The organism is Pseudomonas cavernicola, from assembly GCF_003596405.1.
Taxonomy (GTDB): domain Bacteria; phylum Pseudomonadota; class Gammaproteobacteria; order Pseudomonadales; family Pseudomonadaceae; genus Aquipseudomonas; species Aquipseudomonas cavernicola.
Map to the genome: position 1 here is coordinate 1 of NZ_QYUR01000003.1, position 57671 is coordinate 57671.

Annotated in this window: 48 protein-coding genes and 7 pseudogenes; 17 read left to right on the forward strand and 38 right to left on the reverse strand. The window is 62.6% G+C overall.

The features are described 5' to 3' along the window. The 6 genes and pseudogenes from D3879_RS14195 to D3879_RS14220 form a co-directional block, all read left to right on the forward strand. Positions 1-318, forward strand: a pseudogene (locus tag D3879_RS14195) (acyl-CoA dehydrogenase family protein); the annotation flags it as partial. 22 nt (positions 319-340) lie between these two features. Next, positions 341-1123: an SDR family oxidoreductase gene (locus tag D3879_RS14200; RefSeq protein WP_119954982.1), complete on the forward strand. Its 783-nt coding sequence runs from the start codon at positions 341-343 to the stop codon at positions 1121-1123. Positions 1124-1125: 2 nt separating this feature from the next. Next, complete coding sequence (locus tag D3879_RS14205; RefSeq protein ID WP_119954983.1) at positions 1126-1584, forward strand: MaoC family dehydratase; 459 nt, start codon at positions 1126-1128, stop codon at positions 1582-1584. 103 nt (positions 1585-1687) lie between these two features. Then, positions 1688-2890 carry an acetyl-CoA C-acyltransferase gene (locus D3879_RS14210; RefSeq protein ID WP_119954984.1) on the forward strand — a complete coding sequence of 401 codons (1203 nt, stop codon included), beginning with the start codon at positions 1688-1690 and terminating at the stop codon, positions 2888-2890. Between the two features lie 138 nt (positions 2891-3028). After that, positions 3029-3418, forward strand: a complete 390-nt coding sequence (locus D3879_RS14215) for a steroid Delta-isomerase (RefSeq protein WP_119954985.1) — start codon at positions 3029-3031, stop codon at positions 3416-3418. Further along, on the forward strand, positions 3415-3855 hold the full coding sequence (locus D3879_RS14220; protein ID WP_119954986.1) for a nuclear transport factor 2 family protein: 441 nt from the start codon (positions 3415-3417) through the stop codon (positions 3853-3855). Before D3879_RS14215 ends, D3879_RS14220 begins: the two co-directional genes overlap by 4 nt. Here the strand turns inward: D3879_RS14220 and D3879_RS14225 are convergent. From D3879_RS14225 to D3879_RS14255, 7 genes are all read right to left on the reverse strand, one after another. Continuing rightward, entirely contained in the window at positions 3818-4366 is a 549-nt protein-coding gene (locus tag D3879_RS14225) for a nuclear transport factor 2 family protein (RefSeq protein WP_119954987.1), read from the reverse strand. The genes D3879_RS14220 and D3879_RS14225 overlap by 38 nt on opposite strands. Further along, positions 4363-4752 carry a steroid Delta-isomerase gene (locus D3879_RS14230; RefSeq protein WP_119954985.1) on the reverse strand — a complete coding sequence of 130 codons (390 nt, stop codon included), beginning with the start codon at positions 4750-4752 and terminating at the stop codon, positions 4363-4365. Before D3879_RS14230 ends, D3879_RS14225 begins: the two co-directional genes overlap by 4 nt. Positions 4753-4890: 138 nt before the next feature. Beyond that, positions 4891-6093, reverse strand: coding sequence for an acetyl-CoA C-acyltransferase (locus tag D3879_RS14235; RefSeq protein ID WP_119954984.1), 1203 nt, complete (start codon positions 6091-6093; stop codon positions 4891-4893). A gap of 103 nt (positions 6094-6196) precedes the next feature. Beyond that, positions 6197-6655 (reverse strand): MaoC family dehydratase, encoded by a 459-nt coding sequence (locus D3879_RS14240; RefSeq protein ID WP_119954983.1) that lies wholly within the window; start codon positions 6653-6655, stop codon positions 6197-6199. 2 nt (positions 6656-6657) lie between these two features. Further along, on the reverse strand, positions 6658-7440 hold the full coding sequence (locus D3879_RS14245) for an SDR family oxidoreductase (RefSeq protein WP_119954982.1): 783 nt from the start codon (positions 7438-7440) through the stop codon (positions 6658-6660). 22 nt (positions 7441-7462) lie between these two features. Then, a complete protein-coding gene (locus D3879_RS14250; RefSeq protein WP_119954988.1) occupies positions 7463-8656 on the reverse strand; it encodes an acyl-CoA dehydrogenase family protein in 1194 nt (397 codons plus the stop codon). Continuing rightward, complete coding sequence (locus tag D3879_RS14255; RefSeq protein WP_119954989.1) at positions 8653-9840, reverse strand: acyl-CoA dehydrogenase family protein; 1188 nt, start codon at positions 9838-9840, stop codon at positions 8653-8655. The genes D3879_RS14250 and D3879_RS14255 overlap by 4 nt, the downstream gene beginning before the upstream one ends. Before the next feature lie 593 nt (positions 9841-10433). Here D3879_RS14255 and D3879_RS14260 point away from each other — a divergent pair. Then, positions 10434-12107: a hypothetical protein gene (locus tag D3879_RS14260; protein ID WP_119954990.1), complete on the forward strand. Its 1674-nt coding sequence runs from the start codon at positions 10434-10436 to the stop codon at positions 12105-12107. Positions 12108-12440: 333 nt separating this feature from the next. On the opposite strand, the gene D3879_RS14265 is transcribed toward D3879_RS14260, so the two are convergent. The 14 genes and pseudogenes from D3879_RS14265 to D3879_RS14335 form a co-directional block, all read right to left on the reverse strand. Next, positions 12441-13316, reverse strand: coding sequence for an SDR family oxidoreductase (locus D3879_RS14265; RefSeq protein ID WP_119954991.1), 876 nt, complete (start codon positions 13314-13316; stop codon positions 12441-12443). A 250-nt stretch (positions 13317-13566) separates the two neighbouring features. Further along, a complete protein-coding gene (locus D3879_RS14270; protein ID WP_119954992.1) occupies positions 13567-14715 on the reverse strand; it encodes an acetyl-CoA C-acetyltransferase in 1149 nt (382 codons plus the stop codon). 155 nt (positions 14716-14870) lie between these two features. Further along, positions 14871-15926 carry an acyl-CoA dehydrogenase family protein gene (locus D3879_RS14275; protein ID WP_119954993.1) on the reverse strand — a complete coding sequence of 352 codons (1056 nt, stop codon included), beginning with the start codon at positions 15924-15926 and terminating at the stop codon, positions 14871-14873. Between the two features lie 10 nt (positions 15927-15936). Beyond that, entirely contained in the window at positions 15937-17103 is a 1167-nt protein-coding gene (locus D3879_RS14280) for an acyl-CoA dehydrogenase (RefSeq protein ID WP_119954994.1), read from the reverse strand. A 12-nt stretch (positions 17104-17115) separates the two neighbouring features. Continuing rightward, positions 17116-17874, reverse strand: a complete 759-nt coding sequence (locus D3879_RS14285) for an enoyl-CoA hydratase family protein (protein ID WP_119954995.1) — start codon at positions 17872-17874, stop codon at positions 17116-17118. Positions 17875-17886: 12 nt separating this feature from the next. Then, the gene (locus D3879_RS14290) at positions 17887-18954 is read right to left on the reverse strand and encodes an NAD(P)H-dependent flavin oxidoreductase (RefSeq protein WP_119954996.1); all 1068 of its coding nucleotides are present in this window, start codon (positions 18952-18954) and stop codon (positions 17887-17889) included. Further along, positions 18954-19823 carry an enoyl-CoA hydratase gene (locus D3879_RS14295; RefSeq protein ID WP_119954997.1) on the reverse strand — a complete coding sequence of 290 codons (870 nt, stop codon included), beginning with the start codon at positions 19821-19823 and terminating at the stop codon, positions 18954-18956. The genes D3879_RS14290 and D3879_RS14295 overlap by 1 nt, the downstream gene beginning before the upstream one ends. A gap of 38 nt (positions 19824-19861) precedes the next feature. Continuing rightward, positions 19862-20665, reverse strand: coding sequence for a CoA-transferase subunit beta (locus tag D3879_RS14300; protein WP_119954998.1), 804 nt, complete (start codon positions 20663-20665; stop codon positions 19862-19864). A gap of 12 nt (positions 20666-20677) precedes the next feature. Next, complete coding sequence (locus tag D3879_RS14305) at positions 20678-21559, reverse strand: CoA transferase subunit A (protein ID WP_119954999.1); 882 nt, start codon at positions 21557-21559, stop codon at positions 20678-20680. An 11-nt stretch (positions 21560-21570) separates the two neighbouring features. Next, a complete protein-coding gene (locus tag D3879_RS14310; RefSeq protein ID WP_119955000.1) occupies positions 21571-22470 on the reverse strand; it encodes a VOC family protein in 900 nt (299 codons plus the stop codon). A gap of 1362 nt (positions 22471-23832) precedes the next feature. Next, a pseudogene (locus D3879_RS27065) lies at positions 23833-23977 on the reverse strand (OprD family outer membrane porin); the annotation flags it as partial. Between the two features lie 445 nt (positions 23978-24422). Continuing rightward, a pseudogene (locus D3879_RS14325) lies at positions 24423-25205 on the reverse strand (IS3 family transposase); the annotation flags it as partial. A gap of 78 nt (positions 25206-25283) precedes the next feature. Next, positions 25284-26181 (reverse strand): annotated as a pseudogene (locus D3879_RS14330) (DUF2950 domain-containing protein). Positions 26182-26194: 13 nt separating this feature from the next. Further along, entirely contained in the window at positions 26195-27097 is a 903-nt protein-coding gene (locus tag D3879_RS14335) for a DUF3300 domain-containing protein (protein ID WP_238474252.1), read from the reverse strand. Here D3879_RS14335 and D3879_RS14340 point away from each other — a divergent pair. Then, complete coding sequence (locus tag D3879_RS14340; protein WP_119955002.1) at positions 27096-27554, forward strand: potassium channel family protein; 459 nt, start codon at positions 27096-27098, stop codon at positions 27552-27554. The genes D3879_RS14335 and D3879_RS14340 overlap by 2 nt on opposite strands. A 61-nt stretch (positions 27555-27615) precedes the next feature. Here D3879_RS14340 and D3879_RS14345 read toward each other — a convergent pair whose 3' ends face one another. Continuing rightward, positions 27616-28389, reverse strand: coding sequence for a CHAD domain-containing protein (locus tag D3879_RS14345; protein ID WP_119955003.1), 774 nt, complete (start codon positions 28387-28389; stop codon positions 27616-27618). Between the two features lie 282 nt (positions 28390-28671). Here D3879_RS14345 and speF point away from each other — a divergent pair, with 282 nt between their 5' ends. The 4 genes from speF to D3879_RS14365 all read left to right on the forward strand — a co-directional run bounded on the left by speF (position 28672) and on the right by D3879_RS14365 (position 35682). Then, positions 28672-30852 (forward strand): ornithine decarboxylase SpeF, encoded by a 2181-nt coding sequence (gene speF, locus D3879_RS14350; RefSeq protein WP_119955265.1) that lies wholly within the window; start codon positions 28672-28674, stop codon positions 30850-30852. 160 nt (positions 30853-31012) lie between these two features. Then, positions 31013-33313: an Orn/Lys/Arg family decarboxylase gene (locus D3879_RS14355; protein WP_119955004.1), complete on the forward strand. Its 2301-nt coding sequence runs from the start codon at positions 31013-31015 to the stop codon at positions 33311-33313. A gap of 81 nt (positions 33314-33394) precedes the next feature. Next, positions 33395-34729: a putrescine-ornithine antiporter gene (gene potE / locus D3879_RS14360; RefSeq protein ID WP_119955005.1), complete on the forward strand. Its 1335-nt coding sequence runs from the start codon at positions 33395-33397 to the stop codon at positions 34727-34729. A 47-nt stretch (positions 34730-34776) separates the two neighbouring features. Continuing rightward, positions 34777-35682 (forward strand): amino acid ABC transporter substrate-binding protein, encoded by a 906-nt coding sequence (locus tag D3879_RS14365; protein ID WP_119955006.1) that lies wholly within the window; start codon positions 34777-34779, stop codon positions 35680-35682. Positions 35683-35792: 110 nt separating this feature from the next. On the opposite strand, the pseudogene D3879_RS27850 reads toward D3879_RS14365, so the two are convergent. The 7 genes and pseudogenes from D3879_RS27850 to ppk2 all read right to left on the reverse strand — a co-directional run. Next, positions 35793-35981: pseudogene (locus D3879_RS27850) on the reverse strand (response regulator transcription factor); the annotation flags it as partial. A 108-nt stretch (positions 35982-36089) separates the two neighbouring features. Next, positions 36090-38324 (reverse strand): annotated as a pseudogene (locus D3879_RS14370) (winged helix-turn-helix domain-containing protein); the annotation flags it as partial. Positions 38325-38454: 130 nt separating this feature from the next. Then, a complete protein-coding gene (locus D3879_RS14375) occupies positions 38455-39828 on the reverse strand; it encodes a DUF1329 domain-containing protein (RefSeq protein WP_119955008.1) in 1374 nt (457 codons plus the stop codon). Positions 39829-39859: 31 nt separating this feature from the next. Next, a complete protein-coding gene (locus tag D3879_RS14380; RefSeq protein ID WP_119955009.1) occupies positions 39860-41740 on the reverse strand; it encodes a DUF1302 domain-containing protein in 1881 nt (626 codons plus the stop codon). Positions 41741-42223: 483 nt separating this feature from the next. Then, positions 42224-42886, reverse strand: a complete 663-nt coding sequence (locus D3879_RS14385; RefSeq protein WP_119955010.1) for a VIT1/CCC1 transporter family protein — start codon at positions 42884-42886, stop codon at positions 42224-42226. Between the two features lie 54 nt (positions 42887-42940). Next, positions 42941-44683: a SulP family inorganic anion transporter gene (locus D3879_RS14390; RefSeq protein ID WP_119955011.1), complete on the reverse strand. Its 1743-nt coding sequence runs from the start codon at positions 44681-44683 to the stop codon at positions 42941-42943. Positions 44684-44742: 59 nt separating this feature from the next. Beyond that, positions 44743-45564 carry a polyphosphate kinase 2 gene (gene ppk2, locus D3879_RS14395; protein WP_119955012.1) on the reverse strand — a complete coding sequence of 274 codons (822 nt, stop codon included), beginning with the start codon at positions 45562-45564 and terminating at the stop codon, positions 44743-44745. Between the two features lie 482 nt (positions 45565-46046). Between ppk2 and D3879_RS14400 the strand changes: the two genes are divergently transcribed. The 3 genes and pseudogenes from D3879_RS14400 to D3879_RS14410 form a co-directional block, all read left to right on the forward strand. Further along, the gene (locus D3879_RS14400) at positions 46047-46430 is read left to right on the forward strand and encodes a DUF3302 domain-containing protein (protein ID WP_119955013.1); all 384 of its coding nucleotides are present in this window, start codon (positions 46047-46049) and stop codon (positions 46428-46430) included. A 3-nt stretch (positions 46431-46433) separates the two neighbouring features. Then, complete coding sequence (locus tag D3879_RS14405) at positions 46434-47393, forward strand: HlyD family secretion protein (RefSeq protein WP_119955014.1); 960 nt, start codon at positions 46434-46436, stop codon at positions 47391-47393. A 52-nt stretch (positions 47394-47445) separates the two neighbouring features. Beyond that, positions 47446-48111, forward strand: a pseudogene (locus D3879_RS14410) (substrate-binding domain-containing protein); the annotation flags it as partial. Here the strand turns inward: D3879_RS14410 and D3879_RS27495 are convergent. The 6 genes from D3879_RS27495 to D3879_RS14440 all read right to left on the reverse strand — a co-directional run bounded on the left by D3879_RS27495 (position 48054) and on the right by D3879_RS14440 (position 53608). Next, complete coding sequence (locus D3879_RS27495; protein ID WP_119955015.1) at positions 48054-48434, reverse strand: MBL fold metallo-hydrolase; 381 nt, start codon at positions 48432-48434, stop codon at positions 48054-48056. The pseudogene D3879_RS14410 and the gene D3879_RS27495 sit on opposite strands and share 58 nt — an antisense overlap. Before the next feature lie 46 nt (positions 48435-48480). Next, entirely contained in the window at positions 48481-49587 is a 1107-nt protein-coding gene (locus tag D3879_RS14420) for a YeiH family protein (RefSeq protein WP_338014884.1), read from the reverse strand. Further along, positions 49584-49997, reverse strand: coding sequence for a GFA family protein (locus D3879_RS14425; RefSeq protein ID WP_119955016.1), 414 nt, complete (start codon positions 49995-49997; stop codon positions 49584-49586). The genes D3879_RS14420 and D3879_RS14425 overlap by 4 nt, the downstream gene beginning before the upstream one ends. Positions 49998-50021: 24 nt before the next feature. Continuing rightward, the gene (locus D3879_RS14430; RefSeq protein WP_119955017.1) at positions 50022-51410 is read right to left on the reverse strand and encodes an MFS transporter; all 1389 of its coding nucleotides are present in this window, start codon (positions 51408-51410) and stop codon (positions 50022-50024) included. Between the two features lie 73 nt (positions 51411-51483). Further along, positions 51484-52482: a flavin reductase family protein gene (locus tag D3879_RS27075; RefSeq protein WP_238474253.1), complete on the reverse strand. Its 999-nt coding sequence runs from the start codon at positions 52480-52482 to the stop codon at positions 51484-51486. 64 nt (positions 52483-52546) lie between these two features. After that, positions 52547-53608, reverse strand: coding sequence for an LLM class flavin-dependent oxidoreductase (locus D3879_RS14440; protein ID WP_119955018.1), 1062 nt, complete (start codon positions 53606-53608; stop codon positions 52547-52549). 84 nt (positions 53609-53692) lie between these two features. Between D3879_RS14440 and D3879_RS14445 the strand changes: the two genes are divergently transcribed. After that, positions 53693-54613: a LysR family transcriptional regulator gene (locus D3879_RS14445; RefSeq protein ID WP_119955019.1), complete on the forward strand. Its 921-nt coding sequence runs from the start codon at positions 53693-53695 to the stop codon at positions 54611-54613. A gap of 10 nt (positions 54614-54623) precedes the next feature. Here the strand turns inward: D3879_RS14445 and D3879_RS26315 are convergent, their stop codons facing one another. Continuing rightward, positions 54624-54833, reverse strand: coding sequence for a hypothetical protein (locus tag D3879_RS26315; RefSeq protein WP_147411155.1), 210 nt, complete (start codon positions 54831-54833; stop codon positions 54624-54626). An 87-nt stretch (positions 54834-54920) separates the two neighbouring features. Here D3879_RS26315 and D3879_RS14450 point away from each other — a divergent pair, with 87 nt between their 5' ends. Continuing rightward, the gene (locus D3879_RS14450; RefSeq protein WP_119955020.1) at positions 54921-56324 is read left to right on the forward strand and encodes an MATE family efflux transporter; all 1404 of its coding nucleotides are present in this window, start codon (positions 54921-54923) and stop codon (positions 56322-56324) included. 43 nt (positions 56325-56367) lie between these two features. Here D3879_RS14450 and D3879_RS14455 read toward each other — a convergent pair whose 3' ends face one another. After that, a complete protein-coding gene (locus D3879_RS14455; protein WP_119955021.1) occupies positions 56368-57171 on the reverse strand; it encodes a sulfite exporter TauE/SafE family protein in 804 nt (267 codons plus the stop codon). A gap of 21 nt (positions 57172-57192) precedes the next feature. Further along, positions 57193-57414, reverse strand: coding sequence for a DUF6691 family protein (locus tag D3879_RS14460; protein WP_119955022.1), 222 nt, complete (start codon positions 57412-57414; stop codon positions 57193-57195). Positions 57415-57671: the final 257 nt, after the last annotated feature.

Sequence of the window (57671 nt, forward strand, 5' to 3'; positions counted from 1 at the left end):
TGGGGCGGGCTGCGGATCATGCGCTACAACTCGCTGCGCATGCTCTCCGGCGCCCAGGATGGGCGCTGCGCAAGGACGCGATGATCTACAAAGCTGTTCTGGTCCAGCTGGCACGCCAACCTCGGCAAGCTGGCGATGGACGTGCTCGGCGCCGAGGCCGAGCTGATCGAGGCGGCGCCTTACCAGCTCAACCGCCTGCAGTCGCTGTACCTGTTCACTCGCTCCGACACGATCTACGGCGGCAGCAACGAAATCCAACGCAACATCATTGCCGAACGCGCCCTGGGGATGCCGAAAGAGCCCCGCGTTCGCGCCTGAATCTGGCCTGAGGAATCTGAAAATGCTCAATCCGACCTACGTGCCCGGGCACCAGTTGCTGCACGGCAAGTCCGTTCTGATCACCGCCGCCGCTGGCGTCGGCATCGGTTTTTCCGCCGCGCTGCGGGCCGCCGAGGAAGGCTGCCGGGCGCTGATGATCAGCGATATCCATGAAGGCCGGCTGCAGGAGGCCGCGTTGAAGATCCGCGAGAAAACCGGGCTCGACCAGGTTTTCACCCAGGTCTGCAACGTCACCGATGAACAGCAGGTGCAGGCGCTGGTCGCCGCCGCCGAACGCGACCTGGGTGGGGTCGATGTGCTGATCAACAACGCCGGCCTCGGTGGCTCGCGGCTGCTGGTGGAGATGCCGGACGAGGAGTGGCAGCGCGTGCTGGACGTGACCCTCACCGGCACCATGCGCATGACCCGCGCCATGCTGCCAAAGATGATCGAGCGCCAGGCCGGGGCCATCGTCAACAACGCCTCGGTGCTCGGCTGGCGCGCGCAGAAAGAGCAATCGCACTACGCCGCGGCCAAGGCCGGGGTGATGGCGCTGACCCGTTGCGCCGCAGTCGAGGCCGCCGAGCATGGCATCCGCATCAACGCGGTGAGCCCGAGCATTGCCCTGCATGACTTCCTGCGCAAGTCCGCACCGCAAGCCGTATTGGAAAAGCTCGCCGCGAACGAGGCCTTTGGCCGCGCCGCAGAAGTCTGGGAAGTGGCCAACGTGATGATGTTCCTGGCCAGTGATTACAGCTCCTACATGACCGGTGAAGTCTTGTCGGTCTCTAGCCAGAGGGCCTGAGCATGTGCCGAGTATTCGAAACGCCGTTCGCCCTGCACGAGGCGGTTGGCCAGACGCTGGGTGTCAGCGACTGGCTGCAGGTGGAACAGGAGCGCATCGACCTGTTCGCCGAGGCGACAGGTGATCACCAGTGGATTCACGTCGATCCCGAGAAAGCCGCCCAGGGCCCGTTTGGCACCTGCATCGCCCACGGCTACCTGAGCCTGTCGCTGGTCAACCTGTTCCTGCCGCAGATCGTCGAGGTTCGCGGGATTTCCATGGGGGTGAACTACGGCTGCGACCGCCTGCGCTTCCCCAATGTGCTCAAGGTCGGCGCCCGCGTGCGCGGCAGCGCCGAGCTGGTGGGGGTCGAGGAGATCAAGGGCGGCGTGCAGGCTTGCATTCGCGTCAGCGTCGAGATCGAGGGCGAATCGCGCCCGGCCTGTGTGGTGGACACCATCAGCCGCTATTACCCCGAGTAGGGAATACCGAACCCGTAGGGTGGGCTTTAGCCCACCAGGGGCATTGTTCGGTGGGCTGAAGCCCACCCTACGAATACGCCCTGCCTAATCCGAGGAAAAAGACATGAAAGAAGCCGTAATCGTCTCCACCGCCCGCACGCCGATTGGCAAGGCCTTTCGTGGCGCCTTCAACGACACCGAGGCGCCCGTGCTGGGCGGCCATGTGGTGCGTGAGGCCGTACGCCGCGCCGGTATCGAGCCGGGCGAAGTGGACGACGTGCTGATCGGCGCCGCAGCGCAGCAAGGTACCCAGTCCTATAACCTCGGCCGGCTCTGTGCGATTGCCGGCGGTTTGCCCTCGACGGTGGCCGGCATGGCCTTGGAGCGTCAGTGCGCTTCCGGCCTGATGAGCATCGCCACCGCGGCCAAGGGCATCATTTGCGACGAAATCGACATCGCCGTGGCGGGCGGGCTGGAGTCCATCTCCCTGGTGCAGAACAAGCACAAGAACCTCTACCGCAACCAGTCCAATGCGGTGCTTGAACTCGATCCGACGGCCTATATCCCGATGATCGAGACCGCCGAGATAGTCGCCGCGCGCTATGGCATTTCGCGCGAGGAACAAGACGAGTACAGCTACCACAGCCAGATGCGCACTGCCCTGGCGCAAAGCGCTGGGTTGTTCGATCTCGAACTGGCACCGCTGACCAGCCGGCAGGCGCTTTTCGACAAGGCCAGCGGCGAGACCCGTTACGAGGCTGTGACCTTGCAGCGCGACGAGTGCAACCGCGCGAGCACCACCCGCGAGAGCCTGGCGGCGCTGGAACCTGTGTGGCAGGGCGGGCAGTGGACGCAGGCGGGCCGCTTCATCACCGCCGGCAACGCCTCGCAGTTGTCCGACGGCGCCTCGGCCTCGGTGCTGATGAGCGCCAAGCTGGCCGAGCAGAAGGGCCTGGAGCCGCTGGGTATCTATCGCGGCCTGGCCGTGGCCGGCTGCAACGCCGACGAGATGGGCATAGGCCCGGTTTATGCGATCCCCAAACTGCTCAAGCGCCATGGCCTGAAGATGGATCATATCGGCCTCTGGGAACTCAACGAAGCCTTTGCCTGCCAGGTGCTCTATTGCCGCGACACCTTGGGCATCCCCGATGAACGACTGAACGTCAACGGCGGCGCCATTTCCATCGGCCACCCGTTCGGCATGTCCGGCGCACGCATGGTTGGCCATGCCCTGATCGAGGGTAAACGCCGCGGCCTGCGCTATGTGGTGGTGAGCATGTGCATCGGTGGCGGCATGGGCGCCGCGGCCTTGTTCGAGGTGGCGTAGAGCGGACATGGCGGAGCCTTGTCCGCAGGGGCGAGGCTGCGCTGACTAGTCGCACGTCGGGTTAATTCGTTGTCACAGTTGCCACGCTGGGTTTCGCCAAAAACGGCTCTACCCAGCCTACGCCCTGAAGGAGGATTCATGATCACGCCTGAACAAGTGCAGCAATGCATGGCGCGCTATGTCGAACTGGTGGATGCCGGTGATATCGATGGCATAGTCGCGCTCTACGCGGCGGATGCGGTGGTGGAAGACCCGGTCGGCAAGGCGCCGATCAGCGGCATAGCCGCGATCGCGACCTTTTACCGTGAGGGCCTCGGCAAGACCAAAGCCTCCGCCAGCCTGACCGGCCCGGTGCGGGCCACGGTGAATGGCTGCGGCGCCATGCCGTTTCGCGTCGATCTGAACTGGGGCGGACAGCTGTGCTCGATCCAGGTGATCGACGTGATGGAGTTCAACGCCGACGGCAAGATCCGTTCGATGAAAGCCTACTGGAGCGATGCCAACCTGGAACTGCGAGGTGAGGCATGAGCCTGGAGCAGCGCATCGTCCGGCTGGAGGCGCTGGAGGCGATCCGCCAACTGAAGCACCGCTACCTGAATGCCTGCGACCTGAAGCAGGTAGACAGCATCCGCGACTGCTTCGCCGAAGGCGAGGTGCTAATCGACTATGGCCCGCTGGGGACCTTTCGCGAGCGCGAGAGCTTCGTCGCGCTGTACCGGGAACTGGCCTGCCATGACTCGGTGATCGACCTGCATCACGGCGCCAATCCGGAGATCGAGCTGCTGTCGGCGACCGAGGCGTCGGCGCGGTGGGCGCTTTGGTATTTCAATATCGACGCCAACAGCGGCGCCACCCGCCAGCTCGGTGGTTTTTACCAGGATCGCTATCGGCTGACAGGGAGCGGCTGGAAGATAGTCGAGACGCGCTTTAGCGCCCATTCACAGACCAGCGGCAGTGCTGGCTAAAGGGTTCTGGCTTTTGTAGGAGCGAGCTCTGCTCGCGATCCGGGTAACGGCTGATTCGCGAGCCCAGAAGCTGCCAGCACTGGCCGCTGGTCTGTGAATGGGCGCTAAAGCGCGTCTCGACTATCTTCCAGCCGCTCCCTGTCAGCCGATAGCGATCCTGGTAAAAACCACCGAGCTGGCGGGTGGCGCCGCTGTTGGCGTCGATATTGAAATACCAAAGCGCCCACCGCGCCGACGCCTCGGTCGCCGACAGCAGCTCGATCTCCGGATTGGCGCCGTGATGCAGGTCGATCACCGAGTCATGGCAGGCCAGTTCCCGGTACAGCGCGACGAAGCTCTCGCGCTCGCGAAAGGTCCCCAGCGGGCCATAGTCGATTAGCACCTCGCCTTCGGCGAAGCAGTCGCGGATGCTGTCTACCTGCTTCAGGTCGCAGGCATTCAGGTAGCGGTGCTTCAGTTGGCGGATCGCCTCCAGCGCCTCCAGCCGGACGATGCGCTGCTCCAGGCTCATGCCTCACCTCGCAGTTCCAGGTTGGCATCGCTCCAGTAGGCTTTCATCGAACGGATCTTGCCGTCGGCGTTGAACTCCATCACGTCGATCACCTGGATCGAGCACAGCTGTCCGCCCCAGTTCAGATCGACGCGAAACGGCATGGCGCCGCAGCCATTCACCGTGGCCCGCACCGGGCCGGTCAGGCTGGCGGAGGCTTTGGTCTTGCCGAGGCCCTCACGGTAAAAGGTCGCGATCGCGGCTATGCCGCTGATCGGCGCCTTGCCGACCGGGTCTTCCACCACCGCATCCGCCGCGTAGAGCGCGACTATGCCATCGATATCACCGGCATCCACCAGTTCGACATAGCGCGCCATGCATTGCTGCACTTGTTCAGGCGTGATCATGAATCCTCCTTCAGGGCGTAGGCTGGGTAGAGCCGTTTTTGGCGAAACCCAGCGTGGCAACTGTGACAACGAATTAACCCGACGTGCGACTAGTCAGCGCAGCCTCGCCCCTGCGGACAAGGCTCCGCCATGTCCGCTCTACGCCACCTCGAACAAGGCCGCGGCGCCCATGCCGCCACCGATGCACATGCTCACCACCACATAGCGCAGGCCGCGGCGTTTACCCTCGATCAGGGCATGGCCAACCATGCGTGCGCCGGACATGCCGAACGGGTGGCCGATGGAAATGGCGCCGCCGTTGACGTTCAGTCGTTCATCGGGGATGCCCAAGGTGTCGCGGCAATAGAGCACCTGGCAGGCAAAGGCTTCGTTGAGTTCCCAGAGGCCGATATGATCCATCTTCAGGCCATGGCGCTTGAGCAGTTTGGGGATCGCATAAACCGGGCCTATGCCCATCTCGTCGGCGTTGCAGCCGGCCACGGCCAGGCCGCGATAGATACCCAGCGGCTCCAGGCCCTTCTGCTCGGCCAGCTTGGCGCTCATCAGCACCGAGGCCGAGGCGCCGTCGGACAACTGCGAGGCGTTGCCGGCGGTGATGAAGCGGCCCGCCTGCGTCCACTGCCCGCCCTGCCACACAGGTTCCAGCGCCGCCAGGCTCTCGCGGGTGGTGCTCGCGCGGTTGCACTCGTCGCGCTGCAAGGTCACAGCCTCGTAACGGGTCTCGCCGCTGGCCTTGTCGAAAAGCGCCTGCCGGCTGGTCAGCGGTGCCAGTTCGAGATCGAACAACCCAGCGCTTTGCGCCAGGGCAGTGCGCATCTGGCTGTGGTAGCTGTACTCGTCTTGTTCCTCGCGCGAAATGCCATAGCGCGCGGCGACTATCTCGGCGGTCTCGATCATCGGGATATAGGCCGTCGGATCGAGTTCAAGCACCGCATTGGACTGGTTGCGGTAGAGGTTCTTGTGCTTGTTCTGCACCAGGGAGATGGACTCCAGCCCGCCCGCCACGGCGATGTCGATTTCGTCGCAAATGATGCCCTTGGCCGCGGTGGCGATGCTCATCAGGCCGGAAGCGCACTGACGCTCCAAGGCCATGCCGGCCACCGTCGAGGGCAAACCGCCGGCAATCGCACAGAGCCGGCCGAGGTTATAGGACTGGGTACCTTGCTGCGCTGCGGCGCCGATCAGCACGTCGTCCACTTCGCCCGGCTCGATACCGGCGCGGCGTACGGCCTCACGCACCACATGGCCGCCCAGCACGGGCGCCTCGGTGTCGTTGAAGGCGCCACGAAAGGCCTTGCCAATCGGCGTGCGGGCGGTGGAGACGATTACGGCTTCTTTCATGTCTTTTTCCTCGGATTAGGCAGGGCGTATTCGTAGGGTGGGCTTCAGCCCACCGAACAATGCCCCTGGTGGGCTAAAGCCCACCCTACGGGTTCGGTATTCCCTACTCGGGGTAATAGCGGCTGATGGTGTCCACCACACAGGCCGGGCGCGATTCGCCCTCGATCTCGACGCTGACGCGAATGCAAGCCTGCACGCCGCCCTTGATCTCCTCGACCCCCACCAGCTCGGCGCTGCCGCGCACGCGGGCGCCGACCTTGAGCACATTGGGGAAGCGCAGGCGGTCGCAGCCGTAGTTCACCCCCATGGAAATCCCGCGAACCTCGACGATCTGCGGCAGGAACAGGTTGACCAGCGACAGGCTCAGGTAGCCGTGGGCGATGCAGGTGCCAAACGGGCCCTGGGCGGCTTTCTCGGGATCGACGTGAATCCACTGGTGATCACCTGTCGCCTCGGCGAACAGGTCGATGCGCTCCTGTTCCACCTGCAGCCAGTCGCTGACACCCAGCGTCTGGCCAACCGCCTCGTGCAGGGCGAACGGCGTTTCGAATACTCGGCACATGCTCAGGCCCTCTGGCTAGAGACCGACAAGACTTCACCGGTCATGTAGGAGCTGTAATCACTGGCCAGGAACATCATCACGTTGGCCACTTCCCAGACTTCTGCGGCGCGGCCAAAGGCCTCGTTCGCGGCGAGCTTTTCCAATACGGCTTGCGGTGCGGACTTGCGCAGGAAGTCATGCAGGGCAATGCTCGGGCTCACCGCGTTGATGCGGATGCCATGCTCGGCGGCCTCGACTGCGGCGCAACGGGTCAGCGCCATCACCCCGGCCTTGGCCGCGGCGTAGTGCGATTGCTCTTTCTGCGCGCGCCAGCCGAGCACCGAGGCGTTGTTGACGATGGCCCCGGCCTGGCGCTCGATCATCTTTGGCAGCATGGCGCGGGTCATGCGCATGGTGCCGGTGAGGGTCACGTCCAGCACGCGCTGCCACTCCTCGTCCGGCATCTCCACCAGCAGCCGCGAGCCACCGAGGCCGGCGTTGTTGATCAGCACATCGACCCCACCCAGGTCGCGTTCGGCGGCGGCGACCAGCGCCTGCACCTGCTGTTCATCGGTGACGTTGCAGACCTGGGTGAAAACCTGGTCGAGCCCGGTTTTCTCGCGGATCTTCAACGCGGCCTCCTGCAGCCGGCCTTCATGGATATCGCTGATCATCAGCGCCCGGCAGCCTTCCTCGGCGGCCCGCAGCGCGGCGGAAAAACCGATGCCGACGCCAGCGGCGGCGGTGATCAGAACGGACTTGCCGTGCAGCAACTGGTGCCCGGGCACGTAGGTCGGATTGAGCATTTTCAGATTCCTCAGGCCAGATTCAGGCGCGAACGCGGGGCTCTTTCGGCATCCCCAGGGCGCGTTCGGCAATGATGTTGCGTTGGATTTCGTTGCTGCCGCCGTAGATCGTGTCGGAGCGAGTGAACAGGTACAGCGACTGCAGGCGGTTGAGCTGGTAAGGCGCCGCCTCGATCAGCTCGGCCTCGGCGCCGAGCACGTCCATCGCCAGCTTGCCGAGGTTGGCGTGCCAGCTGGACCAGAACAGCTTGTAGATCATCGCGTCCTTGCGCAGCGCCCCATCCTGGGCGCCGGAGAGCATGCGCAGCGAGTTGTAGCGCATGATCCGCAGCCCGCCCCAGGCGTCGGCCAAACGCTGACGCAAGATTGGATCACGAGCAGCGCCATTGGCCTTGGCGATGGCGATGATCTCGTTCAGCTCATTCTGGAACTGCATCTGCTGGCCGAGGGTCGACACGCCACGCTCGAAGCCGAGCAACGCCATGGCGATCTTCCAACCCTCGCCGGGCAAACCGACGATGTTGCTCGCGTCGGTTTCGGCATCATCGAAGAACACCTCGTTGAATTCCGAAGTACCAGTGAGCTGCTCGATCGGTCGTACCGTGATATTCGTCTGCGCCATCGGAACCAGGAGGAACGACAGGCCGTGATGACCGACGCTGCCCGGCTCGGTGCGGGCGATCACGAAGCACCAGTCGGACTCGTGGGCCAGCGAGGTCCAGACCTTCTGCCCATTGATCCGCCATGTGCCGCTAGCCTGATCCAGCACCGCGCGGGTCTTGACGTTGGCCAGGTCGGAACCGGCGCCCGGCTCGGAATAACCCTGGCACCAGAACTCGCTGCCGTTGACGATGCCCGGTAGAAATTTGCGCTGTTGCTCCGCGTTGCCGAAGGCGGCGATGGTCGGTCCGGCCAGGCCCTCACCGATATGCCCCATGCGCCCCGGCCCACCGGCGCGGGCGTATTCCTCGTGAAAGATCACCTGCTGGCTGATCGACAGGCCGCGCCCGCCGTGCTCCGGCGCCCAGCCCACGCAGGTCCAGCCGCCCGCGGCGAGCGTGCGCTCCCAGGCTTTGCGCTCTTCAGGGAACATGTGTTCGTCGCCCGGCCCGCCGCGAAAGCGCAGCGGCTCGAATTCCCCACAGAGGTGGTCCGCCAGCCAGCCGGCGACTTCCTGGCGGAAGCACTCGTCTTCCGTGCTGAAACTGATCTTCATGGCTGCTCCCCCAGTGGCTGTTCATCCAGCAGCGCGACGGCGATCCGCTCGCGGTGCAACGCTGGCGCGCCGAGAAAGCTTTCAGTGGCGCGAGCGCGTTTGAAGTAGAGGTGCGGGTCGTATTCCCAGGTGAAACCGACGCCGCCGTGCAGCTGGATCGACTCCGCCGCGCAGTGGAAGAACGCCTCGGAGCACTGCGCCTTGGCCAACGCCGCCGCCAGCGGCAGTTCGGTCGTGACCTGCGCGTCGCCCGCCGGATCGAGCAGCTCCTGCGCCACGCAGGCGGCGTAATAAGCCGCCGAACGCGCGCACTCGACTTGCAGCATCATGTCTGCCGCGCGGTGCTTGAGTGCCTGGAAGCTGGCGATGGGACGGCCGAACTGCTGGCGTTCCTGCATGTAGGCGACGCTCAGGTCGAGAACCTGTTGAGCGCCACCGGTCTGCTCGGCGGCCAGGCCGATGCAAGCCAGTTGAAGGATGCGTTCGAGTTGCGGCCAGGCCGTACCAAGCTCGCCCATCAGGCAATCGGCACCGAGATACACATTGTTCAGTTGCAACCGCGCCTGTCGACGGGTCTGGTCCATGGTCGGCAGCGCGTGGCGCTCGATGCCAACACTGTCGGCCGCCAGGGCGAACAAACTGACTCCCGCCTCGCCCGTCGAGCCAGGGGTTCTGGCGGCGACGATCAGCAGGTCGGCGCTGTGTCCATCGAGCACGTAATTAAGGGTGCCATTGAGCACGAAGCCCTCGCCTTCCGCGAGTGCAGTGGCCTGCACCGTCTCGGCATCCCAACGGTTGGCGCTGGTGAAAGCCAAGGTGCCGGTGATGCTGCCCTCGGCGATGCGTGGCAGCCAGTCGGCTTTCTGCCGCTCGCTGCCGGCCAGCAGCAGCGCCGGGGTGGCCAGGCAGGCGGTGGCAAAGAACGGCGAACAAAGCAGGCGTCGGCCCATCTGTTCCAGGAGTATTGCCAGCTCGACATAGCCCAGGCCCAGGCCGCCGTACTCCTCGGGGATATGGATCGCCGGCCAGTACATCTCGCCACATAGGCGCTGCCAGAGTTCGCGGTTATAGCCATGCTCACTGGCCATCGCCGCCCGCACCGCTGCGGAATCAGACACATCCGCGAGAAAGCTCTCGGCGGACGCGCGAATCATTTCCTGCTCGTCGCTGAACGCAAATTCCATAGGTGCGCCTTCTGCTCGTCTGGCGGGGCGAATACGGCTACGCCCCCATCGCGAGAGAGTCTGGAGGCTCAGGGTAATTGCGGAATCGTTACCGCTGCCTAGTCCGAATGGCCGATGCCGGAGCGTCCTGCCCCTGGTCGGCCAAGTACTCACCGAGTCCCCTTCCCAACCCGCACGGCGCCACCATCCACACCGCCCTCCGCGACCTCACCCAAGGCGACCACTCCATCGCCGTCGATAAGCGCGGCTTGGCGTGACGGCTGGGGGGAGTTTGCGGTTGACGGCTAAGCGTCACTGAGATCGGGCCCGAAACGCAGGGCGTACTCGCCCGTTAGGGCAATGTGCCGGGTGGACTGCGCAATGAGATAGGCCTGCCTATGTGGCAGGCAGAAATCGGCCAGGAGCAGAAAGTCAGTAGTGTCTGCGAAACACAGGGCGATTCATTTATGGCTCCCAAGAAACTCCTCAATGGGTGGGTTTTCCACCTATCGAGGTGTCCGGGAAATTAGACCGCTACACTCCAGGCCATGGAGCCCTGCCGCACCTACGAGGCGTCTTTCCAAGTTCTATTCTCTTGGAGGGAGGAGAAATCGATGCGTGACTATTACGATTTGGGTACATACAGCCGGCCGGTGACGACGAACTCGTCGGAGGCTCAGGTCTGGTTCGATCGTGGTTTGCTATGGTGCTACGGCTACAACCACGAAGAGTCCATACATTGTTTCCGCAAGGCAGCCGAACACGATAAAGGTTGCGCGATGGCCTATTGGGGCATCGCGTATGCCTCCGGTTCGAACTACAACAAGAAGTGGGAGGCATTTGCAGAGGAGGAATTGAAGGAGGCCGTGGCCGATGCGCGCCGGGCGACGGAAGCTGCGCTGGCGCGTATGGACGGTGCAACGCCAGTGGAGCAGGCGCTAATCCGGGCACTGGAGCAACGCTACCAGTCGGATCAGGTGGTGAGCCATGCCGAGCTCTGCACCTGGAACGATGCCTACTCGGCGTCAATGCGGGGTGTCTACGCCGCCTTTCCCGACGATCTTGATGTCAGCGCGCTGTTTGCCGAGGCGATGATCAACCGCACGCCCTGGCAGTTATGGGACCTCAACAGCGGCGCACCGGCGCAGGGCGCGGATACGCTTGAGGCGGTGGCCGTGCTGGAACAGACGCTGCGGCTGATGGACGAACGCGGGGATGCGCCGCACCCGGGCGTGCTGCACATGTATGTTCATACCATGGAGATGTCGCCCCACCCGGAACGGGCGTTGCGGGCCTGCGATGCCCTGCGCGATCTGGTGCCGGATGCGGGACATTTGCGCCACATGCCGTCGCATATTGACGTGCTCTGCGGCCATTACTATGCGGGGATGGTTACCAATAGCAAGGCGATCCTGGCCGACCGAAAATATCTAGAACGGGAAGGGCCACTCAACTTCTACACCCTCTACAGAAGTCACAATTATCACTTCAAGCTCTATTCGGCGATGTTTCTCGGTCAGTACCGCCCGGCCCTGGAAGCAGCCAATGAACTGATCGCGACCATTCCGGAAGAACTGCTGCGCGTGACGCAGCCGCCTATGGCCGACTGGGTGGAAGGCTTTGTAGCGATGAAGGTGCACGTGCAGGTACGGTTTGGCAGGTGGCAGGAGATTCTTGCCGAACCCCTGCCCGACGACCCGGAGCTGTACAGTGTGACGACGGCGATGCTCCATTACGCCAAAGGGGTGGCGCACGCGGCTGGGGCGCAGATAGCAGCCGCAGAAGCAGAGCAACAACGCTTCCTTGACGCGTTCGCCCGGGTGCCGGAGACGCGGTACATCTTCAACAACAAATGCACGGATATTCTGGCGATTGCCGCCGCCATGTTGCGGGGGGAAATCGAGTATCGCAAGGGCAAACACGACAGCGCCTTTGCCCATCTGCGCCAGGCGGTGAAACTGGACGACGGCCTGCCCTATGACGAGCCGTGGGGCTGGATGCAGCCGGCCCGGCATGCGTTGGGTGCGCTGCTTCTGGAGCAGGACCGGGTAGAAGAAGCAGCGCAAGTTTATCGGGCCGATCTGGGGCTGGACAATACGCTCAGTCGGGCGTCCCAGCATCCGGACAATGTGTGGAGTCTGCACGGGTATGTGGAGTGTCTGCACCGACTTGGCAAGCACGCGGAAGCGACGGCCGTGCAGACCCGCCTCGATCTGGCTATGGCCCGGGCCGATGTGGAGATCAGTGCGTCCTGTTTTTGCCGGGTTGGAGATGGCTGCTGCAAGTGATGCCCATCTGCGGTGCATCGAGACGACTGATGGCTCCCACGCTCCAGCGTGGGAGCCCCAGCCCGCGACGCTCTGCGACGCAAATCAACAGGTGGACGCTGGAGCGTCAAGAGATGCGTTCCCACGCAGAGCGTGGGAACGATCAAAATACCGCGCGGGTTTCACCCGCCGTCCAACTATAGGAGCGGTTTTATCCGCGATGGGATCGCACCCAGTAGAAAAAGCATCGCGGATAAATCCGCTCCTACACCCCGCTTAACTTCGCGCTGGCTGCTTTTGTGGAAGCGGATTTATCCGCGAAACGGTACGAGTAGCGCCTACAGGGGCCGGGGCTTAGCTGCCATACACCTTCTGCGCCGGCACGGCCTGGGTCATCAGTTGCTCCACCGCCGCGCCGACCTCGGCCGCCAACCAACGACCGCCCTTGTCCAGCTCCGGGCCTTTGCGCCAGCCATCGGCGATCGACAGCTTGCCGCCCTCGACCTCGAACATCCGCCCACTGACCGCCTGCGACTCTTCCGAGCCGAGCCAGACCAGCAGCGGCGCGACGTTTTCCGGGGCGAAGTAGTCGAAGCCCTCTTCCGGCTTCTTCATCACCTCGGCGAACACCTGCTCGGTCATGCCGGTGCGGGCGGCCGGGGCCAGGGCGTTGGCGGTGATGCCGTAACGGCCCAGCTCGGCAGCCTGCACCAGGGTCAGGGCGGCGATGCCACCCTTGGCGGCGGCGTAGTTGGACTGGCCGATGGAACCTTGCAAGCCGGCGCCGGAGCTGGTGTTGATGATCCGCGCGCGGACCTGGGCGCCGCCCTTGGCCTGCTCGCGCCAGTACTGGACAGCATGGCTGGCGATGCAGAAATGACCCTTGAGGTGCACCGACATCACCGCGTCCCAGTCCGCTTCAGTCAGGCTGGCGAACATGCGGTCGCGGCAGATGCCGGCGTTGTTCACCAGCACGTGCAGATCGCCGAAGCTCTCGACGGCCTGGCGCACTATCAGCGCGGCGTCATCGTAGCGGGTGATGTCGTTGCTGTTGGCAACTGCCTCGCCGCCTTGCGCGTGGATTTCAGCGACCACGACTTGCGCCGCTTCGAGGTTGATATCGTTGACCAGCACCTTCGCGCCTTCGGCGGCGAAGGCCAGCGCATAAGCCTTGCCCAGCCCGCCGCCGGCGCCGGTGATGATCACTACACGGTCTTTGCAAATTGCCATTGTTGTTCTCCGGGAATTCAGGGGTTGCATGGTTCGTTAATCCCCCCTCCCTTGCTTCATAAAAGAAAGGGAGAGGGGAGCAAAGCGGGGCTTGTTTATTGGGTCCCCGCCTGCGCGAGGACGACGGTGGTGGCGGAGAGTTTCCCTGCACCACGTCATTCCCGCGGAGGCGGGAATCCAAAGAACCGTAGGGTGGGCCTTGGCCCACCGTTCACGACCGCTGGTGGGCTGAAGCCCACCCTACCGCGCTTCAAAGCCGTTCGATGATGGTCACGTTGGCCTGCCCGCCGCCTTCGCACATGGTCTGCAGGCCGTAGCGGCCGCCACTGCGTTCCAGCTCGTGCAGCAAGCTGGTCATCAGGCGAGTACCGGTGGCGCCGAGCGGATGGCCGAGGGCGATGGCGCCGCCGTTGACGTTGGTCTGCTCGTGCGGATAGCCGGTCTCTTTCAGCCAGGCCATGGCCACCGAGGCGAAGGCTTCGTTGATCTCCACCCGGTCGATCTGATCCAGGCTCATGCCGGCGCGTTTGAGTGCGTAGGCGGTGGCCGGAATCGGCGCGGTAAGCATCCAGACCGGGTCTTCGGCGCGCACGCTGAGGTGTTGGATGCGCGCCCGCGGGGTCAGGCCGTAGCGCTTCAGTGCCGCCTCCGAGACGATCAACATAGCGCTGGCGGCGTCGCAGGTCTGGCTGGAGACTGCCGCGGTAACCCGGTCGCAGCCGAACAGGAAGTCCAGCTCGGCCATCTTCTCGAGGCTGGTCCGGCGCGGGGTTTCGTCATGCTGCACGCCGGCCAGCGGGACGATTTCGCGGGCGAAGCGGCCCTCCTCGATGGCGCGCAGGGCGCGGTTGTGGGACTCCAAGGCATAGGCTTCCAGCTCGGCACGGGACAGCCCCCACTTCTCGGCGATCATCTGCGCCGAGCGGAACTGGGTCGGCGGCTGCTTGCCGTACCGCTGTACCCAGCCTTCCGAGCCGGTGAAAGGATCGGTAAAGCCTAGCGGCTCGGCAGCGGTCATCGCCGAAGAGATCGGGATCTGCGTCATGGTCTGCACGCCACCGGCGATCACTACATCCTGGGTACCGCTCATCACCGCCTGCGCGGCGAAATGCACGGCCTGCTGCGAGGAACCGCACTGGCGGTCGATGGTGGTGCCCGGCACCTCCTGCGACAACCCGGCAGCCAGCCAGCTGGTACGGGCGATGTCGCCGGCCAGCGGACCGATGGTGTCGACGCAACCGAAGATCACGTCATCGTACTCGTGATCGGGAATGCCGTTGCGCTCGACCAGTGCGCGCAGCACGTGCGCACCCAGGTCGGCGGCGTGGATGTGGCTCAGGCCACCCTTGCGCCGACCGGTAGGGGTACGGACGGCGTCGACTATGTAGGCTTCGGGCATTTGGATACCTCGGTTGAAGATGGTTGAAGGCGATGCCCCTCTCCCCAGCCCTCTCCCGTAAAACGGGAGAGGGGGCTGTCCGTGCCTTCATAACATTCCGCACAGACCGCTTGTCTCCCCTCGCCCATTCATGGGAGAGGGGCCGGGGGAGAGGGTTAGAAGGTCTGGCCGGCACCCAGGCTGATATCCCCGTCGAACAACGCCGCCCGAATCCGCGCCTTGTGCTGGCCGCGGTCGCCCCAGACCTTGTCCAGGGCCCAGGCGCGTTTCATAAACAGTTGCAGGTCGACCTCCCAGGTGTAGCCCATGGCGCCATGGGTCTGGATGGCGTTCTTCGCCGCCAACAGCGCGGCCTCGGCGCAAACCAGCTTGGCGTGGGATACCTGCACATCCTGCCCCGGCAGACTGTGGGCGACCGCGTAGGCGGCGCGGTACAGCGGCCCCTTGGCGAACTCGATCTGCACCGCGACGTTGGCCATCAGGTGCTTGACCGCCTGGAAGGAGCCGACCGGCTTGCCGAACTGCTTGCGCTCGAAGCTGTAGTCCACCGCCAGATCGACCATGCGCTTGGCCAGGCCCAGCAACTGGGCAGCCGTGCCCAGAGCACCGCGATTGAAGGTCGCAGCCCACAGCATCCGGCCCTGCTCGGCTTCGGCGACGCAGGTGGCGGCACTCGGCGTCCAGTCGACACGAAACAGCTGCCGGCTGGGGTCGACCGACTCGTTACGGGTCAGGCTCACCACCGAACGCGGCACGGCGTGCACTTCGTCGCCGTGGGCCAGCAACAACAGGTCGGCGACCTGAGCGTCGGCCACCAGTTGATTGCCCGGCTGGCCCACCGCCAAGCGCGCTCGGCCCTCGGCCACCCGCGTCAGCCACTCGCTCTTGAGAGCCAGATGCGTATCGTCCAAGGCGGTGAGCAGCGGCACGCCGACCAACATGCTGTCCACTAGCGGTTCCGGCAGGCCGGCATAGCCGCACTCCTGGGCCAGCAGGACGAAGTCCAGCTCGTTCAGACCCAAGCCGCCGAAGGCTTCCGGCACGCTCAGGGCGGTCAGGCCCAGTTCGACCAATTGCGCCCAGAGCTCGTCGCTGCGGCCGCTGTCGGTTTGCCAGAGTTCGCGGATGCGCTCCGGGGTGACCTCGTTAGTCAGGAAGCTCCTGACGTTGGCCTGAAACAGCAGTTGATCCTGGCTAAAGCTAAAGTCCATCGTCTGGTCCTCAAGCGCGGGGCATGCCAAGCATGCGTTCGGCAATGATGTTGCGCTGAATCTCGTTGGTACCGGCGTAGATCGGCCCGGCCTGGGCGAACAGGAAACCGTCCAGCCAGTGACCGACCTCGCCTGCGTCAGGCGCCCCCGGCAGCAGTTCGGCGCGCACACCGAGAATGCTCATGGCGGTCTCGTGTATGCGCTGGTCCAGCTCGGACCAGAAGATCTTGTTGGTCGAGGACTCCGGGCCGATCTTGCCGCCCTGCACCAGGCTCGAGGCGGTCATATAGGTGGCCAGCGTGTAGGCCTCGGCATCCAGGTAGGCGCGCATCACCGCCTCGCCGATGGCCGGGTCGCGGTCGGCCTCCTCGCGGTTGGCCAGGTACAGCTCCACCAGACGGCGGGCGCTTTCCTGGAAGCGCGCCGGCGAGCGCAGCATCAGGCCGCGCTCGAAACCGGCGGTGGACATCGCCACATGCCAGCCCATGCCTTCGCCGCCGAGCACGTTCTGCACCGGCACCTCGACGTCGTCGAAGAAGATTTCGGCGAAACCCGGCAAGCCATTGAGCTGCGGGATCGGCCGCACCGTGATGCCCGGGCTGTCCAGCGGCAGCAAAATAAAAGTCAGACCGTTATGGCGGCTGGACTGCGGATCGGTACGGAAGATGCCGAACAGCCAGTCAGCCCAGACCGCGCGGGTCGACCAGGTCTTCTGGCCGTTGATGATGTACTTGTCGCCGACCCGCTCGGCCTTGGCGCGGATCGCCGCCATGTCGGAACCGGCGCCCGGCTCCGACCAGCCCTGGGCCCAGATGTCTTCGCCGGTGGCCATGCGCGGCAGGAAGCGCGCCTTCTGCTCCTCACTGCCGAACTCCATCAGGGTCGGGCCGAGCAGGAAGATGCCGTTCTGGTTGACCCGTGCCGGAGCCCCGGCGCGGTAATACTCTTCCTCGAAAATCAGCCACTCGATCAGATCGCAGCCGCGCCCGCCCAGCTCGGTCGGCCAGGTCACCATGCCCCAGCGGCCCTCATTGAGCTTGGCCTCCCAGGCGCGGTGCTGGCCGAAGCCGGCTTCGGTGTCGAAGGACAGCAGCGGCTCGCTCGGTACGTTGGCCGCCAGCCAGGCGCGCACCTCGGCGCGGAAGGCCTGCTGGCCCGGTGTATAGGTCAGTTCCATGGAGTGGTCTTCCTAGCCGTTGAAGTGGGCACTGCGTTTTTCCACGAAGGAATCGCGCGCCTCTTGAGAGTCCAGCGAGCGGTAGGCTTCGAGGGTGAAGCCCTGCTCCCAGCGGTATTTGTCTTCCAGGTTGCCGTCTTCGATGCCGTTCAGCGCCTCCTTGGCCAGAGCGATCATCGCCGGGCTCTTGGCAGCGATCTGACGAGCGATCTGCAGTGCCGCCTCGCGCAGGTCTTCGCGCTTGACCACCCGCTCCACTGCGCCCAGGCGGTAGGCCTCGGCGGCGTCGATCATCTCGCCGGTGAAGTACATGTGGCGCACCTTCTGCACCGGGAACAGGCGCTGCAGGTGCGCACCACCGCCCATCGCACCGCGGTCCACCTCGGGCACGCCGAAGCGTGCGCAGTCGGAGGCGACCAGAATGTCCGCCGCGCCGCAGAGGCCGATGCCGCCGCCGAGGACGAAGCCATGCACCGCGACTATCACCGGCTTGGGATTGCGGTGGATGGCCTTGAAGCTGTCGTAGTTGCCCTTGTTCACCGCGACTATCAGGTTGCCGTCGGCGGCCAGTTCCTTGATATCCACCCCGGCGCAGAAGCCGCGGCCCTCGGCGCGGATGACGATCACCCGCACGGCGGCGTCGCGGCCGAGGGCTTCGATTTCGCTGGCGATATCCGCCCAGCCCTGGCAGTTGAAGGCGTTCACCGGTGGCCGGTCGAACACCAGCTCGGCGATGCCGGTGTCGATGCTGACGCTAAAGGGTTTGTTCATTAGGTTGTCCTTTCAGGATGCTCGGCGGCACAGCTCGGCCAGGCGCGCTTCGGCTTCCCGGACTATCTGGCCAATCAATTCTTCGCAGCTCGGCAGGCTGTCTATGCTTGCGGCAATTTGCCCGGCGGGCAGCACGCCTTGGGCCGGCAGGCCCTCGACCATGGCCTTCTGGATCACCATCGGCGCATTGGCGGCCATGATGGTCTGGGCCGCCGTCAGCTCGCCGGCGCCGCGCATCTTCAGTGCGCTGCCGAGCAGCTGGGTCAGGCTCATGCCGCTGTGCTTGCGGTAGGCCAAGCCGCTCTTCAGCGCCAGCAGCAGGCGCTGCAGGCCACCCGACTGCTCCAGCTGGTTGAGCAGTTCGTTGCGGATCATCCGTTGCGGCATGCCGTCGATGGCGCGGCTGACGATGATCGCCGCCGGGTCGCGCACCGCCAGATAGCGCGCCAGCGTGGCGTGCGGCACCGGGCTGTCGGCGCTCATCAGAAAGCGCGTGCCCATGGCAATGCCTTCGGCGCCATAGGCCAGGGCCGAGACCAGCCCGCGCCCATCCTTGAAGCCGCCAGCGGCGACTACCGGCACCGAAACCGCGTCCACTACCTGCGCCAGCAGCAGCGAGGTGGGTACCGAGCCGGTATGCCCGCCGCCCTCGCCGCCTTGCACGGTGACCGCGTCGGCGCCCATCTCGACCGCCTTCAGCGCGTGCTTCAGGGCACCGACGGTGGGAATGCAGACCACTCCGGCGTCCTTCAGGCGGGCAATCATCTGCTTGCCCGGCGAGCGGCTGTAGCTGACCGCCTTGACCTTATGACGCAACACCAGCTCGACGATTTCGCCGGCGTTGGGCTGATACATGTGGAAGTTCACGCCGAACGGCTTATCGGTCAGGCGCCGGGTTTCGACAATCGCCGCCTCCATCCGCTCGGGTTCGATGGTGGCACCGGCGAGGAAGCCGAAGCCGCCGGCATTGCCGGTGGCCGCCACCAATTTAGGGTCGGCGACCCAGCCCATGGCAGTCTGGATGATCGGGTAGCGGCAGCCGAGCAGTTCGGTCAGGCGGGTATTCAGGGAGACCATCATCACGCCTCCGTCGCTTTGCGTTGTGAGCTGGCCATGGCCTTGGCGTCATAGCCGCCAAGCTTGTCGCCGGAAGTCAGCTCGTTGTGCACGTGGGCGAAGTGGTGCAGGCCGAACACCATGTCCATGGTGGCGCGCTTGCCCATCAGGTCCTCGGCGTTATTCACCGCCTGCTTGCTCAGTTGCAGGCCGAGGCGCGGCATTTGCGCGATGCGCCCGGCGACGTCCAGCGTCACGTCCTCCAGCACGTCGCGCGGCACCACCTTGTTGAGCATGCCCATCTGGTAGGCGCGTTCGGCCGACATGCGCTCGCCGAGGAAGAGGAACTCCTTGGCGATGCGCGGGTTCAGCTCGTGCACATGGGCGAAGTACTCCACCCCTGGAATGCCCATGCGCACCACCGGATCGGCGTAGTAGGAATCATCCGAGGCGACTATCAGGTCGCAGACCCAGGCCAGCATCAGGCCGCCGGCGATGCAGGCGCCCTGGACCATGGCGATGGTCGGCTTGGGCATCTCGCGCCAGCGCCGGCACATACCGAGGTAGACCTCCTGCTCACGGGCGTAGAGAAACTCGCCGCCGGGTTTGTTGACGTGGTCGTACCAGAGGCTGGCGCGCTCGAAGCTCTGGTTCACATCGCGCCCTGGGGTGCCGATGTCGTGGCCGGCGGAGAAGTGCTTGCCGGCGCCGCGTAGCACTATGACCTTCACCGCGTCGTCGTCGCAGGCGCGGCGGAAGGCGGCGTCCAGCGCATAGGTCATCCGCGAGTTCTGCGCGTTGTGGTACTCGGGGCGGTTCATGGTGACGAGGGCGATAGCGCCGCGCACCTCGTAGAGCACCACCTCGACCTCTTGATCGTTCTGCTCGCTCATTGACTGCTTCTCCGGCAAGGCGGGACTTCTTGTGGCCGTCAGCGCGGGCTGCGCTCACCCGGCGGGTTGTCTTTCAGTTGGTTGGCGCGCAGGTTGTGCGGATCCAACTGCTGGATCAGCATCAGTTGCTCCACGCTCGGCGCTGCGGTGGTCGGAATCGCGTTCGCGATATGCAGGGCGAAGCTGGTGTTGTCCTGTACCTCGGCCACAGTTACGCCCGGGTGCAGCGAGCGGATCCGCATCTGCCGCTGCGGGCCCTGGAAATCCAGCACGCAGAGGTCGGTGACGATCAGGCGGATGTCGATCTCCTCCAGCGACCAGCCGCGGGCCAGACGCGCCGGGTTGTAGCCGACCGAGGCGACCACATCGACCTCACCCTCGACGAACACCCGGCGGTTGTGGCTAGGCACTAGGAAGGAGTTGGCATGGCTGATGGAGTTGCCGGGAAAGCCGCGCACGCCGAGCATCTGCGCCTTGGGTTTGGCATAGTCGCCGATGCAGGAGATGTTGGCCTGACCGAAGCGGTCGATCTGGGTCGGGCCGACCAGGGCATGGCGCTTGCCGCCCCAAACGTTGTCGAAGATGCGCGAAAAGCCCATCCAGCTGTCGAACTTCGGTTTGTAGCCGTTACGCGCACCGAGCGGCACCGGCTCGGCGACCATAAAAGCCTCCGAGTCGGTCATCAGCAGCTCGGGGTTGGAGCTGAGCATACTCAGGGACGCGGCCAGACGCGGGATCACGCCGATGCCCGTGGCCAGTACCTCGCCGTCATCACGCCAGGCCTCTGAGGCGGCGCAGATCAAGAGTTCAGCCAGGCTGTAAGTCATTGCATTAGTAGTCATGTCGAGCCTCGCTTAGAAAACCGGCAGGGGTAGCTTGCGGATGGCAGCCAAGCCGCCGACCTTTTCCCGGTACTGCTCTTCCGTGCCGTTCAGGTACTGCTCGACATAGGCCTGCCAGCCACCCGGCTCCTGGGCCGAGGCGTTGTAGGCCTTGAAATGCGCGATATCGAAGCCATACAGCGGCGCGCAGGAGCTGGGGTGGGCACCGCCCGGCACATGCACCACGGCGCTGGTCTGGTTGCGCTCCCAGAACACCTGGCGCGCCTGCTCCGGGTTGCTGTGGAAATAGCTGCTGTCAACCAACTCGTCGCAGCTGACATAGGCCCGCTCCGCAGCGCGGACGAACAGGTCGTCCATGTAGTGGTCCGGCCCGCTGATCTGGCAAACGCCGCGCTGGTCCGCGCGGTCGACATGCACCAGCGCTGCGTCCAGCTTGAGCGCCGGCATGGCGACCCAGTCCTTGCCATCGGCATAGGGCGAGGCAATCAGCTTCAGCTCCGGATTGTGGGTCAGCACATCGGTGCCCAGGCCCACCGCGGTGGGGATAAAGGGTACCCGCATGGCTGCAGCCTTCAGCCCCAGCAGCAGCATGCCCTCGTCGATTTCCATCACCTCGATGGCGCCGTCCTGGCGAGCCTTGCGGAAGTAAGGTTCGAGCGGAATGAAGTCCAGCGAAACGAAGGCGAACACCAGCTTCTTGAGCTTGCCGGCCGCGCAGAGCATGCCGACATCGGCACCGCCGTAGGCGACCACCGTAAGGTCCTTGAGATCGGAACGGAGGATCTCGCGCACCAGCGCCATCGGCTTGCGCCGCGGGCCCCACCCACCGATCCCGATCGTCATGCCGTCGCGTAACTGGCCGACTATCTCGGCCGTGGTCAAACGCTTATCCATGCTCGACATCCTCACTGGCGACCAACGCTGAAGTCATGGCCCCAGTGGCTGACCACGGTGCTCTCGAATGGCGTGTGCTGGTTCCAGTCCACCACCAGGCCGTCGTAGCCATACTCCAAGTCGAAGCCGGACGGAGTCTTCATATAGAAGGAGACCATCTGGTCGTTAGTGTGCTGGCCGAGGGTGGCGGACAGCTTGACCCCGTGCGCCTGCATGCGGTCCAGCGCGCGGCCGACCTCGTCGAGGGCATTGACCTCGAGCATCATGTGCACGCAGCCGTGGGGCATCGGGCATTCGAAGATCGCCAGGGAATGGTGGCGGCCGTTATTGCAGTGCATGAAGTGGATGCGCTTCTCCGGCTCTGCCGGGTCCGGGGTGAAGCGCACCTTCATCAGATCGGACAGGCCAAAGCCCAGAACCCGCTCATAGAAGTCGCGGCAGCGCTCGAAGCTCGGCGCCGGCAACACCACATGACCCATGCCCAGCTCATTGGTGACGAACCCCTTGACGCCGACCGGCGAGACAAAGCGGGCGAAGTCTTGCAGCGGGCCCCAAAACAGCTCGTGGCGGTTGCCATCCGGGTCGCTGAAGCAGGCCAACTCCTGCACCTTGCGCACGCGAGCTTGCGCCGCGCTACCGCGCTGCACCGGCACATCGGCCTGCTCCAGCTCGGCGATCGCCTGCTCGAAGGCGGCCTTGCCGGCCACCTCCCAACCGCTGGCACCGTAGCCGTCCTGCTCGCCCTGCTCCACCAGAATGCGGTAGTGGCGCTCATCCATCTTCAGGTAGAGCACCGCATCCTCAAGCGGGCCGGCAGCGGCCATCATGCCCAGCACCTGCGTGCCGTATTCGCGCCAGCGGTTCAGATCGGTGGATAAGACGGTGACATAACCCAGACCACGGATATCCATGGGCGCTCTCCTCATTCCTGACAGGCCTTGGCCCACCCACGAAGCAAATGCCGGGGAGGCCCTATGGAGAGCGATTTAAGCGCCTTAGCGGGAGAGCAACATCGTCCGTTGGGACTAGCGGGAAAGGCCGGCCAGGGGCAGGGATTTACTACCGCACCCCGAATAAGCTCCAGGCGCGATCCGGGAGCTCAGGGCAGGTCAACTTGGATTGCGCCTGAGGCTTACCAGAGCACGGATGACACAGAAAGGCGTTCGGGAAGCCACAAAAACAACAAAGCCCCGAGTTACGGCAATGCTGTTCACTTAAGCATGCGTCTTCGCCTTCTATCCCCTCGCCCCTCTGGGGAGAGGGTTAGGGAGAGGGGTGCATGCCAAATGAATTCACTTTTGCCCGCTATTTACCCTCTCCCCCAGCCCCTCTCCCGTAAACGGGAGAGGGGAGCCCAGGCGCACGTTGCCTAAGTGAACAGCATTGCCGAGTTACGGGGCTTTGTGTTGAATAGATGACGGCCGGGGTGCAACCTCTGATGATCTAGCTGCCAGAAAGAAAAATTACAACCGATCACATCCTGGAAGCACCAAGCCAATTTGGCCAGCACGGGTAACCCAAAATTGCTGCGCCAGCCAAGCCATTCTCAATTCACTACCAGAAACGCCAAATCCCAGAAACAACAAAGCCCGGTCGTTGCCGAACCGGGCTAAGTCATTGAAAAATATGGTCGGGACGGAGTGATTCGAACACTCTACCCCTCGCACCCCATGCACGCAGTAAGTGTGCAGGCTCAATAACCACGCGGTCTATCTCGGGCGCTCGCTGCAACTTGATGCCCAGAGATGCTGATAAGTGTGTGAGAGAGTCACGCAAAAGTCACGCAGCCATAATTCCCCTCCTTGCCCGTCTTGGGCAACTCGCCCCTTCCTTTTATTGTTTGCCTCAGCCTTGCAATCAGGAGCTATCGTTTCTGCCTGAATGGTTGCAAGACGGCTGGTCAGGCGCTGAATGACTTCACCGCGAACTTGATCCTGCTCACTGCCGGAGCGAATTATCTTCGCGATGCCATAACCTGCAGCCCCGGCAAGCAATGCCGAGCCAATCACCCACTCAACAGGTGTCGTCGTCAAGAACACCCCGCCAAAAACACTGGCGAGCGTACTCGAACTAAGAATCGTAGTTGCGCCGGCAGCCCCCGCAAGAGACCCTGCCGCAGCTACACCCGCAGTAGCACCGCCAATAGCTGCAAGACGTTCACCAGCGACACCGACCTTATCCTTGGCGCTTAACTTTTCAATTGCCAGGCGAGTGTCCCGTTCAGCATCTGATGACTCTACTGAACTGCTGGACAAGGCAGCAGGTTTGCGCGGGTAGTTGGAGCGGGCAGTCACGTTGCGCATACGCCCCGACGTTCTTCTGCGGGCCGCTCTGGATGACGTAGCCGATATCCAGGTCGCGCTCCCAGTCCAGGCCTTCGTAGTCGAGCCCGGTGTTGACGTTGTGGCCCTTGATGAATGTGGTGGGGCGAAGGCTGCGCCGGGGCGGATGCACGCGGCGGCTCGGGATGTGCATCCACTTGGGGGATGCCCCAGAGCGGACTGGTGCGGCCGCTTCGGGGCGCTTCGGCCTACTGCTGGCCGAGCGGGTTCAGGCAGTTCTTGACGTCCCAGCCGTACAGCCACTGCATGGCGTCATAAAACTGTTCCTGAGTGCGGCCGACCCAGAGCTGATTACGAACCTGACGCTCAACGCCCTTGGCGTGGTAGAGGCGGCCCATTTCGCGGGCCGACCAGAGCACTCGCGCAGTGCGCGGAATACGGATCGACTCGTAGAGGCGGAAGGCTGCGGCGAGATCGTTGCCGCTGACCTTGATCGCTTCACCCAAGGTCACGGCGTCTTCCAGGGCCATGCAGGCGCCTTGTGCCAGGTACTGAGTCATCGGGTGCGCGGCATCGCCGAAATAGCGCTTTTCAAACTCTACCGGTGACAGCTGGTTGTTGAAGACATGCCAGCGTTTCGGGTTGTAGAACATCTCGATGTAATCAAACACATCACTGCGGGCATCCTGCCGAGTGCTGTAGATTTTCCGCTTGATCCGTTCCCGCTTCAGTAGCTGGAAGAAGCTCTCCGCCACCGCGTTGTCATGGCAGTTACCGCGTCAACTCATGCTGCCGATCAAGTTGTTGGCTTTCAGGAAGCTCTGCCAATCGGAGCTGCTGAACTGGCTGCCCTGGTCTGAGTGGATCATCACTTCCTGCTTCGGCTTACGGCGCCAGACCGCCATTAACAGTGCATCAATCGCCAGGTCGCTAGTCATCTGCGGCTTCATTGACCAGCCGATGACCTGGCGTGAGAACAGGTCGAGCACCACCGCCAAATACAACCAGCCTTCATAGGTTCGGATGTAGGTAATGTCCGTGACCCAGACCTTGTTGGGCTCCGTGACGTTGAAGCGGCGCTCCAAACGATTCGGTGAAGCCACTGGAGGCTTGCCACCATGACGGCCAGGGCGACGCCGATAACCCGTCTACGAACGCAGCCCTTCCAGGCGCATAAGCCGGGCAACCGGATTTCTGCCACGGGGTTCACCGATCTCACGCAGGTCGTCATGGATTTTGCGGTAACCATAGACGCCGCCGCTCTCCAGCCTGGAGTGTTTAATCAGGCCGAGCAGCCGCTGGTCATCCTTTGCTCGCGCTGACTTCGGCTCTGCCAGCCAGGCGTAGTAACCGCTGGCATGCACTGTCGATCACTTTTCAGACGAGTACATCGTTGATCTGCGGAGCTACATTGGTACTGATTCACGGGCGCCCGAGCGTGCTCAAGGCGTCGGCTGCTCCTTGACCTCGCTCCAACTGCTGTCCGGATCGAAGCGAGGCATGGCCTTCGCCAGCTCCGCGCTGTCCGGGCCCTGGTCCTTCTCGAACACCTCGCCTTCGTGACTGATCATAAAGCTCATCACGCCGCTGTCGCCGTACTTTGCTGGCCACGCGATCAGGGCGAAGCCACGGCTCATGTTGTCACCGAGTTTGTAGTTGTAAGCGCCGCCCGGTGCCGATGGACCCTGTGCATCGAGAATATGGTAGTGGTAGCCATGCCAGTCGCTACCGGGCTCGGCTTCGTCGGGCTTGGCGTCGCCGAACAACGGCCCCAGCGGGCTTTCCTCGATACCGGGCTCCTCGGCCCAGTACAAGCCATCGTACTTGCCGTCGCTGCTGATGAATTTCTGCGCGTACTCAGGCGCGCCGTCGCCGTCGCGGTCGGCGTAGTCCATCTGCGCATCGTAGTAAGCCAACGCCGACTGCACGGTGGCCAGCTCGTTGCGACCGATGCGGCGCTTGCGGATCTCCTCACTTCCGGCCTTGGCGTTGAAGGCCCAACCGTCCTTGCCCTTCACGATTGGCAGCGGCAGCGTCCAGGGGTCGGTGCCGACCACCAGATGCGCTTGCTTGCGTGTCAGACTGGATCACGTGCTTCTCCCGGTAGTGGGCCAAAAAGGCATCGACGTCATCGCGGTCAACGCCCTCGGTCGGGATATACGTGCGCCAGTCGGCGCCGAGCAAGGCCGCAAGGCGATCGGCATCGGCCTGTTTAGTGCCGAGTGCGGCGACCAGGGCCTCGGCGGCAGCATCCGGACTGGGAAATGCCTGCTGCGCGGGCGCGCCCTGAGCCAGAGTTGCCAGCAGCGCAATTGGAAAAATACGAAATACTGCATTCATCGCGACTCTCCTGTCAGCGCCGATGGCCGCCGCCCCGGGACGGAGCCCGGGAAGGACGTTGCACGGTCCGGCCGCTGTCGCGTGCCGCCTGCGGCCTATTGGCAGCGGTGTGGCTGGCTTGGCCGCGGCTGGCTTGCGCACGCGACCGCGAGGGGCTGCTGGCACCGGAAAAAGCATTGTTACGCGGAGCCTGCGCGCGGGTGTGCTGCTGACGTGCCTGCTGGCGGACTTGAGGATTTTTTTGCGCAACCTGGCGCTTCTGGGCACTGGCCTGTGCGCGCTGGCGTACCTGCGGCTCGTTGCGCAGGTCGCGGCTGGCGGTCTGGGCCCGCTCGCGCGCTTGGCGGTTGCTGGTGGCCGGGGATTCGATGCCGCGCTGCGTAAGCGACTGGCGGGCGCGCTCGCGCTCGGAAGCGCGAGCCGGATCATGGCCACGGAAAGCATCGCGCTGTTCGCTGCCGGCCAGGCGTCGGCCGCTCTGTTCGCGATTGGCGCGGTCGCGGTAAGGCACGCCGTCACGGTTGATCGAGTTGTAGTTCCAGGTGTTTTGATTGGCGTTGATCTGGCGGTTGACGTTGATGTTGTTGTAGCGGTTGACGTCGATGTCGATATCGCCACGGCCCCAGTAGCAGTCGCCCCAGAGCGAATTGACGATCGCCACGCCCGCGCCAAAAGCCAGGCCGGCGGCGAGCGCGGTGCCGACGTAGTAACCCGGCGGCGGTGGATAGTACGCCGGCGGGTAGGACGGATAGGCCCAAGTACCGTAGACCACGCTCGGGTTGTAACTGGGCACGTAGACGGTCTGTGGCTGGGCCGGCTCGATGATGATGGTCTGCGTGGCAGCAGACTGCTGCACCACCACAGTCGATTCGGCCGGCGCCGGTGCGGCAGTCCGCCTACTGAAGAGGTCACCCATGCTGCTCAATCTGCTGACCGGCCTCCCTGTGATGTTGCTCTGCCTGCTGCTACAGGCCATTTTCATGGCCAAGTGCCTGCGCCACTACGTGCGCTTCAGGCATGCCCAGCAAGGCCGCGAATCGCAATTGCTGGATATCCTGTTGCTGTCGATGGTGATGCTGCTGATGTTGCTGATGTTGCTCGGTAATTTCGTGCAGATGGCGATCTGGGCAGCACTGTTCATGCTGCTCGGCGAATTCGGTGATTTCGCCACCGCGCTGTATCACTCGGGGGTCAACTTCGCGACCCTGGGCTATGGCGATATCGTTATGTCCGCACGCTGGCGCCTGCTCGGCCCGCTGGAAGCAGCCAACGGCATCCTGATGTTCGGCGTCTCCACCTCGGTGATGACCGCTGCGGTGATGGATGTCATCAAGCTCAACATGGCCAGGCTACAGCAGAGCGAACGGCCATAGGGCTGGTAAGGAAAGTCCGTGAGTATGTAGTTCCGGGATACGTAAGGCGCTCTTGATTTGTTTACGCCTGCTGGTTCTTCGCCAGCAACGCTGCAAGGTGAAGTAACTCCACTTCAGCTTCCATAAGAGCTGCGGTAGCAGCGACATGCCAATCCTGAAGTAGCGGCTGCAGGTCTTCTTCCTGCCCAGCTTTGAGACACCATTGGTAATGATCATGCCAAGTGCCCAGAGCAGACTGCACAGCCTTGAGCGAGGCAGCGGCCTTAACGGATATGGGCGAAAACTGAGGGTAGGCATCGGTTGCGTAACGTGTGCGTTTGACCAAAATCCGTAGCTGATGGAGATCGTATTGCGGGTCTGCCAGCGCTGCTTTCAAGCGCTCTACCTGCTTGTGCAGGCGCTTGGCGATGGTCTTCTTGATCTGACGTAATTCGCCGCCACGCTCAGCCGCACGAAAATCTGAAGGCCACTGATCCAGTCGGGAAAACAGCTGCTTTAGCGTCGAACTTGCCACGATGCGGCTGTAGCTGGACTGCAAAATAGCCTTCCGGGCATTGGCCTGCTGTGCAAACCCCAACTGTTCAAGCTCATCAATCAACACTTCTAGATCACGCACTGGGGTAGTCAGCTTGCCAACCTCGGCAGCTACCTCATTGAGCGTCGCTACGGCGCCGATCTTACGTAGTGGTCGCAGCAGACTTCTCATGCGCCGCAGATTGATCCGCAAGTCATGCAGCGCCTCGCTATCTGTCCTGGCCTCCATGCGCGCGTAGGCATGGTAGAGAGCTGTCTCAAGCATCAAAACCTGGGCAACGATTGCATCTACAAGTGACATCAGACGCTCCAAACACAGACATGGAAAAATCAGATTAGCCGAAGAGCCTGAGACTGTTTTCGCCACACCCCAGGCCAGTCGTTGCACTCAAGCATGACGGCGGCTAGGGCAGCCTGCGTCCACCACCCCGCCCACCGTTTTCGCCAAAGCCCGGAATACCGACTCGCCAGAATGATCTATACCTATTTGCACGCAAATGGCCTGGAGCAGGGCCATTGATGAGTTCACGGAGACATCTGGAGCTAGAACGTCCCGCATATGCACCCAAGGAGACCCATGTTCATGAACGCTTTGAAGATCGCAGCCAGCGATAACGTCCACGGTTGTTTCCACACCACGCGGGAAATAGTTTCCCTCAAAGACACCGACTACACCGACATAGCCGCCGCGGTGATCTCCGTGGCGGATGTGCTGGACGGCGCACTGGATGTCATTCAACAGACCGGCTTCAATATCCCACTATTTATTGTCACGTCTCCGGAGGGCGGTCACGCGCCGGAAGTCGTCCCGCGTATTCGCGAGGTATTGCTACAGGTCAACGGTGCGTTCGATCCGACCCGCGCCAACGCAGAGCATTACGGCCACCAGTTGGAGACTGCGGCCAAGGCCTACGAGGAAACCCTTCTCCCCCCCTTCTTCGGTTCCCTGAAACGCTATACAGAGGCAGGCAATTCCACCTTCGCCTGCCCCGGCCACCAGGGTGGCCAATTCTTCCGCAAGCATCCGGCCGGACGCCAGTTCTTCGATTTCTTCGGCGAAACGCTGTTTCGCGCCGACATGTGCAATGCCGACGTCAAGCTGGGCGATCTGCTGATCCATGAAGGCCCGGCGCTGCTGGCGCAGAAGCATGCGGCCAAGGTGTTTAACTCCGACAAGACCTACTTCGTGCTCAACGGCACCTCGGCATCGAATAAAGTGGTCACCAACGCCCTGCTCACTCCTGGCGACTTGGTCCTGTTCGACCGCAACAACCACAAATCCAATCACCAGGGCGCCCTGATCCAGGCTGGCGCCACCCCGGTTTATCTGGAAACCGCGCGTAATCCCTACGGCTTCATCGGCGGTATCGATTCCCACTGCTTTGAGGAAGCCTACCTGCGCGAGCTGATCAACGAGGTCGCTCCGGACAAGGCTCAGCAGCCACGCCCATTCCGTCTCGCGATTATCCAGCTCGGCACCTACGACGGCACCATCTACAACGCCCGGCAGGTGGTCGACCGCATCGGTCGACTGTGCGACTACATCCTGTTCGATTCGGCTTGGGTCGGTTACGAACAGTTCATTCCGATGATGAAAGACTGTTCGCCACTGCTACTGGAGCTCGACGAGAACGACCCCGGTATCTTTGTTACCCACTCGGTGCACAAGCAGCAGGCCGGTTTCTCCCAGGCCTCGCAGATCCACAAGAAGGATCGCCATATCAAGGGGCAGGCTCGCTACTGCAACCATGCCCGCCTGAACAACGCCTTCATGGCCCATGCCTCCACCAGCCCGCTCTACCCGCTATTCGCTTCCCTTGATGTGAATGCGCGCATCCATGGCGGCCGCAGCGGCCTGCGCCTGTGGGGAGATTGCGTAAAATTCGGCATCAATGCCCGTAAGCTGGTCTTGGAAACTTGCACGATGATTCGCCCGTTCGTGCCGCGCGAAATCGATGGCCGCGACTGGCAGGACTACCCGACCGACGAGATTGCCAGCGACATCCGCTTCTTCAAATTCCACCCGCAAGATCGCTGGCACGCCTTCCCCGGCTACGCCGACAACCAGTATTTCATCGACCCCTGCAAGCTGTTGTTCACCACCCCTGGGATCGACCCGGTGGATGGCAGCTACACCGATTTCGGCATCCATGCCGGCATCCTCGCCAACTTCCTGCGGCAGAACGGCATCGTTCCGGAGAAGTGCGACCTCAACTCCATCCTGTTCCTGCTCACGCCTGCCGAGGACTGGGCGAAGATGAGCCATCTGGTCGCGCAGATAGCCCGCTTCGAACGCTTCATCAGTGACGACGCGCCGATGAGCCGGGTGTTGCCCGCTATCTACGAGCAATACCAAGAGCGTTATCGCAACTACAGCATCCGCCAGCTCTGCCAGGAAATGCACGACCTGTACCGCAACCACAACGTTAAGCAATTGCAGACGGATATGTTCCGCAAGGCGAAGCTGCCGAAGGTAGCGATGCTTCCCCAGGCCGCACAGATCGAATACATCCGCGGCAACGTCGAACTGGTGCCACTGGCGGACGCGGCCGGGCGCATCGCCGCCGAAGGCGCCTTACCTTACCCGCCGGGCGTGCTCTGCGTGGTACCCGGGGAAATATGGGGCGGCGCAGCACTGGAATACTTCCTCGCCCTTGAAGAAGGCATCAACCGCCTGCCGGGCTTCACCCCGGAACTGCAAGGCGTCTACCTGAAACAGGAAAACGGCCGTACTCGCGCCTATGGCTACGTGCTGAAGAGCTGACCGCGCACACCTCTTATGGCACTCCGGACCGATCCGGGGCTGCCACAAGAGGCGTGCTCAACGACGTTGGAGGCGACCGAGCACAACGACGACGATTACAACTTCTCGCGGCAGCGTTTGCGGTTGGCGTTAACCAATTTTCGACAAGGAGTTTTTACCCATGAGTCACTCACAAACACCGTTACCGGCGTCTCTGGCGCAGCGCTACCCGGTGCTGATCGTGGTCAATACCAAGGGCTATGAAGACAGCATCGTCTTCCGCAGCGCCCAGGAAGTCGGTCAAGCATTGCAGGTCCATGACCTCGATGTGGAGCTGGTCAGCTCCCTTGAGGACGCGGAAATCGCCTTCCGTGCCGACCCCGCCTACTGCTGCGTGATCCTTGGCTGGGGCCTGTGCGAGAGCAATCTGCAGCAGGCGATGCAGCTTATCCAACTGATCCGCCGGCGCACCGCCCAACTGCCGATCATGCTGGGCATGAGCCAGGCTCATCAGAGCCATGTGCCGTTGGAGTTCGTCGAGAACATCGACGGTTTCATCTGGCAACCGGAAGACAGCCCGGAATTCATCGCTGGGCGCATCGAGGCCGCCGCCCGTCGTTACCTCGATACCATCCTGCCACCGTTCTTCGGCGCCCTGGTCAACTTCGCCGACACCCACGAATACTCCTGGCACACCCCAGGCCACACCGGCGGCACCGCCTTCATGAAGACTGCGGTGGGGCGTAGCTTCCTCGACTTTTACGGCGAGCAGATGCTGCGCTCCGATCTCAGTGTGTCGGTTGGCGAGCTGGGCTCGCTGAACGATCACTCCGGTCCGATCGCCGAGGCGGAGAAGTACGCCGCCCGCGTATTCGGAGCTGACTTCACCTTCTTCTCGGTCGGCGGTAGCTCGGCGAGCAACGAGATCGTTCTGCACTCGGCGGTGACCGATGGCGACTCCGTGCTGGTCGATCGCAACTGCCACAAGTCGTTGAACTATGCGTTGAACATGTCCGGCGCGGTGCCGCTGTACCTGCGACCGAGGCGCAATGCGCGTGGCCTGATCGGCCCGGTGCCGCGCAGCGAGCTGACCCCCGAAGCCGTAGCGCAGAAACTCGCCGACAGCCCGCTGGCGAGCAACAAGCAGGCGCGTCCGGTGTTGGCGGTGCTGACCAACTCGACCTACGACGGCCTCTGCTACAACGTGCAGACCACCACCCGCGAGCTGAGCCAGAGCGTCGATCGCATCCACTACGACGAGGCCTGGTACGCCTATGCACGCTTCAACCCGCTGTACGAGGGACGCTATGGTATGCACCGTGGCGAACGGCATGCCGATGACGCCACGGTGACCGTCACCCACTCCACGCACAAGCTGCTGGCGGCGCTGTCGCAGGCCTCGATGATCCACATCCGCTCGGGCAAGGTGCCGGTCAAGCCGGCGCTGTTCAACGAAGCCTTCATGATGCACACCTCGACATCGCCGCAGTACAGCATCATCGCCTCCACGGACGTGTCGGCGAAGATGATGGACGATGCCGGCGGCTTCCTCACCGACGAATCCATCGGTGAGGCCATCGCCTTTCGCCAGGCCATGGTTCGGCTGGGCAACGAGGTGCGCAAGCGCGATCCGAAGGATTGGTGGTTCGGCGTCTGGCAACCGGACGAGGTCAACGGCGTGCCCTTTGCCGACCTCGACCCGAAGACCCTCTGCCATGGCGACGCCTGGGTGCTCAAGCCGACGGCCAGCTGGCACGGTTTCGGCGACCTGGGTGCCGACTACTGCATGCTCGACCCGATCAAAGTCACGGTGCTGACGCCAGGGCAGACGCTGGAAGGCGCGATGGAACCTAGCGGTATTCCAGCACCACTGGTGTCGTCCTTCCTCTCCAGCCGCGGCATCGTGGTGGAGAAGACCGAGCCGTACTCCATCCTGCTGCTGTTCAGCCTGGGCGTGACCAAAGGCAAATGGGGCTCGCTGGTTGCCGGCCTGATGGAGTTCAAGAAGCACTACGACAACAACTCGCCGCTGGAACTGGTGTTGCCCGACTTGGCAACAAGCTATGCCGAGCGTTACGCCGGCATGGGTCTCAAGGATCTGGCCGAGGAGATGCACCAGGACATGCTCGCCACTGGCATGTTGCACAACATGGACGAGGCCTACACCTTGCTGCCCGACCCGGTGTCCTCGCCGCGCGAGACCTTCGCCAAGTTGGTGAAAGGCGAGATCGAGCAGATCGCCGTGCGCGACATGCTCGATCGTACGGTCGCTGTGCAAATCGTGCCCTATCCACCGGGTATTCCGCTGATGATGCCGGGGGAAAAAGCCGGTGCCGACAAGAAGGCCATCGTCGACTACCTGCTGGCGATGGAATTGTTCGATGGCCGGTTCCCCGGCTTCGGGCATGACAACCATGGGGTCGAGGTCGAGCGCGACAGCCAAGACCGGCTAACCTACAGGCTGTATGTGGTCAAACAGTAACGTTTAGCCACCCTTTCCCAGCGGCAGGCAGTAAGCCGTCGGACTCAGGGTCAGTGCTTTGGACAGAGCAAGGAGTATTCGATGGCTGAGTCAAAGAAGAAAATGAGCCTCATGGGGCTCACCACACTGGTGGCGGTCAACATGATGGGCTCGGGCATCATCATGCTGCCCACCAACATGGCCCAACTCGGGGCCGTCTCGCTGCTGTCATGGATCATCACCGCGATCGGTTCCATGGCCATCGCCTACAGCTTCGCCCAGTGCGGCCTCTTCTGTCCGCGCTCCGGCGGGATGTCGGCCTACACCGAAGAGGCGCACGGCAAGTCGGGGTTCTTCCTCTGTTCGTTCCTGTACTTCCTGTCGCTGGCCATCGCCAACGTGGCTATCGCCATTTCCGCGGTGGGTTACCTGACGTCGTTCGTGCCCTGGTTGGGTAGCGGCGCAGTCCCACTTTTCGTCGGCACGGTCGGCCTGATCTGGCTGACCACCGTGGCCAACTTCGGTGGCCCGAGCATCACCGGCAAGATCGGTGCGGTCAGCGTCTGGGGCGTGATCATCCCGGTGGCCGGCCTGAGCATAATCGGTTGGTTCTTTTTCAAGGCGGAGGTGTTTTCTGCCGCTTGGAACCCGAACAACCTGGCGATCTCCGAAGCTATCGGCAAGAGTATTCCCCTGACTCTGTGGGCCTTCCTCGGCATGGAATCGGCGGCGCAAGCCTCCGATGCCGTGGAGGACCCCAAGCGCACTGTGCCGCTGGCCTGTCTGTTCGGCACCCTTGGTGCCGCGGTGGTCTACGTGCTGTCGACCACGGTGATCCAGGGCATCGTGCCCAACGCCGAACTGGCCAACTCCTCGGCACCGTTCGCTATGGTCTACGCACAGATGTTCAATCCCGTGATTGGCAACATCATCATGGCGCTGGCCGTCACGGCCTGTATCGGCTCGCTGTTGGGTTGGCAGTTCACTCTGGCGCAAACGGCCAAGGTGACGGCCGATCAGGGCATGTTCCCGAAATTGTTCGGCAAGGTCAGCGAGATGAATGCGCCAATTATCGGCATGCTCGTCTGTGGCGTGCTGCAGACCGTGTTCGCCCTGTCGACCATTTCACCCGACGCCAGTGCCCAGTTCAGCAAGCTGGTCAGCCTGGCGGCGGTGACCAACCTGATTCCCTACGTGACAGCGCTGACCGGCCTGTTGGTCATCATGTACAAGGCCCAGGTCAGCCCAGCGGTGTACAGCCGCAACACAGCGGTGTTGATGGTGGCGTTGGCCTACTCGTTCTACGCCCTCTATTCCTGCGGCAAAGACGCCGTGTTCGGTGGCACCCTCGTCCTTGCGGTCGGTTACCTGCTCTACGGTTTCATCGCCAAGCGCTTTGAGTCTCCAGCCGCTATGGTCGGGGCCAGCAAGCCTTAGGCGTTGCCTTCAGGACTGCAAAGACATCTGAATATGGGGAACAGGATATGAACGTACAATTGCCCAAACCCGTAAGCATGCTGCTCGCCGGCCTGCTTACTTTGCTGCCGGTGCTGGCCGGCGCCGACACCCTTGAGCGCGTGCGCGCCAACAACACTTTCACCCTGGGCTATCTGCCGGATTTTGCACCGTTCAGCAGCCAGGACGGTGACAAGGCCAGCGGCTATGGCATCGAGCTGTGCCTGAAAGTCGCCGACAGGCTCAAGACCGAGCTGAGCTTGCCCAATCTGCAGGTACGCTACCAAGCGCTCAAAGTCGGCGAAGAGATCAGTGCCGTCAGCTCGGGCAAGGTCGACATCCTCTGCACACCGACCCCGGCGACACTGGAGCGACGCAAGTCGGTGAGCTTCTCGATACCGGTGTACACCGCAGGACTCTCGGCGGTGGTGCGCAATGATGCCCCCGAGTCGTTATTGAGAGTGCTCAATGGCGATGTGGCGCATACCGGCCCGACCTGGCGCGCGACGGTCAATCGCGGCCTGGCCAACCACACCTTTGCAGCCGTCGCTGGCGGTGTCACCGAGGCGTGGCTTCGCGAGAAAATGCGCCTGCTCGGCGTGGTGGCCACGCTGGTGACGGTCGAGAACAATGAGGATGGCGTGAAGCTGGTTGCCGACGGCAAAGCCAATGCATTCCTCTCCGAGCGCATGCTGCTGAACAACTACGTGGCGAAGAGCAAGGACGCCGGGGAGTTGATGGTGGTGGGTCGCCTCTTCGAATTCGCTCCGGCGTCGATGGCGCTCGAGCGTGGCGATGAGGACTTCCGCTTGCTGGTGGATACCGTGCTGAGCGAAATGTACCGCTCGGGTGAGATCGAGCAGGCGTACATCAAATACTTGGATCGGCTTGGAGGTACGTCCAAGTTGCTGTTCAAGGTCTATGCACTGCCCTAGGACGGCGACATAACCAAAAAGCACGGGGCGCCCGACCTGCGCAGTGGGCCGCCCTGGAGCTATAAAGGCTTTGGTCGTGACGTTGCCCATGCAAGAAACGCCCGAATAGTTCAGCCGGCCAGCCCCAGTTCCTTGGCGCGCACGACTGCTTGCGTGCGCCGCTCGACGCCGAGTTTGCAGTTGATGCGTTGAGCGTGGGTTTTCACCGTATGCAGCGAAATGAACAGGGCGTCGGCTATCTGCTGATTGGAGTAGCCCTGGGCAATCAGCTTGAGCACATCCCGTTCGCGGGGTGTCAGCAGGGTTGCGGGCACGCTGTCATGACTGCCGGCTTTGCCGGCCCAGCGCATCATGGCCGGATTGCGCAACGCAAAGTCTCGCTCGGCACTGGCAAGGCCCATCTGCCGAGCCATGCTCAGCGCATCGAGCATCACCTGTTTGGCGTGTTCCTGTCTGTTGGCCGCGTAGAGCCCTTCAGCCAGGCTGAAGCCGACCTCGCAGGCCAGTGGCCGCCGCCCCTCTTCCAGCGCCTGACGGCGCATGGCACCGAGCGCGTCCACGGTCTCCACGATTGCGCCGTTGGCCAGCTGTGCCTGCAACAGCAGCAGCCGGAGGCGCAGGTTCAGGTCGGGCATCCCGTAGGGCGAGAAATGGATCGCTTCCGCCGACAGGTTGCGCAGTGCCTTCTCGGCCTGTGCTGCACGCCCCTGTATAAGCCAGAGCCGCGCCTTGGCCCTCAGCAACAATCCTTGATACAGCGGCACGCTGATATGGCCGAAATGCATCAGGCGCTCCGCATCGGCGATACGGGAAAAGGCTCCGGCGAGATCGCCGTGCAGGGCATCCAATTCCGCCAACCCCAGGTGGCCCCAAAAAGCGGCGGGGTCGACGCAGTCAAGGCAGTCCTGCAGCCCCGACTTAAAGCTTGCCTCTGCCTCCTGATAACGCCCCTGCTGCAGAAGCAGCGCCGCGCGGCGCAACTGCACACGCGCGCGCATCGGGCTTGCTTCTGCACTCCAGGCAGCATTCAGCTCGCTGTACAGGTGCTTCAACAGGGTTTCGGCACGGAGCAGTTCTCCGCGGATTTCCAGTAATTTCACATGGCTGAGGGCGAAAAAGCTTTCCATGGCCAGGCTGGCCTGCTCCCGCGACTGCTTGATGGCCTGGCGGTTGAGCTCCTGAGCCTCGTCGAAGCGCCCCTCGATCAATGCCTGCTCTATCTGCAAGGCACAACAGAACAGGCGCTGCCCCCAGGCCCGTCGGGGCAGCTCGTCTATGGCTTCCCGTAGCAGGGGGCGTGACTGCTCGGCCGCCCCCCGGTGAAAGGCCAGATTGGCAACCAGCGCCTTCCACTGCGCAATCAGTTCCTGCTGGTGCTGGGCATCTGGCTGGGGCATGAAGCGGGCAAGCCGATTCGCATGTTCCTGGGCTTCGTCCAGCCGGCCACAGAGCAGTTGGGTCCAGGCATTGAGCAGCACCAGACGCGGCGTGCTGGCCAACAAGGATTCAGGCAGTTCGCTGCACCACTGGGTCAACAGCGCAAGGCTACGCCCCTGCAACATGCGATCGCGGGTGTAGTGCTGCATCAGGTTGGCGGCCACCTCCGGCTGTCCGGCTTTGAGGGCATACTCGAGCGCGGAACGCACCTGGCCCTGGCTGACGCACCACTGGCAGGCCTTGCGGAACAGCGCGCTGGCCATTGTGACTGGGAGCAAGCTGGCCAGCAGCGGCGCCACGACCGTGAACACCCTGAAGTGCTTGCCGTCCTCGCTGGCGGACTCGATGAACAGCCCGCACTCAGTGAGTTGCCCGAGCAAATGAGCACCCTCGCCTACACCTAGCAGCTGTTCGCAGAGCGCGGCGTCAAACTCCTGCAGCTGAGCCAGGGAGTAAAGGGCGTGCTGCCAATCGTTTGGCAACTCATTGAGCACTTCGCGCTTCAGATAGTCCAAGAGCAGCACGTCGTTTCGTTCGGTCTGTGGCGGTTGGCCCGGCTGCAAACCGAGCAGGCGCAGGCGAATGCCTGCACACCAACCTTGCGAGGCCTTTTGCAGGGCCTGGACTTCGGGCCTGGGCCAATGGTGGCCACCGATCTGAACCAGGTCAGCCACCTCGCTTTCAGTGAACGCGAGTTCGCTACCATCCAGTTCGAACAGCTCGCCCTCCAGAAGCAGCCGTGCCAGTTGCAGTTGTGGGCGGCGGCGGCTGGCTAGCCACCAGTGAATCCGCCGTGGTGCGGACACGATCAGGTCGTTCAGCAGGGTGTCCAGTTCGCTGTCGGGAAAGCGCGGATAGTTATCCAACAGAAGCCACAGTGGCTGCTCATGGTCCTCGAGATATTGCCGGATGCCGGCCTGGTCGGCAGAGTCAGCGCCGAGAGCGAATGCCAGTCTTTGCAGCCACGCCTCGGGTGACAATGGCTGGCCGCGCAGATCCAGATAGACCAGCCGCGTTCCGGCCGGACACTGCTGCGCACATTCGCTGAGAATCACGCTCTTACCGCTCCCAGCGGGGGCGCAGAGCAGGCGCAGGCGGCATTCTGCTTCCAGCAGCGCATCGCGCAGGCGCGGCCTGGGCAGATGTCCACGCGGAAGACGGAGGGATTCAGGGAGCAAGCCGCTGTCGTTCAACCTTTTCGGCATGAGTGCCCTCGATTGGTTGGCTGATCAGGGATCATCCTTGCAGAGACGAAGCCAACCATGCAATTTTTCGCGAATAAAAAAGGCGGCCGGTAAGCCGCCTAAAACATGTATCAATCTGCGCGTGTCGAGGTTAGCGAACCCCAGCCTGACGCAGCGCTGCCGGGGTGTACCTGGATGCGGAAGCCGCAGCTCCAAACTCGATGCTGTGCTTCTCCTCGTTCTTCAACCCGAGCACCGAATAGCGGCCGGCAACTACGTCATACAAAGCTTCGGCGGTATAGCCGGGCACTTGCTTGTGGTAGTACTGCTGCGCATGGCCTTCGCCAACACGCCACAGGGCACCACGGCCGTCGTAGTGATCGACCAATGCCAGCTGCCAGCTGTCTTCATCGAAGTACATACGGCGGGTGGCATAGATATGGCGCTCATTCGGCTTCAGCTTGGCCACCACTTCCCAAACACGGTGCAGCTCGTAACGGGCCAGATCCTGATTGATATGGCCGGCCTTGAGGATGTCGGCGTACTTCAGGTTCGGCGAGTCCAGCTTGTAGCTGTTGTAAGGGATGTACATCTCTTTTTTGCCCACCAGCTCCCAGGTGTAGCGATCCGGTGCGCCGTTGTACATGTCGAAGTTGTCCGCGGTGGCCAAGCCATCGGCGGCAGTGGCCGGGCCATCGTAGGCAACCTGTGGCGCCCGCCGTACTCGACGCTGCCCGGCGTTGTATAGCCAGGCCAGGCGTGGTTCCTTGACCTGATCGATGGTCTCGTGGATCAGCAGCACGTTACCGGCCAGACGCGACGGCGCCGTCACTCGTTGGATGAAATAGAACAGGATGTTGTCCGCTTTGCTCTTGTCCTGGTCGGCCAGCTCGCCCGGATAAGAGATCTCGTCTTCGAGCTGGATCATGCTGAAGGCACCGTTAGTCTGCGGCTGAACGCGAGTCACCAGACGCTTGACGTTGCCGCCTCGGTAACGGGTGGTGTGGTTCCAGACCACCTCGATGCCGCTCTTGGGCATCGGGAAGGCGTAGTAGCGGCTGTCGTTGAAGCCTTTCAGGCCGTTACCGCCGTCAACGCCTTCGGTATTCAGGGCGCTGGTTTTGGCCGCCGCGTAGATTGCACTCGGCACCGCCACGCTGCGGTGGGTCTTGTACACCGGGATCTTGTAGGTCTGCGGGTAGCGCTTGAACATCGCCAGTTGGCCAGCAGACAACTTGTCCTTGTACTGCTCGGCATTTTCCGCGGTGATGGTGAACAGCGGTTTCTCATCGGCAAAGGGATCGGCCAGGAAGCCTTTGCTGTCCACTGCACCAGCCGTGGTGGGCAGTCCGCCGGTCCATTCCGGGATACTGCCATCGGCATTGCCGGCCTTCTCGGCACCGATCGGAGTCAGGGTGGCACCCAGCTGTGCGGCCTCGTCGGAGGAAACTTTGGCCATGACGCTGGTAGCCAACAGTGACAGCGCCAGAGCGCCGGTTTGCAGCAGACTTTTTGTTGTTTTCATATGCATGTTCGTCCTCTAAATTCCTGTCCGCTTAGAAGTTCACGCCGAAGCTGAGCGCAACGAAGTCGCGGTCGATCGAGGTGTTGAAGTCGCCACCGAAGAAGTCGGTGTAAGACAGGCTGGTCGTGTAGGTGTTCTGGTATTCGGCATCCAGACCGAGGCTGACGGCCTTGGCTCCTTCGTTGAAGAGGCCATTGGCGCCATAACCATCGACGTCATGCGACCAGGAGATGCTCGGCTTCAGGTTGATACCAGCGAAGGCATCGTTGTAGTCCCAGATCGCCCGAGCGCGATAGCCCCAGGAGGTGGTGGTGACGAAACCGTCGTCGTTGCAGTTCTTGCTGACGTTTTCGGCAGTCTGGCTACCCAGAGTGTTGGCATTCAAGGTCGTGCAGGTATTAAGGCGGCCTGTCGCCGGCAGAGGACCGGGACCGTATACCGGATCACGGCCATAGCGAGCTTCAGAGGTATGCTCCAACCCACCGACATGACTCACGCCAATCTCGCCTACCAGGGTCAGGCGGCTGGCACCCATCACCTGGTCGAAGAAATGCGTGAAAGTGGTTTGAAACTGAGTGATTTCCTTGCGGCGATAACCATGCAAATCCTGGCCAGGAGTACCGTCCAGTACAGATGCATTACCAAACAAAGCAAAAGCCGGGCTCAGTGTGGAAAGAGGGCCGACTCCTGCAAACAAGATGTCGGTGGTGTTCAGCTGTACCGGGGCGTTCGGCCGGTAGCTGACTTCGCCAGACCATGCCGTGCCGATGGGCAAGGTGGTGGAGAAGCTCAAGCCGAACAGACGAACATCTTCAGGATATTCGATGAAATACTGCGAATTACCAGCCACGACCAACGGTGCCGCCGCACCAAAGCGCGCTGCAGTATTAAAAATAGCTTGGGACGGAGCAGAACCGCTGAAAACGGGAGCACGACTATGCAGGTTCATGTAATAGAGGCCGAACTCGGTATCCAGCGCATCCTCGAAATAACGCAACGCGGCACCGTACTGTCCGCTATCGCGTGCGTCACGATCAGGACCGCGACGTACCAGAACACCTTCGGAGTTTTGGTTGATATCAAGAGCGGTACCTGGTAACCCAGCGTTAACGGCACTACCCGCGGCCAAGTTGTTGCTAAGAACCCGTAGGTTGTCATCACAACCATCGGCAATTACGTCAGGTTGAGCAAAGAAAGTCCCGCAGTTATCTGTGACGGTCTGATCCCACTCCAACTGGTAGAAGGCTTCAGCCGACAGGTTCTCGGTCAGGCTTTGTTGCACGAAGAACATATTGACCGGAATCAAGCCTTCCTTGATTTCAGCACCAGGACGGCGGAACGCAGACACATCAATCGGGTTGATTGCGTTGATACCGTTTTGAATAAAGGTGCTCTCGCCCCAGCTGACGACTTGTTTGCCCAAGCGAACCGAGCCTGGCTGGTCTGCTATTTGATAGTTGTGATAAACGAAGGCATCGAGAAGCTGTGCGCCGGAAGATTTGGCACCTTCTTTACGGCCGCTGTCGTCGATGTCCTTGAACGGACGGCTCTCGTCCTTCAGCTCGAAGTCATACCAGTACTTGCCGCGCATGAACACACCGGTGTCGCCGTACTTCAGCTCGAGATCGTGGATACCCTTGAAGATCTTCGAGAAAGTCTCGCCCTTCTTGAAGTTCAGGTGAGAGTCATCAGAGGTTTGCGATAGCCCCTGACCGCCGTTGTTCACCCCAATCAGATCTGGATCGGCACCGCGCACCGACCAACTTGCACCGACGGACAGCGACGAGTCGAAAGTCCCCTCAATCTCTCCAACACTAAAACTCACTGCTTCAGCCGGGGCTGCGATGCATAAGGCGATCGCGGTGGCTAACGCATGAGGGCGGAAGGATTTACAGATTATTTTTGTTTTCATTTGGCCTTTCCCAGGTGGACTACTGCTCGGCGGCCAAAGCTAATCAATCCCTCTTGCGGCGGTAACGGACGAAGTAGTGATTTTGAATGTCATCACTAGTAGTGACCCGCATACTACTGGGTGCCTTCGTTCGATGCTGGCCTCGCACTGCCCCGGGGGCGGCCTCACCAGGAAGGTGATGTTTTCTGCCTCGCTAGCCCTTTCCGTGTGTTTGGGTGTCTTGCCAAAACCGCGCTGTTGCGCCGGGCAGAATGAGATGGAGCGCAGGTTATCCAGCTCGGTGGTAACTGATGGTGAGGGGGGAACTGCACTGCAACTGTTTCGCCAGGCAACGGCGCTAACTGCTGCAATGATCGCCTGCGAGCCCTGACGATCATGAAGATATTATTCGTGGACATCGTCCCGGCCCCTTCCTGAAATAGAGCCGAGATCAAGGATGCTGAAACCAAGCAGGCTGCACGGCCGCAGCCGCAAACACGCCCCTCATCCGCCGAGCGCCATGATCGCGGCCATCAGCGCCGTGCCAAGAACCGTCATCGCTGCCCCGCCGCGCCATGGGGTTGCGCCTGCGTACCGCGCGAGAATCCAGCCTGCGATGAACAGCATCCCTAGGGCGACCACGTTAGACACGCGCACTGCGAGAGCCGTCTGGTCGAGCAACATGAACGGCACCACGACCGGGAACGTCGCGAGCACGACCAGCAGGAAAACGCCGAGTGCACCCTTGAAGTCGTCCAGGCCAAGGCGCGGCGGTAGCGGCATGGCCGGGTGCTCGACGAGGCGGCATCGCAGCAATTCCAATACCTCAGTGTTGGCCGCAGCCGCGAGACGCGGCGGTAGCGCGTTAGCAATGAGCGCTTGCCCGGTAGCTGCGTCCGCCCCGCTGCACAAACTTGCGAGCAGCGTGCGGTTGCGTGTGCGCTCGATCACGGTGCGCATCAGGTATATCACCGCGTCCGCGAGTCCCCAGGCGAGATTACAGCCGAGTGCGGCGACTATCATTGCGCGTTCATCCTCGTGGCCAGCCGTCGCCACACTGAGCGACCCGATGAAGGTCATCGCCATCAGCAAGCCGAAGATCACTTCCATGACGCGCTCGATCGGATCAAGCACACGCGCCCGCTTCTCTTTTCCAATGTCTGGCATGAGGTCACCCTCCCCGGAGCCGAGCCCGTACCGATGTTTTCAACGCGGGGCAAGTTACACGGCTGCTGGCGCGGACTCGTAGCGCGCAACGGCCTCCTCGAGATTGAAAAACATGCGCTCAAGGCCCAGCGTCTGCCCCAGCGGTGACTGCTTGACCATGGCCAGCACACCCGGATTCAGGCCTACGAGCCACAGCGTCACACCCTTCTCTCGCAGTCGCTTCTCGGCCTCGGTCAGCATTTTGAGTGCGGTGTATTCCAGATCGAAGACCCCGCCGAGGTCGAACGCCATGACCTTCGGGCTGGCCTCGGCGATCAACGGCTGGATCTTCTGGCCGATGCGCTCGGCATTGGCGAAGAAGATGCGCCCCTCCGGGCGCAGCATGAGCAAGCCGGGAAAGCTTTCGTCTTCGGGATGTTCATCGGATCGAGGCCGGAACACATTGGAACCTGGCCTTCGCCCCAGAACATGAACCGGTGGATCGGACACCTGATAAGCCAAGGCCACGAGCGATACGATGATCGCCACGACAATGCCCTGCAGTGTTCCGAGCAGCACGACCCCTGCCATCGCGACCAGCGCCCAAATGAACTCGGTACGACGCACCGTGAGGATCTCGCGAAACTCCAGCGGATTGATCAGGCCCACCGAGTACACAATTACCACCGCAGCCAGGGTGGCGTCCGGCATCAGACCGATGAAAGGCGCCAGCAACAGAATTGTCCCCAGCGCCAGTGCGGCCGTGACCAGCCCCGCAAGTTGCGTGCGCGCTCCCGCGAGCCGGTTCACCGCCGTCTGCGTGGTTCCGCCGCCGGCCGGCATGGCGCCCAGCAAAGCGCCACCAATGTTGGCCAACCCTGTCGCAACCAGCTCCCGGTTGGGCTGTGGTGTGGGCTCATCACTCTGGGCGAAGGCGCGCCCTGCCGCGATCGTTTCGGTGAAGCTCATCAGCGCGATGCCCATGGCCGCGGGCCAGAGCTGGGCCAGTAGCTGCCAATCCGGCAGTGTCACAGCGGGCAGCCCAGTCGGAACGACACCAACTGTCGCCACCCCGAAGCGCTCCAGGCCGAACAGACTCATGGCACCAATCCCGATCGCCACCGCGACCAGCGGTGCGGGCGCGCGTGGAGCAAAACGCTTCATAACCAGCAGGATCGCAATCGTGAAAACTGCCATGGCAACAGTCGGCAGCGACGCCTGCGGGAGACCTTCGAACGTAGCGAGTAAGTTGTGAATGAATGAGCCCTTGTGAATGTGGATACCAAGCAACTTCGGAATCTGGTCCACCACAATGACGATTCCGATGCCGGCCTTGAATCCGACCAGCACTGGCTCGGAGATGAAGTTGGCGACGAATCCCAGCCGCAGGAGGCCCGCCAGCACGAGGATCGCGCCCACCAGCAATGCCAGCGTCGCCGCTGCCGTGACGAGAGCTGCCGGGGTGCCGGACGAGACCTCCGCAAGCGCCGCGCCAGCCAGGATGGCGATGGTGGTGGTCGTGCTCACACTCAGGGGACGCGAGGTTCCGAACAGGGCGTAGATCAGCATTGGGACAAAGGCCGTGTAGAGCCCGACCTGCACCGGCAGCCCGGCAATGGTTGCGTATGCCAGAGCCTTGGGAATGACGACCGCCGCCGCAGTCAGGCCGGCGATCACATCGAGCCTGAACCAGGGCTGTCGATAGTCGCGGAGCCACTCCAGTGCGAACAGACGCACGCTACCCCGCGCATGTTGCCGTGAACCGTGCGCACCAGACCCATGGAGTCGATTGTGGGGTTCAGAGCCTTGCTGCTTCATGACTCACTCCAGGCCGGGACTCGCCCCGCACCGCGTGTGTCTCCGAAAGGCCGCGCCCGTCAGAATTTTTCGGGGATGAACTTGAACGGGTAATCCGGCTCGCGATAACCGCCTGGCTTCTGCCGCTCGGGTAACTTCACCTTCTCGCGCGGTATCTCTTTGTAGGGGATGCGGCTAAGCAAGTCGGCGATGATATTGAGGCGGACCCGCCGCTTGTCGTTCGAGTTAGCCACGAGCCACGGCGCATACTCGCTGTCCGTCGCCTTGAACATGTCGTCGCGCGCGCGTGAGTAGTCATACCAGCGGCCGTACGACTTGAGGTCCATACCAGACAGCTTCCAGGTTTTGCGCCCATCGTTGATGCGCGCCTCGAGCCGGAGGGTCTGTTCCTCCTGGCTGACCTCCAGCCAATACTTGAGCAGGATGACTCCCGATCCAACTATCGCTTTCTCGATGAGCGGGGCCGCCTTCAGGAAACTTGTGACCTGCTCTTTGGTGCAGAATCCCATCACCCGCTCGACGCCCGCGCGGTTGTACCAACTGCGATCGAAGATCACTACTTCGCCGGCCGCGGGCAGGTGCGGCAGGTAACGCTGCAGATACATCTGGCTCTTTTCGCGCTCGGTCGGCGCTGGCAGCGCCACCACCCGGAAGACACGCGGACTCACCCGTTCGGTGAGTGCCTTGATCGTCCCGCCCTTGCCAGCGCCATCGCGCCCCTCAAAGACAATGCAGATCTTGATGCCCTTTTGCTGCACCCACTCCTGCAGCTTGACCAGTTCGACGTGCAGACGGCGCAGCTCACTCAAGTAGTCCTTGCTCGTCAGCTTCGAATTTTCAGCAGGACTACCCTTTTGTGCGCCCTTCTTATCCTTTGCCATGGCCTTGACCTCACAAATTCTCGCAGCCTGCCGATCGGCAGGCTTTGTGGGCGCACCGAACCACGAGAAATTGTCTCTCGCCTCTGCGCTCCATTTGTCGGTGTAGCTGAGGACACCTGCCTATGCAAGGGAGTGCCCTGCCCCGAACCGCGTGAATGCCGGGTACTTGATTACAGCGCTGGGCACGGCGGTTTCGATCAGTTCAGCGAACTGGATGCGCCCACAGATGATCGTGGCCAAGTACCGCTGCGCCACCACGGTCTGGGCATTCAGCTATCGGCACAGTCCTTTATTTGCGTACGTAGCCACTGAAGGCCTGCATTGGCATGGCGGCGAAAGGCAACGGGATCCGCTACCTGAAGATTCTTCTGGACGTGATTTAGGTCGAGCCGACGACGGTCAATGGCGCCTGCAAAATGAAGGGCAATACGTGAGCTAGACTTCAGCGCAATGGTCTATTTACTACAAAAAGGGAACAATCCATGCTCGATTACTTCGCCCTGGGTTTGCTGATTTTCGTTGGACTAGTACTGTTCTACGGGATCATCGTGCTGCACGACATCCCGTATGAAATCGCCGTGCACCGCAACCATCCGCATCAGGATGCGATCCACGCCACCGGCTGGGTCAGCCTGTTCACCCTGCACGCCATCTGGCCCTTCCTGTGGATTTGGGCGATGTTGTACCGCGAGGACCGCGGCTGGGGCTTTGGTGACGGTAAGTCGCCGCAAAGCCATGTCCTGCATCTGGAACAGCAGTTGGCCGATTTGCAGCAGCGCCTCGACCGGCTTGAAGGGCAGCGGGCCACGCCCCAGCCATCGACATCCCAGAACGCGGCATCCCAGAACCAGGGAGAGGGAATCTGAACCATGGATCTCTTACTTATCCTCACCTACACAGCCTTCTGCGTTGCCATCTTCAAGATCTTTCGCATTCCGCTGAACAAGTGGTCGGTGCCCACCGCTGCGCTCGGCGGGGTGGTGCTGATTGGCGCCCTGATCTTCATCATGAATTACAACCACCCGTACTCGGAGGTGGCGCGTTCGTATTTCGTCACGGTCCCAGTGATACCGGTGGTCAGCGGCCAAGTGATCGAAGTACCAGTGCAGACCAATCAACCGCTGGAAAAGGGTGATGTGCTATTTCGCATCGACCCGACTCCCTTCGAGAACCGGGTCAAATCCCTCAAGGCGCAACTGGTCTCGGCCAGAGCTGATCTTTTCCGCGCCACAGAATTGTTCAAACGCAACGTAGGCAATCGCCGAGACCAGGATATCGCCACTGCTCGCGTGGAAGACTTGCAGGCGCAGCAGAACATCGCCCAGTTTGAACTGGACCACACCGTTGTGCGGGCGCCGAGCAAAGGTTTCGTCACCCACGTCTCACTGCGCGCAGGAATGATGGCGACCAAATTGCCGCTGCGACCTTCCATGGTCTTCATCCCCGACGAGGGCCATTACTTCACCGCCTGGATGCGGCAGAACAGTCAACTGCGCCTGTCGCCCGGCGACGAGGCCGAAGTCGCCTTCGACGGCATCCCCGGCAAGGTGTTCAAGGGCAAGGTGAAGAGCGTGATCGCCGTGATCGGTGAAGGACAGATACAGCCTTCAGGCACGCTAATCAGTTACACCGGCTCTCCACCGCCGGGCCGGGTGCCGGTAGTCATCGAGATCACCGACCCTGAATACGCGCAGTACAGCAAGCTGATGCCGGGAGGCTCGTACGGGCAGGCGGCGCTGTATAGCAAGCATTTCCACCATGTTGCGGTGATGCGCAAAATCCTCCTGCGTATGGCCGCCTGGATGAACTACATCTTCCCGTTTCACTGAGCACGGCAGCTCAAAAAAGGGAAGTCTGAAAAGACTTCCCTAGGCGTAAACCATGAGCAAACCCCTAGAAACCCTCTGGTATACCCACAGCCCGGTTCCCACCGGGCTTGGGATTGCCGTCGAATCCGGTCGCCTGGCGGACGCTTTTCGTCCCTATGGCACCAGTATCCGAGCGTTGCGCGAATCCAGCGACAAAGAGGTTCGCGAAGCGCATTTCGATCACCATCTGCCCAATGCCGTGCGCCATGGCGGCAATATTCCGGCCATCTGGGCCCGCGCCGCGGGCGCCCAAACGCGCCTGCTTGGCCTGTCCTGGACAGATGAGGTGCAGCTGATAGTGACCACCCCGGAAAGCCAGGTGAAATCCATTCGCGATCTGAAGAACCGGCGCTTCGGTCTACCGAAATGGGCCAACGTGCAGATCGACTTCAGCCGGGCCACGGCCCTGCGCGGCCTGGAAAACGCCTTGAGCCTGGAGGGCCTATGCGTTGCCGATGTCGAACTAGTCGACTATCCCTACGGCGGCAGCCACAGCGATGACCCGGTGCGCCATGTGTTCGGCGCCCAGGTGCGTTTGCGCGGCAATCGCCCGCGTCGGCGCAATCAGGAGTTGATTGGCTTGCTGCGCGGCGACATCGACGCGATCTTCCTCAAGGGCGCCTACGGCATGCAGCTCGCCGACGAATTCGGCCTGCATGTGCTGGACACCACGGTTTCCATCAGCCGATAGCGTAAAGCCAGATCCCAGCGCACCTGCTCGATGGACTGTTTGCGCTTCATACCGCGGTGGTCATGGAAGCCTGTGCCGGAGGACAGGTGGTCGGCGTGGACGTGGGTTTCCAGCACCCACTCCGCGCACAGCCCCTGCGTGCGCACGTGGGCAATCAGGCGATTGACGTTGGTGTGAGAGATACGCCCGGTGGCGGAATCGTAGTCCAGCACCGGATCGATGATGGCGCAGCGGCCACTGTGTGGGTCACTGACCACATAACTGAAGCTATTGCTGCGCGGATCGAAGAAGGCTTCGACAGTGGGTGTCATGGCTGAATGTCCTGGATCCAAGATGGAGAACGTGTGGCTCGCGTCATCAGCGCGCCAGGAACAGCAAGCCTATGACCAGGACCGCGAGGAAGACGGTTTCGCCGACCAGCATGACGATCGGTCGCCAGCCAACCTGCGCCAGTTTCTGCAGCGAGGTCTTCATCCCCAGTGCAGCGATGGCCATGACCAGACAGCCGCGTGACAGGTCATTCATGCCACTGGTTACTACCTGCGGTATGACGCCGGTGCTGTTGATCGCCACCAGAACCACGAAGGCGATCAGAAAGCCCGGCACCATCGGAATCCGTCGGCATTCGCTGCCACTCTGGCAGGACGCCTGCTGGCGGCGGAACATCCACGCCACCACAACCACTGCCGGGACCAGCAAGGCGACGCGCAGCAGCTTGACCACGGTGGCGATGTCGCCGGTGGCCGGCGAGATCATGTAGCCGGCGCCGACCACCTGGGCCACGTCGTGGATGGTGCCGCCGAGGAAGATACCGGTCTGCTCGGGGGAAATGCCCAGCAGCTTGCAGAGGATCGGGTAGCTGATCATCGCCATGGTCGACAGGCCGGTGACGCCGACCACGGTCAGCAGAGTGTCGCGCTCGCTGTTCTCGTGCTTGGGCAGCACCGCGGAGATCGCCAGCGCCGCGGAGGCACCGCAGATCGCCACGGCGCCACCGGTGAGTACGCCGAAGTCGGCACGCTGGCCGAGCAGTCGCGCGCTGATCCAGCCGACGCAGATGGTCGCGGCGACGGCTAGCACGGCGGCGAGCACGGTTTCCAGGCCAAGCGAGCCAATCTGCTCGAGGGTGATCCGCGCACCGAGCAGCGCCACACCGAGGCGCAGAATGGTCCGTGAGGCGAACTCGATGCCGGGCAGGCAGCGGCCATCCTCGACGAGGAAATGGCAGGTCATGCCGAACAGCAGCGCATAGAGCAGCGTTGGGCCGCCGTAGTGGTCGGCGATGAAGGCCGAGGCCATGGCGATCGCCAGGCTGACCATCAGTCCGGGGCCGAGGGTCTGCAGGCGAACCAGCAGCTGCCGGGGGCCGCTGACGGGGGCGGCGCAGTGCGTGTCTTTGATCATGGTGGTCGTCTCGTGCTCGCCCGGCTGCGGCGGGCCGTCAGCCGGGTCGCAGTGTTTCACTCGGTGGGTGCCTGCTCGAAGCATGGCAACGCGCGGTCGATGGCCACCCAGGGCTGTGCCGAGGCGCACCACAGGTGCAGCTTCGGTGTGGCGCTGGCCGGCTGGGCCAGGGTGCCAGCCTTGACCGCCATTACGCCCGGCATCGCGGCGACTTCGGAGTACAGCGCCGAGCCGCAGCTGGTGCAGAAGTAACGCTTGACCGGTAGGCCGCTACCGCCGGGCTTGGCGTAGCAGCCGAGGCTCGCGCCCTCGACCAGGAAGCCTTCGGCCGGCACCAGCACGTTGACCGAGAAGGCGCTGCCGGACTGTTTCTGGCAGTCGCTGCAATGGCAGACGGCGGTGGTCAGCGGGGCGAGGTGGCTGGAGTAGTGGATGCCGCCGCACAGGCAGCTGCCTTTGATAGTGTTCATGAGCGTTCTCTTCAGTTGGAGGGGTTAGGTCGCGGTAGCGCTGGCGGGCTGCCATTCGCGGGCCCGCAGGGCGGTGTGCTTGAAGCTGTGCCGGGCGCGAAGCAGAAGCGGGCACGCCAGGGCGCAGGCGATCAGCGTGACGATCAGGATCGAGTAGCCAATGGCGGCGGGGTCGACCAGCACGTAGTCGGTGATGACGCCGATAGCCAGCGGGCCGATGCCAACACCGACCAGATTGAGCACGCCGGTGAACAGGGCGATGAACTGTCCGCGCATCGGCGCGGGCGCTATTTCGACGATCAACGCCGGGCCGATGCCGAACAGGCAGACCCACAGGGCGGCGGAGAGGGCCAGGAACGGCAGTGCCAGAGGGGCGCTGGGCGCCAGCAGTAGCGGTGTGGCGCACAGCGGCAGGAGGATGCTGGCGAGGACTGCCACGCGCAGGTTGCCATTGGCCACGCCGCGGCGGCGCCAGTATTCACCCAGCCAACTGGCGCCGAGCACACCGAGCGGCGAGCTGACGCACATGATCAGCCCCATGACAGTGCCGGCCTTGGCGTAACTCCAGCCGAACTCGCGGACCAGGTAGCTGGGGACCCAGGCGCCGCCGCCGTACACCGCGGCGTTGTAGCAGCCCATGCCGATCACGATGGCGACGAAGGTGCGCCGGTTGGCGCGCAGGAACGCCAGCACTTCACCCAGTGGCACGTTTGGCGCCACCGAAGTCGGCGTCGTCGGTCCGGCGCGATCCAGTCGCGGCTCCGACACGCCGAACATCAGCAACAGAACGATCAGGCCCGGCAGGCCGATCGACATCAGCGTGGTCTGCCAGGGCGCCAGGGCGCCGAGCAAAGGCAGGGTCAGGGGATGGGCGCTGAAGTAGCCGAGCACCAGACCGGTGGCGAGTAGACCAGCGCCAACGCCGACCGGGCCGCCGGCGCCAAACACGCCGAGGGCGCGGCCGCGTTTCTCCGGTACGAACAGGTCGCTGATCAGCGACACGGCGCCCGGCAGCAGCACCGCTTCGCCGACCGCCACGCCGACGCGTGCCAGCAGCAGGTGCCAGAATTCCGTGGCCAGGCCACTGGCGGCGGTGGCCAGGCACCATAGGCCGATGCCGACGGTGATGATCATTCGCCGGTTGCCGCGGTCGATCAGCCTCGCGATCGGCAGGCCGGCCAAGGAGTAGAAGGCGGCGAAGGTGAAGCCATGGAGCATGCCCATCCAGGTGTCGTTGACGTGCAGTGATTGCTGGATCGGCCCGACCAGCAGGCTGAGCACCTGGCGGTCCATGATCGAGAAGACGTAGGCGAGCAGCAGTACGCCAAGGGCGTAGTTGGCCTGGCCGCGGCTCGGCAGGTAGGGCGCCGAGCTGGTCATAACCGGAGCCTGGATAGTCGTGGTGCTGGACATCGACGGTTCACCTCAATGGCTTGTTTTTGTAATCGAGGCCGCGCGGCGGGCAGGCCGCCGTCGCGGTGCTGCGTTAGCGCGCCGCCGGGATGGCGTCGGGCTGCTGCCAGAGGTTGTTGTCCTGCCAGATGTTTTCCTTGCGCCAGTGCGCCGGCAGCTCGGCACCGGTGTGCTGGATGACGCGGCCGATCAGCAGCTTGAGTTGCTGCGCTTCGTCGTAGGACAGCGCTTCCAGGGCACTCATCTCGGCGGCCTTGGCGAAGGCCAGCCACTGGATCGCCAACTGACGGCCCTTGTCGGTGAACATCACGCGCTCGTCCTGCAAGATCAGCAGGTCCTTCTGCAACCAGGTGGCCAGTTGTTCCTCGGCCAATGCCTTGCCGGTGAATTCGAACAGTTGGCGCAGCTCGTCCAGGGTCCGCCCTTCGCTGAAGCTGAGGATGCCGAGCAGCTCGAAGTCCTGATCCTGCATGCCCATCGCTTTCAACTGCTCGCGGATCGGCAGTTGCAGTTGGTAATAGGCGCGACCGAGCAGGAAACCCAGCCAGTTTTCGCCGTAGATCACGCTTTCCTCGCCACGTGGGGCTGGTGGCACCAGGCGTCGGTAGCCGCCGCTGTGGAACACCAGCGGCGCTTTGTCGAAGCGGTCGAACGCCAGCACTTCACCGACCAGGATGATGTGGTCACCACCCTCGTACTGATAGGTGGTCTTGCACTGGAAGCGCGCCGAGCAGCCATCCAGCAGCGGAATCTCGCTGGGGCCGCGTTGCAGGTCGAGACCGGCGAACTTGTCAGTGCCGCTTTTGGCGAAGCGGTTGGACAGCGGCTCCTGATCGGTTGCCAGGATGTGCACGGCGAAGTGCGAACCTTCGGTGAAGGCGTGCGCCGACGAGGAATCCTTGTTGATGCTCCACAACACCATCGGCGGGTCGATCGACACCGAGTTGAAGCTGTTGGCGGTCAGCCCATAGTCCTGGCCGTCCGGACCTTGGGTGGTGACGATGGTCACGCCGGTGGTGAAGGCGCCGAGCGCCTGACGGAACTGCTTGGGATCGAAGAGGGAGGTGTTCATCGACGGGTACTCCACCGCCACCGGACGGGCCGGCGGCGGCTGATTGTTGTTGGATCGGAGTGGCTCAGCGGTTGAGCAGCGGCATGACCAGACGGCCGAAGCGCTCGGCTTCTTCGTGGTGTGGGTAGCCGGACAGGCAGAAACCGCTGCAACCGGCATCGACGAACGCCAGCAACTGGTCGGCGACCTGCTGCGGGTTGCCCACCACAGCAATACCGGCACCGGGGCGCACTTCGGTGATGCCGGTCCACAGGTGCGGAGTCATCTTGCGGCCGACGGTTTTGGAGAGTTCTTTCATCCGTTGGTTGGCAACGGACTCGGCCATCATGGTTTTGACCTGTTCGGTCCAGGTCGGATCGGCGCCGTTGACCAAGGTATCTGCCGCGGCCCAGGCTTCCTCTTCGGTTTCCCGGCAGATGATCTGCAGGCGCATGGCGAACTCGATATCCTCGCCGCGGCCGTACTTGGCGGCGCGTTCGCGCATTTCCTTGATCTGTTCGGCGATGCGCTCCGGGTAGTCGCCCCAGAACAGGTGTACGGCGGAGTGCTTGGCGGAAATTTCTGCTGCATGCTCCGAACCACCGCCGAGGAAGAACGGCGGGTGCGGTTGCTGGAAGGGGGCTGGTATGACTTTCGGGCCGTGTGCCTGGTGGTACTTGCCTTCGTATTCCACGCCTTCCTCGGTCCACAGGCGTTTCATCAGCTCGACTTCTTCCTCCAGCTGTTCGTAGCGCCCTTCCTTGGAAGCGATCTGGCCCTCGGCGTAGGCGTCTTTCTCGCTGAGGCCGGCGATCAGGTTGATGTAGATACGCCCCTTGGACAGTTGGTCGAAGGTGGCGAACATCTTGGCCTGGGCGACCGGGTGGATGAAGCCGGGCTTCACCGCCACCAGGGCTTTGAGCTTCTGGGTGCGGGCGATCACGAACGAGGCGGTCACCCAGGCATCCCAGCAGAAGGGCGTAACGGGGACCAGTACGTAATCAAACCCAGCCTGTTCGGCGGCGAAGGCTACCCGCTCGAAATGCTCGAGGGACTGGGGAATGCTTTTGCTCGGATCGCTGAAGGCAGTGGTATCGCCAATGGTTGGAATGAACCAACCCATCTGCAGGGGTTTCTTGTTGTTCATGGTGGGGCTCTCGCGCAGTGGAACTGTGGAACCACTACAACAAAGCCTTTGCGATGAAGGAAGTGAATATGTAGCATTCGAGGAATGCACAATATTAATACCAGAACCCTCGACCTGAACCTGCTGGTGGTCTTCGCCACTCTGTGGGAAACCCAGAACGTCACCCGCGCCAGCGAGCGCCTGTCGCTCAGCCAATCGGCTGTTAGCCATGCGCTGCGCCGCTTGCGTGAGCGTCTTGGCGACGAACTGTTCGTGATCGGGCGCGGCGGCCTGGTGCCGACGGCACGCGCGGCCGAACTGATCGGTCCGGTGCGCGACGCGCTGTCCCGTCTGGACGACGTGCTGCAAGGTTCTGCGCCCTTCGTGCCGGCAGCGGTGCAGCGCAAGTTCCGCATCGCCTCCGGCGACTTCGTCGAGTTCCTGATCCTGCCGCGGCTGATCCAGCACATCGCCCGTGAGGCACCGGGGGTAATGATCGAGGTGGTGCCGCTGCCACCGAACAGTACGGTTGCAGCGCTGCTGGAAAGCGGCGAGATCGACCTGATCATCAGCTCGCCGATGACGCTGGGCGCGGGCCTGCGCCATGAGCCAATCACCACCGTTTCGTTGCTCACCCTGATCTGGCAGCGTGAAGGCCTTCCGCCTGGGCGCTTCCCGCTCGACCTCTACCTGGAAAGGCCGCAGGTGATGATCGAAATGCATCAACGGGATGGCAACATTATCGACCAGACGCTACAGGCCCAAGGGTTGGCGCGGCGCATTGGCGTACTGGTGCAGAACTTCATGGCGATGCCGGTGATCGCCTCGCAGACCGGCTACATCTGCAACCTGCCGGGGCCCATCGCCGAGGCGTTCGCTGCAACCTTCGGTCTCAGTTGCCACGAGCCGCCAGTCGACTTCCCAGCGCCCGAGCTGGTGGCGTACTGGCACTCGCGGTTCGATGCCGATCCGGGTTTGCAGTGGTTGCGCGAACAGGTGAAGAGCTGCGCGGTTCAGCTCCCGTGAGTGACCCAGCCTATGCAGCGTTTTGAGTGATTGCTGGGCTGGCGCGGATGTTGTCGGCGAAAGTGGGAATCACCACCTTGCCTTTGCCAGCCAGGTCTTTCATTGATGCATAGCCCATGGCATTGAATACCGCACCACGTACACCTGGGCAGATGACGCTGCGTGTTTCAAGGTCGGGGTGGCCTGGTAGAAGACATTGACATGCATACTTTGCATACATGAATTCTCAAGAATTCATTTTACTCATTGCACAACTACCAATCCAATGGAGGTCAAGCCCAAACAATAAAACGCACAGGGGACAACCATGACCGCCATTGATCCGCGCACACGCCTGCTATTGGAAGCGCCCATCGTGCCGACCGTCTTGCGACTGGCGGCGCCCAACGTATTGGTAATGATCGTGCAGGCCTCTGTTGGCCTCATCGAAACCTATTTCGTCGGCAAGCTTGGCAGCGACGCGCTGGCCGCAATGGCGCTGGTATTTCCGATTGTCATGCTGATGCAGATGAGTTCCGCAGGTGCGATAGGAGGTGGCATCGCCTCGTCGATCGCGCGAGCCCTTGGCGCGCAACGCCGGGAAGATGCCGATGCTCTGGTGTTGCACGCGATGGTCATTGCGCTCGGTTTCGGCCTTGCATTCACGGTGATACTCCTACTGGGGGGGCGGTGGTTGTATGCGCAGATGGGGGGCACCGGGGCGTCGCTGGAGGCGGCGTTGGTCTACTCGCACTGGGTATTTGCAGGTTCCGTGCTGGTGTGGCTGTTCAACGCGCTGTCTGCGGTAATCCGGGGCACCGGCAACATGGCAGTGCCCGCTAACGTGACTGTCGCAGGTGCTGTAGTGCTTATCCCGCTGTCGCCCTTGCTCATCTTCGGCTGGGGGCCGGTTCCCGGCATGGGCATTGCCGGTGGCGCGGCGGCCCTGCTCCTGTACTACCTCGGCGGTACGCTCGTGCTCTGGATGTACCTGCGCTCGCCGCGCAGCCTACTCAAGCCGAAGCTGATGAGCGTACGGCTTCGCTGGCCACTGTTTCGCGACATCCTGCGCATTGGTCTGGTCGGTGCGATCGCGACGGTGGCCGCTAATCTGTCGATTGGCATCGCGACGGCGCTGTCGGGGCAGTTCGGGCCAGATGCGATTGCGGGCTACGGCACCGCCGCGCGCCTTGAGTACCTGCTGGTGCCCCTGGCATTTGGCTTTGGCGCACCGCTGCTGGCCATCGTCGGTACCTGCATCGGTGCCGGCAACCGCGAGCGCGCCCTCAAGGCCGCATGGGTCGGTGCCGCGATGGTCTTTGCGATCACCGAAGCGATCGGTCTGGCAGCGGCGATGTTCCCACGTTCCTGGCTGATGCTGTTCGGCAACGAGCCCGCCATGCTTGAGGCCGGCACCCAATACCTGCATGCAGTCGCGCCGCTGTACGGCTTCTTCGGCGTTGGCCAGGTGCTGTACTTCGCATCACAAGGCACGGGGCGGCTGTTTTGGCCAGTGATGGGCAACCTCGCACGCCTGGCCGTGGCCGGCCTCGGTGGATGGCTGGCGTTGCGCTGGGGCGGCGACCTGGTGCACGTGTTCGTTGCGCAGGGCATGGCACTGGTGGCATACGGCGTTGTCATCGCTTCCACGATTGCCGGCGGCGCGTGGTTCGGCCCTGTGGGCTGGCCGCGCACCACTGCTGCTTTGATGCGGCGCATCCAGCCGACTTGATCATTCCTGCATGTATCCACTGCACTTCTTGATTCGGTTCGGGCTATTTGTGACCGGCCGCTTCTGGCCGGTAGCTGCCTGTCGTGAAGGTCCGCTTCCGGTCGAGGCTGTGTAAAAACGTAAATTCTGGACGTTTTAGGGATTGTCGCCCAACGACCATGCCCAGGGCTGTTGCTAGCGCAAATAGCACCGTGGCTTTTACGGGCATCACTGCGCCATTAGTCAGCGCGACCACAATCCCCCCAGTGCCTACCAAAGCAATAACCATCAAAGAGGTGGCAACGACTCCATGCATCGAAACATTTGTAAACCGACGAAGCATGGGCACGATGACAAAACCACCACCAACCCCCAACAGCCCAGTCAAGAAGCCCGCAAACGCCCCAATGCTACCCAACAGAAACCCCGTGCCCCAAGACCACTGAAACCGACCAGTTTTCGGGTCGACACGACCTAAAGTGCGCATCGACACTTCAAGACTCATGGATGCCAACTCGTGCCTCTGCATGAGCAGGCGGACACCTACAAACAACATTGTGATACCGAAAAGCCCCATCAACCAACGTTGAGGGAGTACCTGCGCAACGTGGAGGCCCACGGCGGTAAACGGCACACCAGTCACCGCCATCAAAATCGCTGCCCGATAGCGCACCAGCCTTTTGCGTAACCCTTCCAGGGCACCGATCACAGCGCCACCTACTACCGCAACCAATGCCACCGGTGCAGCCTGCTGCATGGGCCAGCCCATGCCAGCCACTAGCACGGGGACGGCGAGTATGCCTCCGCCGGCGCCTGTCAGGCCAAGCACGGCCCCCACCAATATGCCAAGGATGAGTGAAATTGCCATGGTCGGGCTCCCAGCCCAGGTTTAGGTGGGTTTGCCCACGGAGGTCGGAGCCAGCAGCCCACAGTATTTTTCACTCTCAAGCCATTCGAGCGGCCCCATACCGCCCAACATGGCAATGACAAACACGGCCCCCTTGAGGGCTCCCGAGCCCAGCAATACCCGCACTGGTCCCGGGCAAATTCCGGCCACCAGCGACCCGATACCAAACACAAGCCCGGCAATCCAGGAGAAGAAGGTTTTCATGGCTAGCTCCCTCCCAGGAGGTGAAGGATTTGCCAGCATGCAGCGCATCCGGGATGCAGGGCAAATGCCCATGCTGATCATTCCATCCAAGTGAACATCATGGTAGGCGATATGCCACCACGGGAGACAACGGTGTGCACCACCTCAAGATTCCGGTAAACGAGCTTAAAGTGGAGGCAGACAATATGGCCATGCGCAAGATTTGGGGGAGCAGAGAGGCTGGTATCAACTGATGCCAACGGCGGGATATCTCCTCA

Excerpts from the sequence above, each read along its gene's own strand:
- D3879_RS14200 (WP_119954982.1), top strand. The coding sequence starts at position 341 with ATGCTCAATCCGACCTACGTGCCCGGGCACCAGTTGCTGCACGGCAAG.
- D3879_RS14205 (WP_119954983.1), top strand. The coding sequence starts at position 1,126 with ATGTGCCGAGTATTCGAAACGCCGTTCGCCCTGCACGAGGCGGTTGGC.
- D3879_RS14210 (WP_119954984.1), top strand. The coding sequence starts at position 1,688 with ATGAAAGAAGCCGTAATCGTCTCCACCGCCCGCACGCCGATTGGCAAG.
- D3879_RS14215 (WP_119954985.1), top strand. The coding sequence starts at position 3,029 with ATGATCACGCCTGAACAAGTGCAGCAATGCATGGCGCGCTATGTCGAA.
- D3879_RS14220 (WP_119954986.1), top strand. The coding sequence starts at position 3,415 with ATGAGCCTGGAGCAGCGCATCGTCCGGCTGGAGGCGCTGGAGGCGATC.
- D3879_RS14225 (WP_119954987.1), bottom strand. The coding sequence starts at position 4,366 with ATGAGCCTGGAGCAGCGCATCGTCCGGCTGGAGGCGCTGGAGGCGATC.
- D3879_RS14230 (WP_119954985.1), bottom strand. The coding sequence starts at position 4,752 with ATGATCACGCCTGAACAAGTGCAGCAATGCATGGCGCGCTATGTCGAA.
- D3879_RS14235 (WP_119954984.1), bottom strand. The coding sequence starts at position 6,093 with ATGAAAGAAGCCGTAATCGTCTCCACCGCCCGCACGCCGATTGGCAAG.
- D3879_RS14240 (WP_119954983.1), bottom strand. The coding sequence starts at position 6,655 with ATGTGCCGAGTATTCGAAACGCCGTTCGCCCTGCACGAGGCGGTTGGC.
- D3879_RS14245 (WP_119954982.1), bottom strand. The coding sequence starts at position 7,440 with ATGCTCAATCCGACCTACGTGCCCGGGCACCAGTTGCTGCACGGCAAG.
- D3879_RS14250 (WP_119954988.1), bottom strand. The coding sequence starts at position 8,656 with ATGAAGATCAGTTTCAGCACGGAAGACGAGTGCTTCCGCCAGGAAGTC.
- D3879_RS14255 (WP_119954989.1), bottom strand. The coding sequence starts at position 9,840 with ATGGAATTTGCGTTCAGCGACGAGCAGGAAATGATTCGCGCGTCCGCC.
- D3879_RS14260 (WP_119954990.1), top strand. The coding sequence starts at position 10,434 with ATGCGTGACTATTACGATTTGGGTACATACAGCCGGCCGGTGACGACG.
- D3879_RS14265 (WP_119954991.1), bottom strand. The coding sequence starts at position 13,316 with ATGGCAATTTGCAAAGACCGTGTAGTGATCATCACCGGCGCCGGCGGC.
- D3879_RS14270 (WP_119954992.1), bottom strand. The coding sequence starts at position 14,715 with ATGCCCGAAGCCTACATAGTCGACGCCGTCCGTACCCCTACCGGTCGG.
- D3879_RS14275 (WP_119954993.1), bottom strand. The coding sequence starts at position 15,926 with ATGGACTTTAGCTTTAGCCAGGATCAACTGCTGTTTCAGGCCAACGTC.
- D3879_RS14280 (WP_119954994.1), bottom strand. The coding sequence starts at position 17,103 with ATGGAACTGACCTATACACCGGGCCAGCAGGCCTTCCGCGCCGAGGTG.
- D3879_RS14285 (WP_119954995.1), bottom strand. The coding sequence starts at position 17,874 with ATGAACAAACCCTTTAGCGTCAGCATCGACACCGGCATCGCCGAGCTG.
- D3879_RS14290 (WP_119954996.1), bottom strand. The coding sequence starts at position 18,954 with ATGATGGTCTCCCTGAATACCCGCCTGACCGAACTGCTCGGCTGCCGC.
- D3879_RS14295 (WP_119954997.1), bottom strand. The coding sequence starts at position 19,823 with ATGAGCGAGCAGAACGATCAAGAGGTCGAGGTGGTGCTCTACGAGGTG.
- D3879_RS14300 (WP_119954998.1), bottom strand. The coding sequence starts at position 20,665 with ATGACTACTAATGCAATGACTTACAGCCTGGCTGAACTCTTGATCTGC.
- D3879_RS14305 (WP_119954999.1), bottom strand. The coding sequence starts at position 21,559 with ATGGATAAGCGTTTGACCACGGCCGAGATAGTCGGCCAGTTACGCGAC.
- D3879_RS14310 (WP_119955000.1), bottom strand. The coding sequence starts at position 22,470 with ATGGATATCCGTGGTCTGGGTTATGTCACCGTCTTATCCACCGATCTG.
- D3879_RS14340 (WP_119955002.1), top strand. The coding sequence starts at position 27,096 with ATGCTGCTCAATCTGCTGACCGGCCTCCCTGTGATGTTGCTCTGCCTG.
- D3879_RS14335 (WP_238474252.1), bottom strand. The coding sequence starts at position 27,097 with ATGGGTGACCTCTTCAGTAGGCGGACTGCCGCACCGGCGCCGGCCGAA.
- D3879_RS14345 (WP_119955003.1), bottom strand. The coding sequence starts at position 28,389 with ATGTCACTTGTAGATGCAATCGTTGCCCAGGTTTTGATGCTTGAGACA.
- speF (WP_119955265.1), top strand. The coding sequence starts at position 28,672 with ATGAACGCTTTGAAGATCGCAGCCAGCGATAACGTCCACGGTTGTTTC.
- D3879_RS14355 (WP_119955004.1), top strand. The coding sequence starts at position 31,013 with ATGAGTCACTCACAAACACCGTTACCGGCGTCTCTGGCGCAGCGCTAC.
- potE (WP_119955005.1), top strand. The coding sequence starts at position 33,395 with ATGGCTGAGTCAAAGAAGAAAATGAGCCTCATGGGGCTCACCACACTG.
- D3879_RS14365 (WP_119955006.1), top strand. The coding sequence starts at position 34,777 with ATGAACGTACAATTGCCCAAACCCGTAAGCATGCTGCTCGCCGGCCTG.
- D3879_RS14375 (WP_119955008.1), bottom strand. The coding sequence starts at position 39,828 with ATGAAAACAACAAAAAGTCTGCTGCAAACCGGCGCTCTGGCGCTGTCA.
- D3879_RS14380 (WP_119955009.1), bottom strand. The coding sequence starts at position 41,740 with ATGAAAACAAAAATAATCTGTAAATCCTTCCGCCCTCATGCGTTAGCC.
- D3879_RS14385 (WP_119955010.1), bottom strand. The coding sequence starts at position 42,886 with ATGCCAGACATTGGAAAAGAGAAGCGGGCGCGTGTGCTTGATCCGATC.
- D3879_RS14390 (WP_119955011.1), bottom strand. The coding sequence starts at position 44,683 with ATGAAGCAGCAAGGCTCTGAACCCCACAATCGACTCCATGGGTCTGGT.
- ppk2 (WP_119955012.1), bottom strand. The coding sequence starts at position 45,564 with ATGGCAAAGGATAAGAAGGGCGCACAAAAGGGTAGTCCTGCTGAAAAT.
- D3879_RS14400 (WP_119955013.1), top strand. The coding sequence starts at position 46,047 with ATGCTCGATTACTTCGCCCTGGGTTTGCTGATTTTCGTTGGACTAGTA.
- D3879_RS14405 (WP_119955014.1), top strand. The coding sequence starts at position 46,434 with ATGGATCTCTTACTTATCCTCACCTACACAGCCTTCTGCGTTGCCATC.
- D3879_RS27495 (WP_119955015.1), bottom strand. The coding sequence starts at position 48,434 with ATGACACCCACTGTCGAAGCCTTCTTCGATCCGCGCAGCAATAGCTTC.
- D3879_RS14425 (WP_119955016.1), bottom strand. The coding sequence starts at position 49,997 with ATGAACACTATCAAAGGCAGCTGCCTGTGCGGCGGCATCCACTACTCC.
- D3879_RS14430 (WP_119955017.1), bottom strand. The coding sequence starts at position 51,410 with ATGTCCAGCACCACGACTATCCAGGCTCCGGTTATGACCAGCTCGGCG.
- D3879_RS27075 (WP_238474253.1), bottom strand. The coding sequence starts at position 52,482 with ATGAACACCTCCCTCTTCGATCCCAAGCAGTTCCGTCAGGCGCTCGGC.
- D3879_RS14440 (WP_119955018.1), bottom strand. The coding sequence starts at position 53,608 with ATGAACAACAAGAAACCCCTGCAGATGGGTTGGTTCATTCCAACCATT.
- D3879_RS14445 (WP_119955019.1), top strand. The coding sequence starts at position 53,693 with ATGCACAATATTAATACCAGAACCCTCGACCTGAACCTGCTGGTGGTC.
- D3879_RS26315 (WP_147411155.1), bottom strand. The coding sequence starts at position 54,833 with ATGTATGCAAAGTATGCATGTCAATGTCTTCTACCAGGCCACCCCGAC.
- D3879_RS14450 (WP_119955020.1), top strand. The coding sequence starts at position 54,921 with ATGACCGCCATTGATCCGCGCACACGCCTGCTATTGGAAGCGCCCATC.
- D3879_RS14455 (WP_119955021.1), bottom strand. The coding sequence starts at position 57,171 with ATGGCAATTTCACTCATCCTTGGCATATTGGTGGGGGCCGTGCTTGGC.
- D3879_RS14460 (WP_119955022.1), bottom strand. The coding sequence starts at position 57,414 with ATGAAAACCTTCTTCTCCTGGATTGCCGGGCTTGTGTTTGGTATCGGG.